37 protein-coding genes (1 of these 37 running past the window's edge) are annotated in these 57,671 nt (G+C 50.1%); 25 read left to right on the top strand and 12 right to left on the bottom strand.

Features of this window, described 5'->3' with window-relative positions; genetic code table 11:
• Both ACYU8Y_RS16075 and ACYU8Y_RS16070 read right to left on the bottom strand, forming a co-directional pair.
• Positions 1-11,439: part of a beta strand repeat-containing protein coding region (locus ACYU8Y_RS16075; RefSeq protein WP_460938993.1), annotated on the bottom strand (this coding region is incomplete at its 3' end). The annotated region extends 299 nt beyond the left edge of the window; the window shows 11,439 of its 11,738 annotated nt.
• Positions 11,440-11,531: 92 nt separating this feature from the next.
• Positions 11,532-14,729, bottom strand: coding sequence for a hypothetical protein (locus ACYU8Y_RS16070; RefSeq protein WP_460938991.1), 3,198 nt, complete (start codon positions 14,727-14,729; stop codon positions 11,532-11,534).
• 1,628 nt (positions 14,730-16,357) lie between these two features.
• Between ACYU8Y_RS16070 and aqpZ the strand changes: the two genes are divergently transcribed.
• Positions 16,358-17,092 (top strand): aquaporin Z, encoded by a 735-nt coding sequence (aqpZ, locus tag ACYU8Y_RS16065; protein WP_460938989.1) that lies wholly within the window; start codon positions 16,358-16,360, stop codon positions 17,090-17,092.
• Positions 17,093-17,160: 68 nt separating this feature from the next.
• The gene (locus ACYU8Y_RS16060) at positions 17,161-17,847 is read left to right on the top strand and encodes a hypothetical protein (RefSeq protein WP_460938987.1); all 687 of its coding nucleotides are present in this window, start codon (positions 17,161-17,163) and stop codon (positions 17,845-17,847) included.
• 226 nt (positions 17,848-18,073) lie between these two features.
• Here the strand turns inward: ACYU8Y_RS16060 and ACYU8Y_RS16055 are convergent, their stop codons facing one another.
• On the bottom strand, positions 18,074-18,799 hold the full coding sequence (locus tag ACYU8Y_RS16055; RefSeq protein WP_460938985.1) for a LytR/AlgR family response regulator transcription factor: 726 nt from the start codon (positions 18,797-18,799) through the stop codon (positions 18,074-18,076).
• Positions 18,800-19,630: 831 nt separating this feature from the next.
• Here ACYU8Y_RS16055 and ACYU8Y_RS16050 point away from each other — a divergent pair.
• The 6 genes from ACYU8Y_RS16050 to ACYU8Y_RS16025 all read left to right on the top strand — a co-directional run bounded on the left by ACYU8Y_RS16050 (position 19,631) and on the right by ACYU8Y_RS16025 (position 25,426).
• On the top strand, positions 19,631-20,266 hold the full coding sequence (locus ACYU8Y_RS16050; RefSeq protein WP_460938982.1) for a LuxR C-terminal-related transcriptional regulator: 636 nt from the start codon (positions 19,631-19,633) through the stop codon (positions 20,264-20,266).
• Between the two features lie 1,208 nt (positions 20,267-21,474).
• Complete coding sequence (locus ACYU8Y_RS16045) at positions 21,475-22,080, top strand: hypothetical protein (protein WP_460938980.1); 606 nt, start codon at positions 21,475-21,477, stop codon at positions 22,078-22,080.
• A 449-nt stretch (positions 22,081-22,529) separates the two neighbouring features.
• The gene (locus ACYU8Y_RS16040; RefSeq protein ID WP_460938978.1) at positions 22,530-22,763 is read left to right on the top strand and encodes a hypothetical protein; all 234 of its coding nucleotides are present in this window, start codon (positions 22,530-22,532) and stop codon (positions 22,761-22,763) included.
• A 563-nt stretch (positions 22,764-23,326) separates the two neighbouring features.
• Entirely contained in the window at positions 23,327-23,689 is a 363-nt protein-coding gene (locus ACYU8Y_RS16035; protein WP_460938976.1) for a hypothetical protein, read from the top strand.
• Between the two features lie 124 nt (positions 23,690-23,813).
• Positions 23,814-24,428 (top strand): 2,3-bisphosphoglycerate-dependent phosphoglycerate mutase, encoded by a 615-nt coding sequence (locus ACYU8Y_RS16030; protein WP_460938974.1) that lies wholly within the window; start codon positions 23,814-23,816, stop codon positions 24,426-24,428.
• Between the two features lie 65 nt (positions 24,429-24,493).
• Positions 24,494-25,426 carry an NADP-dependent oxidoreductase gene (locus ACYU8Y_RS16025; RefSeq protein WP_460938972.1) on the top strand — a complete coding sequence of 311 codons (933 nt, stop codon included), beginning with the start codon at positions 24,494-24,496 and terminating at the stop codon, positions 25,424-25,426.
• Between the two features lie 105 nt (positions 25,427-25,531).
• On the opposite strand, the gene ACYU8Y_RS16020 is transcribed toward ACYU8Y_RS16025, so the two are convergent.
• Positions 25,532-26,800 (bottom strand): asparagine synthetase B, encoded by a 1,269-nt coding sequence (locus ACYU8Y_RS16020; protein ID WP_460938970.1) that lies wholly within the window; start codon positions 26,798-26,800, stop codon positions 25,532-25,534.
• 142 nt (positions 26,801-26,942) lie between these two features.
• On the opposite strand from ACYU8Y_RS16020, the gene ACYU8Y_RS16015 reads away from it, so the two are divergent.
• A complete protein-coding gene (locus tag ACYU8Y_RS16015) occupies positions 26,943-29,555 on the top strand; it encodes a M1 family metallopeptidase (RefSeq protein ID WP_460938968.1) in 2,613 nt (870 codons plus the stop codon).
• Positions 29,556-29,655: 100 nt separating this feature from the next.
• Here the strand turns inward: ACYU8Y_RS16015 and ACYU8Y_RS16010 are convergent, their stop codons facing one another.
• On the bottom strand, positions 29,656-29,958 hold the full coding sequence (locus tag ACYU8Y_RS16010) for a hypothetical protein (protein ID WP_460938966.1): 303 nt from the start codon (positions 29,956-29,958) through the stop codon (positions 29,656-29,658).
• 389 nt (positions 29,959-30,347) lie between these two features.
• Here ACYU8Y_RS16010 and ACYU8Y_RS16005 point away from each other — a divergent pair, with 389 nt between their 5' ends.
• The 6 genes from ACYU8Y_RS16005 (at position 30,348) to ACYU8Y_RS15980 (ending at position 38,088) form a co-directional block, all read left to right on the top strand.
• Positions 30,348-34,784, top strand: a complete 4,437-nt coding sequence (locus ACYU8Y_RS16005; protein ID WP_460938964.1) for a beta strand repeat-containing protein — start codon at positions 30,348-30,350, stop codon at positions 34,782-34,784.
• Positions 34,785-34,869: 85 nt separating this feature from the next.
• Complete coding sequence (locus ACYU8Y_RS16000; protein ID WP_460938962.1) at positions 34,870-35,910, top strand: T9SS type A sorting domain-containing protein; 1,041 nt, start codon at positions 34,870-34,872, stop codon at positions 35,908-35,910.
• Between the two features lie 48 nt (positions 35,911-35,958).
• Positions 35,959-36,099 (top strand): hypothetical protein, encoded by a 141-nt coding sequence (locus tag ACYU8Y_RS15995; protein WP_460938960.1) that lies wholly within the window; start codon positions 35,959-35,961, stop codon positions 36,097-36,099.
• A gap of 96 nt (positions 36,100-36,195) precedes the next feature.
• Positions 36,196-36,483 carry a PqqD family peptide modification chaperone gene (locus ACYU8Y_RS15990; RefSeq protein ID WP_460938958.1) on the top strand — a complete coding sequence of 96 codons (288 nt, stop codon included), beginning with the start codon at positions 36,196-36,198 and terminating at the stop codon, positions 36,481-36,483.
• A complete protein-coding gene (locus tag ACYU8Y_RS15985; RefSeq protein WP_460938956.1) occupies positions 36,455-36,895 on the top strand; it encodes a lasso peptide biosynthesis B2 protein in 441 nt (146 codons plus the stop codon). The genes ACYU8Y_RS15990 and ACYU8Y_RS15985 overlap by 29 nt, the downstream gene beginning before the upstream one ends.
• 5 nt (positions 36,896-36,900) lie before the next feature.
• Positions 36,901-38,088, top strand: coding sequence for a nucleotidyltransferase domain-containing protein (locus tag ACYU8Y_RS15980; protein WP_460938954.1), 1,188 nt, complete (start codon positions 36,901-36,903; stop codon positions 38,086-38,088).
• 49 nt (positions 38,089-38,137) lie between these two features.
• On the opposite strand, the gene ACYU8Y_RS15975 is transcribed toward ACYU8Y_RS15980, so the two are convergent.
• On the bottom strand, positions 38,138-40,084 hold the full coding sequence (locus ACYU8Y_RS15975; RefSeq protein WP_460938952.1) for an asparagine synthetase B family protein: 1,947 nt from the start codon (positions 40,082-40,084) through the stop codon (positions 38,138-38,140).
• Positions 40,085-40,353: 269 nt separating this feature from the next.
• On the opposite strand from ACYU8Y_RS15975, the gene ACYU8Y_RS15970 reads away from it, so the two are divergent.
• Positions 40,354-41,058, top strand: a complete 705-nt coding sequence (locus ACYU8Y_RS15970; protein WP_460938950.1) for a hypothetical protein — start codon at positions 40,354-40,356, stop codon at positions 41,056-41,058.
• Here the strand turns inward: ACYU8Y_RS15970 and porU2 are convergent.
• On the bottom strand, positions 41,055-44,315 hold the full coding sequence (gene porU2, locus ACYU8Y_RS15965; protein ID WP_460938948.1) for a putative type IX secretion system sortase PorU2: 3,261 nt from the start codon (positions 44,313-44,315) through the stop codon (positions 41,055-41,057). The two genes, ACYU8Y_RS15970 and porU2, sit on opposite strands and share 4 nt — an antisense overlap.
• Before the next feature lie 250 nt (positions 44,316-44,565).
• Here porU2 and ACYU8Y_RS15960 point away from each other — a divergent pair, with 250 nt between their 5' ends.
• The 4 genes from ACYU8Y_RS15960 (at position 44,566) to ACYU8Y_RS15945 (ending at position 48,757) form a co-directional block, all read left to right on the top strand.
• A complete protein-coding gene (locus tag ACYU8Y_RS15960) occupies positions 44,566-45,420 on the top strand; it encodes a methylated-DNA--[protein]-cysteine S-methyltransferase (RefSeq protein WP_460938946.1) in 855 nt (284 codons plus the stop codon).
• 7 nt (positions 45,421-45,427) lie between these two features.
• Positions 45,428-46,126, top strand: a complete 699-nt coding sequence (locus ACYU8Y_RS15955; RefSeq protein WP_460938944.1) for a 2OG-Fe(II) oxygenase — start codon at positions 45,428-45,430, stop codon at positions 46,124-46,126.
• Positions 46,123-46,383, top strand: coding sequence for an Ada metal-binding domain-containing protein (locus ACYU8Y_RS15950; protein WP_460938942.1), 261 nt, complete (start codon positions 46,123-46,125; stop codon positions 46,381-46,383). Before ACYU8Y_RS15955 ends, ACYU8Y_RS15950 begins: the two co-directional genes overlap by 4 nt.
• A gap of 346 nt (positions 46,384-46,729) precedes the next feature.
• Positions 46,730-48,757, top strand: coding sequence for an alpha/beta hydrolase domain-containing protein (locus ACYU8Y_RS15945; protein WP_460938940.1), 2,028 nt, complete (start codon positions 46,730-46,732; stop codon positions 48,755-48,757).
• A gap of 12 nt (positions 48,758-48,769) precedes the next feature.
• Here ACYU8Y_RS15945 and ACYU8Y_RS15940 read toward each other — a convergent pair whose 3' ends face one another.
• Entirely contained in the window at positions 48,770-50,308 is a 1,539-nt protein-coding gene (locus ACYU8Y_RS15940) for an aminotransferase-like domain-containing protein (protein ID WP_460938938.1), read from the bottom strand.
• A 26-nt stretch (positions 50,309-50,334) separates the two neighbouring features.
• On the opposite strand from ACYU8Y_RS15940, the gene ACYU8Y_RS15935 reads away from it, so the two are divergent.
• The 3 genes from ACYU8Y_RS15935 (at position 50,335) to ACYU8Y_RS15925 (ending at position 52,634) form a co-directional block, all read left to right on the top strand.
• On the top strand, positions 50,335-50,958 hold the full coding sequence (locus tag ACYU8Y_RS15935) for a pyridoxamine 5'-phosphate oxidase family protein (RefSeq protein WP_460938936.1): 624 nt from the start codon (positions 50,335-50,337) through the stop codon (positions 50,956-50,958).
• Positions 50,959-51,028: 70 nt separating this feature from the next.
• Complete coding sequence (locus tag ACYU8Y_RS15930) at positions 51,029-51,685, top strand: FMN-binding negative transcriptional regulator (protein ID WP_460938934.1); 657 nt, start codon at positions 51,029-51,031, stop codon at positions 51,683-51,685.
• 43 nt (positions 51,686-51,728) lie between these two features.
• Complete coding sequence (locus tag ACYU8Y_RS15925) at positions 51,729-52,634, top strand: cation diffusion facilitator family transporter (protein ID WP_460938932.1); 906 nt, start codon at positions 51,729-51,731, stop codon at positions 52,632-52,634.
• Between the two features lie 3 nt (positions 52,635-52,637).
• Here ACYU8Y_RS15925 and ACYU8Y_RS15920 read toward each other — a convergent pair whose 3' ends face one another.
• Together ACYU8Y_RS15920 and ACYU8Y_RS15915 are read right to left on the bottom strand one after the other, a co-directional pair.
• On the bottom strand, positions 52,638-53,246 hold the full coding sequence (locus ACYU8Y_RS15920) for a hypothetical protein (RefSeq protein ID WP_460938930.1): 609 nt from the start codon (positions 53,244-53,246) through the stop codon (positions 52,638-52,640).
• Positions 53,247-53,382: 136 nt separating this feature from the next.
• Positions 53,383-54,285 carry an SDR family oxidoreductase gene (locus ACYU8Y_RS15915; protein ID WP_460938928.1) on the bottom strand — a complete coding sequence of 301 codons (903 nt, stop codon included), beginning with the start codon at positions 54,283-54,285 and terminating at the stop codon, positions 53,383-53,385.
• A gap of 234 nt (positions 54,286-54,519) precedes the next feature.
• Between ACYU8Y_RS15915 and ACYU8Y_RS15910 the strand changes: the two genes are divergently transcribed.
• Positions 54,520-54,714 (top strand): hypothetical protein, encoded by a 195-nt coding sequence (locus tag ACYU8Y_RS15910; RefSeq protein ID WP_460938926.1) that lies wholly within the window; start codon positions 54,520-54,522, stop codon positions 54,712-54,714.
• A 117-nt stretch (positions 54,715-54,831) separates the two neighbouring features.
• Here the strand turns inward: ACYU8Y_RS15910 and ACYU8Y_RS15905 are convergent, their stop codons facing one another.
• Both ACYU8Y_RS15905 and ACYU8Y_RS15900 read right to left on the bottom strand, forming a co-directional pair.
• Positions 54,832-55,569: an OBAP family protein gene (locus ACYU8Y_RS15905; RefSeq protein ID WP_460938924.1), complete on the bottom strand. Its 738-nt coding sequence runs from the start codon at positions 55,567-55,569 to the stop codon at positions 54,832-54,834.
• A gap of 126 nt (positions 55,570-55,695) precedes the next feature.
• Positions 55,696-56,913 carry a glycosyltransferase gene (locus tag ACYU8Y_RS15900; RefSeq protein ID WP_460938922.1) on the bottom strand — a complete coding sequence of 406 codons (1,218 nt, stop codon included), beginning with the start codon at positions 56,911-56,913 and terminating at the stop codon, positions 55,696-55,698.
• Between the two features lie 342 nt (positions 56,914-57,255).
• On the opposite strand from ACYU8Y_RS15900, the gene trxA reads away from it, so the two are divergent.
• A complete protein-coding gene (trxA, locus tag ACYU8Y_RS15895) occupies positions 57,256-57,600 on the top strand; it encodes a thioredoxin (RefSeq protein ID WP_460938921.1) in 345 nt (114 codons plus the stop codon).
• Positions 57,601-57,671 lie beyond the last annotated feature (71 nt).

The following is a 57,671-nucleotide window of genomic DNA, read 5'->3' as shown; positions in this document are numbered from 1 at the left end:
ACAACCCCCCGCTACGCTGGCACTCACCACCACATTCGTGTTGGCCGGGAGGCCCGTGATGGTATTCACTAACGCGTTCACCACGCCCACATTCGCCGTCACACTCGCTCCCGCACTGGCTACAAAGCTCACCGAGCTCAAGCCCGTCACCGGATCACATACCGGACCCGTCACGGTCAGCACCGGATTCTGACACACCGGTGGACAAGTTGGGGCACTGATCGGTATTACCTGGGTCAGCGAGCATGTGCTACTCACCGCTGTCAGCGTCAACGAGGTACCTAAGCTAATTCCACTGATTATATTACCCGAGATCACCCCGGCGCTGGCCGTTACCGTGACTCCCGTAGGAGCCGTGAACTGCACCCTGTATGTTGAGCCGTTGCCATCGCAGACAGGCCCAGAGATACTTACTAATGGATTACCTTCCTGGCAGTTGTTAGTACAGGAGGTTGGGCTGCCGATCACCTGAGTCTGGGAGGCACAACCTGCCACACTGGCGACTACCGTCACACTGCTACCCACCGTGCCCGTTACTTGCCCGTTGGCATAAGTACCACCGAAGGCGGTGATTGTTGCCCCGGCTGTCGCTGTTACACTGGCCACATAGCTGATGCCGTTTGCACAGACAGCATTACCCGTCACCAAGTTGATTGGCTGGGTACATGTCGTACAAATTCCAGGTGTCACTACGGTACGGCTTATCTCGCCACAACCATTCGTTGCTGTCACAATCACCTGACTACCCGACGGGATACCCGTGATTAGACCATTTGATACTACACCTACATTCGCGCTAACGCTGGCTCCGTTACTGACGAAGTAACTGGCTACACCGAGTCCTGTTACCGGATCACACACGGGGCTCTGTACCGTTAACACCGGATCCTGACAAACCTGACAGAGGGTTACCGTGACAGGTGCTGTGACTGCCGTTGCCGAACAGCCTACTGCATCGGTGACCACTACCGTAAAGGCACCCGTTACAGCCGCCGTCGCTGATACAGTCTGGCCACTGCCTGTAAACCCATTCGGGCCACTCCAGTTATAGGTAAGCGGATTCGTCCCTCCCGTTGCGGTCGCATTGAGCGCAATCGGGCTATCAATACAAACGGGGCCGGGTGTGGCACTGCCCGTGACGGTTAAATTCGAACCTGTTGTCAGCGTTATCACATCACTGAAGCGACACCCTCGGCTATCCCCAAATGTTACGGTATAGCTACCCGGCAGTAGATTGGAAACGGATGCAGCATTAGACACAACACCCAGGGAGCCGGTAATCGTGTATGAATAAGGTGCTGTGCCGCCCGCGGGCTGAACAACGGTCAAACTTCCAGACGCGGGGGAAAGGCAGACTGGATTATTGTATTGAATATTAAAGTCAAGTCCATCCGGCTGGTTGACGATAATCGTCGTCACCGATACACAAGAACTCGATGTGGTCCGGGTCAGTAAATACGTTCCTCCGGGTACCGTATAAGTAGCTGCTACGTTGCCCGGTGTCCGGCCAATCTCGGTAGCCGTACCTGCAATGGTAACTACATATTCATCGGCCGCTGATCCTGAACCAGCATACTGAAGGAGACCATTTTCCTGTGGACACTGCGCATCCGTTTTGGTCCAGCCAGCAATGACTGCCGGTCCGGGAGGATTGATCAGAATGCTTTCTCTGGTGACCTCACAGCCATTGGCATCCGTCACGGTTACCGTGTTGGTACCAGCAGGTAATCCCTGAACGGTGAAGGACCGGCCACTACTAATTCCTTTTACATACCCATTGACACTATACGTAAATGGTCCCGTACCGCCGGACACGCTGATGGTTAGTTTACCATCCGACGCGTCACAAGTGCTTACATTGGTTGGCGTTACCGTCAAGACGAAGCCGTTCGGTGTGCGGTTCTGGATGTGTACATCAATGACTGATTTACAGGTTGAGTTGGCACCCGACACGGTAAAGACATAATCACCTGCTTTCAGGCCTGTGATATTCACTAAGCCCGGATTAGTCGCCGACTGTGATCCTGTCGTTTCACCTGTCCATGTAATAGAATAGGGTCCTGTACCTCCCTGAATGTTCAGGGCTACTGAGCCATTTGAAGCCGTACAGCTTGCTGCCGCCGTCGCCTGAATGGTCGCTACAGGGCCACCGATATCATTGACATTGACCGTATCTACGTATTGACAACCGGCATAAATCGTATTGTCAGCAAATAAGTTAGCCGTTACCGAATAGACTCCAGCCATTAAGCCACTGGCAATCGGGCCATTTTGACCATTACTCCATACATAGGTGGTCGTGGCACCGCTAGGAATATTCAGTAGCTGAGCCGTCGCTTCCCCATTGGCACTTCCACACTGGTTATCGATAACCGATGAATTGAACGCCAGCGGAGGGCATTTGAGCGGACAGGGTGGCACCGTAACCAGTGCATTTTGATTGCCTGGGCAACCATTGGCATCGACCACCGATACAAAGTAATTACCGGCTGCCAGATTCGAATGGCTGGCCCCAGCAATGGTTTGTCCCTGGTTATTGATAAGGGAAACCGTATAGGCTGGCGTGCCGCCGTTGATTTGAATTACATTCAGCGTACCGTCGCCATTGCCAACCCCACCCGGTCCGCAGGTTTCAGCGATATACTGCACGTTGAAGTCAATCCCCGAAGGACCTACGACGGTAAAGTTCCGGAAAGAAGTACACGTCCCATTTGTGTACTCAACGGTATAGATTCCCTGCGGAACGTTAGTCACTAATGGCCCTGTGGTATTTTCGGGCACCGTAGCCACCAGCGTACCTCCCAGGAGAATACGGTAGGTACCCGTTCCGGTGCCACCCGCATACGTCAGTGATCCTGTACCCTGGGCACACAAGGCGCTCAAAGATGTCCAGCCCGTAACCGGGGGAGCACCCGTTTCGGGCACAATCACCGTTGTCGTTGTCGAACAGCTATTGGCTCCGCTAACAACTCCTACTGTATATACACCTGCCGGGAGGCTAGGAATTTGAATCGTGCTGGCGGATACGGTTGTAAAGGATGTTCCGTTCATCAGGTACGTGTAGACAGGGCCACTTCCTGATGCAGTCAGGTTTATCGATCCATCCTGCGCACCGCAACTCGACGCCGGATTCGGCGTAGCAGTTAGGGCTATGCTTCCACTCGACGACACCGGAATGGTTACGTCCAGAACCGTCTTACAGGTTGAATTGCTACTGGTAAAGGTGAAGGTATAGAGACCTGGAGCCAGCCCTGTTTGGGTAAACTGGAACGGCGCTGTACCATTAACACTTCTCGTGCTGCTGACCGGCCCTGTCCAGCTAACCGCAAATGGACCCGTACCGCTTGTGATGCTGAAGGCAACGGTTCCCGTGCTAGCCGCACAGCTTGATGGATTAATGATGCCCTGTGATACGATTGGTCCACCAATTTGATTGACATTAATCGTTTCCACGTAGGGGCAGCCCACGTAGGGACCTGTCAGTACGGTGGCCGTTACCGAGTATATCCCGGCCGCTAAGCCATTCGTGTTTGCTCCCGAGAATCCGTTACTCCACAAATAGTCGACATCATTGACGTCCAGATTGCCAAGTTGAGCAACAGCCCGTCCATCGGCGGCCGTACAATTGGCGTCGACCACGAATGTGTTCATCGGAATAATCGGACACAGCACCTGACAATCCGGCACCGTCACAAAGATGGTTTCTACGCCCAAACAGCTTCTGGAATCGAGTACCCGTATCTGATAAACGCCCGGTTTTAAGTTCGTATAGGTATCTGGGGAACTGGACGCGATCAGTTGGTTCTGCGCATTCAACACGGTGGTTGAGTAAGGCGCGGTTCCCCCTGTGATCTGGACAATTGAAATGGTCCCATCATTATTGGCTACGCCACCGGGAGCGCAGCTTACTTTCGTATACTGAACATTGAACTTCAGCCCTTCCGGAACAGTGATGGTCACCGTGGTTAGGGATGTACAGTTCGATGCTGTTCCTGTTTGTTCAATACTATAGGTACCGGCAGGTAGGGTCAGTGTCGTCGATGACGCCCCACTGATACCTGTTGTGGGTCCTACCACAGCCCCTGTCGTAACCTCCCGAATCAGGAAGGTTGCCGTCGGCTGACCACCGGCAAAAACAAGCTGGCCTCTGTCACTGGGGCAAAGGGGATTGACCGCGCTCCAACCCGTGATGGCCGGAGCCGTTTGGTCTAAAATCGTCACGGGAACATTGGCCACGGAACAGCCACCAGCACTACTCACGCCAACGGTATATACACCGGCAGCCAGACCATTGACCGTAAACGTTGGTAACGCAGAAGTTCCGATCGCAATACCATTGAGCGAGTAGGAAAAAGGTCCTGCAACACCCACTGCCGGGATGGCGGTAATGACGATACTACCCGTCGCTGTGCCACAAGCCGTCGCGTTGGTTGGTACGGCCGTCACACTAATCTGATCACCATCACTCTGAGGAATGGTAATGGGCAGGTAGGATGCACAGGCGGTGTCACTATTGGTACTGGTGATCTTAAAAATATACGAGCCGGGTGCCAGGTTGGGTATGGTCGTTACCCCAAGTGCTGCACTAGGCAGGCTACCCGTAGCCGCTCCGCTCCACGAAATCATGAACGGACCATTACCCGTCGTGATATCGATAGCAACGGCTCCATTATTGCCCCGGCAATCCGCAGCGGTAATCAGATTAATTTCCGCGACGGGTCCGCTAATATCATTGACCTGTACACTATCAATGACCTGACAAACACCGCTGGTGGTGGTCACGGTTGCCGTTAAGCTGTAGACACCTGCAGCAAGTCCGGAAACCGAAGGTCCGGTTTTTCCATTACTCCAGGCAAATCCGGTGGTCGCGCCTGCCGGTAAACCACCCAGCGAAACCATCGCTGAACCGTCGCTATTTCCGCAGGTGGCATCAATCACACCAGCACTGATCGGGTAATTACAAAGCGGTGGCGTACAATCTCGAACCAAAATGGTAAGGAAGGCCTGGTCTACCGGGCAACCCGTACCACCCACCGAATAGATAACGGTATAGGAGCCTGCACCGGAAGCAATACCATTGAAAACACTACCTGTCAGCGACCCGCTAAGAGCGGTAAACGATCCGCCAGCGGGTACGTAGGTCGACAAATCAAGTGTCTCGTTATTACAAAGGGACAGGATCTTATCCTCGCCCGCATTGGGTTGATTAGTTACCGTAACACTCAAGCTGGCAACGGCAGTACAACCGAGTGCATCGGTCACCGTTACACTGTAGACGCCCGCCGAAGAGGCCGTCGGTGCCAAAATCGGATTGGCAATACTAGCCGTAAACCCATTTGGTCCCGTCCAAACATAGGTCAGTGGTGTTGCCAAGGTAGCTGTAGTACTATTGCCCGCCGTTACTGTCAGCGTTAGCGGACTTCCCACACACGCAACGATTGGATTACCTGCTGTTGCTGTTAACGAACAGCAATTGGTAGGTAATACCAGGGTGGCCGTACCTTGAGCCGTACATCCCTGACTATCCGTCACGGTCACACTATACGGACCAGCCGCCACACCCACCAGGTTCTGGCTCGTTGAACCGTTACTCCACAGATACGTATAAGGAGCTGTGCCACCCACCACACTCGCTATTGTGATCGATCCCGTCGTGCTGCCACAGGCAATGGTGCTGGCCGACAACTCAGCGACTATCGGCGCTGGCTGAGTCAGACTCACCGTTCCACTCACTTTACAGCCATTGGCATCGGTCACCACCACATTGTAGGTACCGACACTCAACCCGCTGATACTGGCAGTAGCCGCTCCTGTATTCCATAGATACGTATAGGGAGCCGTACCTCCACTGGCCAGCGCTACTGCACTGCCTGTGTTGGTGGCGTTACAGCTCACGGCTGTGCCGCTTACTACCACACTCGGCCCGGACTGATCACTGATAGTCACACTGCCGGTGCTTACACACCCGTTGGCATCGGTCACCGTTACGCTATAGACGCCTGCCACTAACCCGGTCAAACTATTGGTTGTGGCCCCATTGCTCCACAGATACGTATAGGGAGTGGTGCCACCGCTGGCCGTTACGGTCGCCGTGCCCGTCGCCTGGCCACAGGCCGAAGGCGTACTAGCTACCGTGCTCGTCAGATTGCCCGGCGCGCTGTTGATCGTTACCGGAATTATGTCGCGACAGCCTGCCGCATCTGTAACGGTAACGCTATACGTACCAGCGACAACGCCATTGAGACTAGTGCCAGTTGCACCCGTACTCCACAGGTATGTGTAAGGAGCTGTTCCTCCCGTTGCCGTCACACTAGCAACTCCCGTGGCTCCCAAACAGGTGGCCGGGGTTGTTGAAACGATCGCTAGTTGAGGACCACCCGTATTGCCGATCGTCACCAGAGCCGTGGTGCTACATCCGATTGCATCGGTGACAGTTACCGAGTAGCTGCCCGGGGCTAATCCACTGACCACGCTGGTGCTGGCCCCGGTGCTCCACACATAGGTGTACGGTGCGGTGCCACCCGTAGCGGTGATGGTGGCTCCACCATCCGACTGACCACAGTGAGCATTACTCGTAATTTGATTTAAAGCGAAGTTGGCGCAGCAATTGCTCACGGAGACAGTCACCGTCGCTGTAGCCGAACAACCTGATGCATCGGTCACCGTTACACTGTAAACGCCTGCCGAGGCAGCCACCGGAGTAAGGGTTGGATTCGCGACAGTCGCGGTAAAACTGTTAGGACCACTCCAAGCATAAGTCAATGGCGTTGCCACGGCTGCCGTGGTGCTGTTGCCCGCCGTTACCGTCAGCGTTAGCGGACTTCCCGCACAAGCAACGATGGGAGTACCCCCTGTGGCCGTCAGCGAACAGCAATTGGTGGGCAGTACCAGCGTGGCCGTACCCTCAGCGGTACACCCATTGGCATCGGTCACCGTCAAACTATAGGGCCCAGCCGCCACACCCACCAGGTTCTGGCTCGTAGCACCGTTACTCCACCCGTACGAGTAAGGAGCTGTACCCCCTACCACACTCACCACCGTGATGCTGCCCGTCGTACTGCCACAGGCAATGGTGCTGGCCGATAACTCCGAGACAATCACCGCGGGCTGAGTCAGGCTCACCGTCCCACTCACCTTACAGCCATTGGCATCGGTGACCACTACATTATAATTACCAGCCGCCAATCCACTGGCGATACTAGTTGAAGCGCCGTTGCTCCACAGATATGTATACGGAGCTGTGCCACCACTGACTACCGCCCTGGCGCTACCCGTGTTCGTACCGTTACAGCTCACGGCTGTGCCGCTTACTACCACACTCGGCCCAGACTGATCACTGATAGTCACACTGCCGGTGCTTACACACCCGTTGGCATCGGTCACCGTCACACTATAGACGCCTGCCACTAACCCGGTCAGACTATTGGTTGTGGCCCCATTGCTCCACAGATACGTATAGGGAGTTGTACCACCACTGGCCGTTACAGTCGCCGTGCCCGTCGCCTGGCCACAGGCCGAAGGCGTGCTGGCTACCGTGCTGGTCAGACTACCTGGTACACTGTTAATTACTACGGGCAAGACATCCCGGCATCCACTGGCATCCGTCACGCTCACACTGTAGGTACCCGTCACCAGACCACTCACACTGGATGTGGTCGCTCCTGTACTCCACAGGTATGTGTAAGGAGCTGTTCCTCCCGTTGCGGTGACACTAGCTGCACCCGTCGCTCCCAAACAGGTGGCGGGGGTTGTTGAAAGCACCGCTAGCTGAGGACCGGCCACGTTGCCAACGGTCACCGTCGTGCTGGCGCTACAGCCAGCCGCATCCGTGACCATTACCGAGTAGCTTCCCGGAGCTAGCCCGCTTACGGAACTGGTCGATGCGCCTGTACTCCAGGCATAAACATAGGGAGCCGTGCCACCACTGACCGTTACCGTCGCTCCCCCATCGGACTGACCGCAGTGGGCACTGGTTACGATCTGGTTCAAGGTGTAGTTAGCGCAACAGTTGGTTACCGAAACAGTTACCGTCGCCGTAGCTAAACACCCATTGGCATCGGTCACCACTACCGTATAGGTACCACTCTGGCTAACCGTTGCCGCTGCCGATACCGTTGGGGTGGCTCCACTGTCCGTATAGTTATTTGGACCGGTCCAGGCGTATGTATAGGTACCGGCCACTGGTATTACGCTGGTCGATAGAGTCAGCGGAGAACCGGCACAAACAGTCGCACTATTCGCGCTGGCCGTTACGGCTATGGCTGGCCGAACGAGAATCGTAATCACATCGGCAACCGAGCAATTGGTCGCTCCGTTATCGGTGATGACCACGGTATAGCTCCCCGAATTACTCGTCGTTGCATTCGGAATGGTGACGGACGGGGTTGTGGTTACTGTGGAGAAATTATTAGGACCTGTCCACTGATAGCTCAAGGTACCTGTTGCCCCGTCGGAGGTAGCCGTTAACGTGATGTCTTCCCCCGAACAGATCGTTGTCGTGCCATCAATTGTACCGGTCAGGGCACAACAGGCCGATACACTTAGTGGAATTTCGGCAAAGGGTCGGCAGTTCGCATCCGCCGGTACAGGGGTAATCCGCGCATAAACGTAATAGGTCCCCGGTGCGCCTGGCACATCCACATTGCTCAGCGTAGCCGTGTTGCTCACGGGCGCAGCGGCTCCCAATACGCCGGTAGGGGTTCCATAAACGGCGGCTGCCGTCGTTTGCTGCGTTGTAAAGTAAACGAACTCCACCTGGCTCGGGGCTACGGCCGTTGTTCCGATGCGTAACTGAGGCAGTTGTTGGCCTGCACAAACCTGGTAGCTGGCATCAAGCAATGTAAACGTTGGGCAACCACAGACCGTGATCGGATCAGGCGGATAAAGCCGGTAACAGCAGCCTGTGATGCCACTCACATTCTGACCGACCGTCACGCCCGTTGGGGCTGGACTGGATGTGTCGTACGCCAGCGTATATATGTAATAATCACCGATCTGCTGGGCTGGGAAACTAGGGGTGCTTTGTACCGATACAATTTGTCCGGCACTGTTGGTCAAAACGTATTGAACCGTTATCCCCGTACCCGGATTGAATGGCGTACCGGTGATGGTTTGATTGTCGAAAAAATCGCAGCAACCCGGTGCCTTAACATTAATGATGGTATCGCCCAAGCAACTTAAGAAATTACGATCCCGCACCGTAATCCGATAGCCTCCTCTACCCAGATTGGGAATCGTATACGGGCTGGCAAACGGGGTAAAATCGACTCCGTTCAAACTATATTCATAGCTGCCTGTGCTCCCGGTAGCCGTTATGGTCACCGAGCCGTCAGTCACCGAACAGCTACTGGCATCGGTTGCCAAGGCGTTAAACGTAATCGCGGGTAGTATGGATACGGGATAGTCCTCCACCTCCCCATCGAATAAGGTACCCGTGGGCGAAACAAAATTCGTTGTGCTGACCCGTAAGCGAATATAGCTTTGTCCGGCCTTTAGCCCCAGGGTACCCAGATTACCCCACGTCAGGGTTGCCACCTGCGAAGGATTGGCTGCATCGTAGGGTAAATTCACGCTGGTAAACTCGCCCGTATCGAAGGTGCCGTTCCGGTTAAAGTCCACCCAGCCGCGGACATACGCCGTCTGTCCCGTTGTGTTTGTAACCTCTACCGTCAGGCTATATACGTCAGAACATTCGACCAGCACGGGAGGTGCCGTTGTCAGGCCATCTTCATCATCGATGCCGTTGGTATCGTCCCCATTGGCCAAGGTACCCGTCGGTTGCCCATTGGATTCGCCATCGGCCGCAAGCGCACCGATGTATAGCGTGGCTGTGGGCTTATGGGCGGCCCCGTTACTGCCGCTGAGCGTTGCGTAGCTGTCCGGAGCATCGCCAAAATCACAGGCAACCGTAAAGGGGATTTCTGCCTGAGCCGACGCATTGGGTAAATTCGTCCAACTATCGATGTACCGGTTATTTCCCCATTGCTGGAATCCGGCAGCGCTTTGGGCTGGTGTTACATTTGGCCAACCATGTACGCCGTTCGTCGTGTTACTGTTTATTCCGGCGGTAGCGCTCAGCGGGCTCGTCAGCGTCCGGTTTGCGGTGCTGAGACTCGTATCATCCCAGTAGATGGTCGAATTGGGGGCGCCAGGACCATTGGTTCGTGTGACGGTAAGTCCCCCAAATACTTCAACATCCAGAAACGTAAAATGAATTTCGGCGACTTTGTCAATAAAGATGCGAGCCCGGAGGTTAGTGCCGCAAGCTACGATGCCCCCCTGTCCATTTATGCCATCCCAATTAATGGTGTTGGCTCCCAGTTGTACGTTGAACGGTATCGATCGATCGATGGCATCGGTATATACTCCGTTATTGTTAACATCGATTTGTAATCTAGCGTTACCGGCATAGTTGGCTATGCTGGCGGTAAAGGTGCCGGCTGCGGGATTACCAATGGTCGATGGCGTATACGTTAAGCCGTTGATCGTTGGATCGCCGGCAACGGGGGGTTGTAGCCATTCCGATACGGTTTGCCCTAGTGCGAGGTCGTACCGTGGCGCTGATGCCGGCAAGGCAGCGCTGATGGGCGTAAAGAATTGCTTATAGATACCGCCACACTCCGTACCAGTTGTATAAGGTGAAACAGCATCAACGCTTTTATAGACCGATGTACACTCATTTTGTTTTCGAACACCATAGCGCGTGGTTTGTATCCGCGAACCAATCCCATTATAGTTCTTGAGCACTACGGAGTATTTATAGCCAAACTCACTGATCATATACATGTTGATATTAGCCAGACCACTAGTTTGTATCATCCAGTAGGATTCTGAATATACCCGTCCATTGATTCGACTGGATGCAGCCGTCGTCGTTGTTACGTCGATGTTATAGGGGCTTAGGAAGAGTGCTCCACCTTGGGGGGAAAATTCCATAGAAATGGTCCAGATACCGACGGTGGCTGCCGTTACCGGAATGGCTCCTGTGACGGTTTGGCCTTGGGCCGTCATCGTCCTACTCGTGTATAAACCAGTCGGCGAATAAAACTTGATCGTGACCGTGTTTGGCGTGCCACCACTATTAGGCGGTGTTCCAGTGGTAAAGGAGTAATTAATGTATTCACCCGCATTCGCGTAGGCGTAGTAAAGCTGATTTAGATTTGTCCCATTGGTTGATCCGACAATATTGGCGGTACCGTCGGCATATACGCTGGAGCCAGCAGCCACTGTCAACATAGCCAACAGACACAGCCAGCACCGCAACGAGCGGCCCAGCGCTGTCAGATTGGTTTGCGGCTTTCGCTGACCTAAATAGCCTCCCGATTTACCGGGCAAACAAACCTTATCGGACAGACTCTGATCATCTTTCCGGGTGACTTGCACTAGTCCGTCTAGTTGGCGTACCTGTTTGTCCACTATAGAGTAACCGATTGAACGCATATTTTTTGATCGTTTGGCGCTTTCAGGCTTACGGGAAAGCGTTGAGTAGTTGGCTTCGCCCTCAATTCATGTTAAGTTGAGTAATCCGGTCGCTAGTCTCTTACCAAGGGAATTGGTACCGGACAATTGGCGGCCTCAAGCGAGACAACCTCCTGATCAATACAGACTATGTTTGCTTTATCCCGAACGACAACGATGTAATTCCCGGTCGATAAATTATTGACGACCAACGGATTACTGGTTAAATTCGCATACGTTTGTCCCCCATTCAGACTGTACTCATACACGCCCGTTCCCCCGCTGGCGGCAATGGATACCGACCCATTCGTTGTCAGACAAGGATCCTGATTCTGAGCGGTTACCGTCAGCGACACGGCGGCCAGGTTATAGCTTAGTACTTTCACCACGGTATCGGAAGCACAGCCTGACGAGATCAGTCGCGCCAGTGTTTGATACGTACCGACGGTGAGGTTACTGAACGTGAATTGGTTGGCTGGCCCAAACGTCTGTCCACCGTCGATGCTGAATTGGTAATTTGTCAGGGGGGCAGGTGATGTAAACGTAATGGCTCCTCCCGTCGGATTACATTCCGACATATTGGCCACTGTACTCACGGGGTTCCCCACCGCAGGGTTCTCCACCAGCGTGACGGAATTCACCGCTGACACACAACCCGTGTTCAATTGTATGGCTTGTAATTGATAAACTCCAGGCAGTAACCCACCATATACGGTTGAGGCAGCATCCCCGAATGTTTCTCCCCCATCGATGCTGTAGGCATAAATATTGGCCGGTGGCGATGACGCTGGGCTCGTAAAGGTGATGCTTCCGTTCGGATTGTTACAGTCGGTTGGCCGAAACAACGTAGCGGCTGGGGTAGAAACGGTGAGAGCCGGTTGAACTGTGATTGCCCGGGTGGCCGATATACAACCCGTGGTTCTGCTTTGCGCAACCGTAGTATATACGCCTGGGCTCAAGGAATCGAATGAAACCTGATTAGCGCCCCCAAAGGTTGTCCCTCCATTTACACTATACAAAAAGTTAGTCGTGGGGGTGGGAGTCGAGAAGTTAATGGTACCCGTCGCCAGTGTACAACTGGATGTCGTTGCGGTACCGGTAGGAGCGGCAGGGGCTCCGCTAATCACTAAGGTACGGGTGGCAGCTGCCGTGGTCAATGAGGCACAGCCCGTTACCGTACTGCGGATAACCAACTTGTAGCTGCCCGCGGCTAAGCCCGTGAAAATGCGCGACGCCTGGAACGTAGCGCCCCCATCGACGCTATACTCGAAGCCCGACAGCGGTGCCGTGAAAGTAATACCTCCGTTAACGGCCGTACAGTTCGTTACAGCCGTCGTTGTAGAGGCTATGGTAGTTGAAACGGGAGCAGCGGTCAGGGAGACGGCCCGGCTGAGGGTGGTCGACTCACAACCGGTAGCAATATCCCGGATGCGGGTACGATAGGTGCCCGCGGCCAGGTTCAGAAACGTGAACGAAGACTGATAGCTTGCCCCCCCATCGATGCTGAACTCGTAGCTGGTCCGTGCCTTGGGGGCGGTGTTGGAGAAGGTAATGCTGCCGTTGTCGGTCGTACAGTAGGTAGGCGTCGAAGTGGTGGTGTGGGAGGTGGGGGCGTTGATCAGTGTCAAGGTTCGGCTGGCAGCGGCTGTGGTCAACGAGGCACAGCCCGTTACCGTACTGCGGATAACCAACTTGTAGGTGCCCACGGCTAAGCCCGTGAAAATGCGCGACGCCTGAAACGTAGCGCCCCCATCGACGCTGTAGTCGTATCCTGCCAGAGGGGCGGTAAAAGTAATGCTTCCATTCGGATCCTGACAGCTCGTTACGTTTGCCGAACTAGAGGCTATGGTGGTTGAAACAGGAGCAGCGGTCAGGGAGACGGCCCGACTGAGGGTGGTCGACTCACAACCGGTAGCAATATCCCGGATGCGGGTGCTATAAGTGCCCGCGGCCAGGTTCAGAAACGTGAACGAAGACTGATAACTCGCGCCCCCATCGATGCTGAACTCGTAGCTGGTCCGTGCCTTGGGGGCGGTGTTGGAGAAGGTAATGCTGCCGTTGTTGGTCGTACAGTAGGTAGCCGTCGAGGTGGTGGTGTGGGAGCTGGGAGCGTTGATCAGCGTCAAGGTTCGGCTGGCAGCGGCTGTGGTCAACGAGGCACAGCCCGTTACCGTACTGCGAATAACCAACTTGTAGGTGCCCACGGCTAAGCCCGTGAAAGCGGGCGACGCCTGAAACGTAGCGCCCCCATCGACGCTGTAGTCGTATCCTACCAGAGGGGCCGAGAAGGTAATTTTTCCATCCGGAGCCGTACAGCTCGTTACGTTTGCCGAATTGACGGCTATCGTAGTCGAAGCGGGAGCAGCGGTCAGGGAGACAGCCCGACTGAGGGTGGTCGACTCACAACCGGTAGCAATATCCCGGATGCGGGTGCTATAAGTGCCCGCGGCCAGGTTCAGAAACGTGAACGAAGACTGATAACTCGCGCCCCCATCGATGCTGAACTCGTAGCTGGTCCGTGCCTTGGGGGCGGTGTTGGAGAAGGTGATGCTGCCGTTGTTGGTCGTACAGTAGGTAGGCGTCGAAGTGGTGGTGTGGGAGCTGGGGGCGCCGATCAGCGTCAAGGTTCGGCTGGCAGCGGTTGTGGTCAACGAGGCACAGCCCGTTACCGTACTGCGGATAACCAACTTGTAAGTGCCCACGGCTAAGCCCGTGAAGGCAGGCGACGCCTGGAACGTAGCGCCCCCATCGACGCTGTAGTCGTATCCTGCCAGTGGGGCCGAGAAGGTAATTTTTCCATCCGGAGCCGTACAGCTCGTTACGTTTGCCGAACTAGAGGTTATCAACGTCGAAGCGGGAGCTGCGGTCTGACCAACTGGTCGAGTCACAATGGCCGACTGACAACCTTGCGCTATATGTTTGACCCGCGTTTGGTAATTTCCCGCTGCCAGATTGAGGAATGTAGGAGAGTTCTGATAGGTTGCTCCCCCATCGATACTGAATTGGTACAACGATTGTTGCGCAGCCGGAATACTTGTAATGGTGATACTCCCGTTCGGCGTCGAACAATACGATGCCGTTGTTGTAGACGTTGGGGTAGCAGGAGGACACTGAGCAAAAGCCGTCATTGTAGACAGCCCGAGCAAGACTACGTAAGCTAACCATATAGCCAGGCTATTCCGTAGACCGCCTATCCATTGTAGTGAAGACGTAACCTTCTGGTCAATAAACAGCTGCAACTTACCTTTTCGGTGGTAAACGTTATCGTTCATATGGTCTGTGCTAGGGGGTCTAAAAAACACCAAGCGTAAATACATTATCAACTTCCCCACCAGCCCCTATCGGGCTGATCTCTGATCGTTTGAGGAAGTTTTCAAGAGTTCTATTTTGCTGCGTAATCAAGTGGAACCCGCTGGATAATTGGGGTAACTATTCCTGTATTCAGGTTTGGAAAAAACCACCAGTCCATGGGATGGAATTGCTATTTCCCAAAGCAGGCAATCAGCGAGATTGCCATCCTGACGTATAGACTATAAATTGATTGGATTTCAGAGGAGAATTGAGAGAGCCCAGAACTGAGCTTAAAGACTAATTGCCGTGGCTACTTCCTATATAATAACCATAAACCCAGGCTAAAGAATACGGTTGATGATCGGTCCGACAAAGGCATACTCAATTTTTTGACAAGTACAGATCTTGACTCGTCTTTTTTCTCGATGAGTAGTCTCAATCGCCTTAATGTGGGTCTATTGTAGATTAGTAACGAACTAACTTTTACGTGGGAATAAAGTGGCAATGGCCACTCATACAATGCACACAGCAATGCCTGGAGAACGTGTATATATACTTTCATAAGAGTAAGGCGTAAAATATCAGCAAATTATCAGCGGTTAATTTTAAAAGACTTTAGATGAATACCCTCACAACAGCATTGACTTAATCTATAATAAGTATGCCTAATCATTGAGCTATAAACAGGCATTTGTCATTAGGATAACAATCCGTTGATATAATAACCCGCTGGCTGATTTTATATAGTTTAACCAAACGTGTTGATCGATGACCAGACACGTGTGGCAAACTTTATATACATGTTCAGGTAGCTCCACGATTTGAAAACTTAAGACGCAAATTCATTGACTCGTCTTGTAATAGGGGCTAAAAACATAGCCCAAAACAATGAAATTGGCTTTTAATCACTTCAAATTGCTTTTTAATACATGTAATTTTCCTTACACCGCCTTAAGGCTGTAATCTCTACGAAAAATATTTTTTTGAATGCGGCCAAACTTACATGAACTCACAATTCAATGACATTAACTACGTACTGAGCACATGAAAAGTCTAATTGAGCTAGAAAACGGAACCCGATTTGGTGTATATATCTATATACTAATTTTATCAATGGTTAATTGGCAAAATTTTTGATAGACTCTTTACAAGAATTTTGCCAATTAATAGCCAGCGTTGTGCCGGTATTGCTAAAGCGTATATTTTCAATATAAATAGCTTAATTATCTATAAATTCATGAGTATTCCTAAAAATAGGGTAGCCTTCTTTTCAAGGAAATAACCATAAATTTCTATAAGCTCTACGCATTTTATATCCTAACTAAATACGTTCCTATACACTATCCATTTACCTTATTCATTGATGACAGTATACTGTATAAAACGGCTCAAACCAACGCAAAAAAAAACAATATATTCTTGCCAGCCGTCCCCAATTCCCTATCCGACATCAATGATTCAATATGAATAATATACCTTGATTATCAGCAACTTGTTTTGACTAAGAAAACCCTCTACCAGTCTATAAATTAAAAGTGCAACTGGCTACCGTTACTTTGTACAATTTGCGCGTCCAACATGTCTTAAATTTCCAATTACCCCTTAGCGCATGAAAAAGTACTTTGCTGAATTTTTCGGAACCTTTTCTTTAGTTCTGCTGGGTTGCGGGGCTGCAGTTATTTCAGGTATCTCATCCACAGGGCCAACAGGTATCGGCCTACTGGGTATCGCACTAGCTTTTGGCTTAACGGTTGTCGTTATGGCTTATGCCATTGGCCCCATTTCAGGCTGTCATATCAATCCAGCCATTACGATCGCCATGTTCATTGCGGGTAAGATAAAAGGGAATCATGCAGCCGGATACATAACAGCCCAATTCACGGGAGCCACCCTGGCATCAGCCTTACTGTATTTAATCCAGTCTGGCAAACCTGGTTTTGCTATGGGTGAATGGGCCCTGGGAGCTAATGGCTGGGGCCAGGGCTATTTAGGCGGCTACAATACAGCCTCTGCCTTTGTAACAGAAGCCGTGCTGACCTTTCTCTTCATACTGGTCATCTTTCAAACCACTGACCGGTGGGCAAACAGCACCATGGCTGGCATGGCCATTGGTTTAACCCTGGTACTTATTCATCTGGTAGCTATTCCCATTACAGGAACTTCGGTCAATCCCGCCCGTAGTTTCGGCCCTGCCCTCTTTGCCGGTGGGCTGGCTCTTCATCAATTGTGGTTATTTATCGTCGCACCAATTCTAGGGGGTATTCTAGCCGCAATGACGTGGAAAGGCTTATTTGATACAGCCGAGAGGTTACCAGAAAAAGTAAAGCTGGATGCCGTAGATTAGGTAGGTATTCCAGACATTTTTTCGTTCTCAACTACTTGAGTATCTAAGCAGAAACCATACAACTTCTTATGAAACCCGCTCCTATTATTTTACCTGCTTCCTCCTATTTCCTTTGTTTACTGTTGGTTATGACAACGGCTGGCTATGGAAAAGGGCGGCCAGCTTCACGACGGCTCGATGCGCCTATGGTCATTAGGCAAACGGTTTTGCCGGAGGGTTCCCCCCTTTTTACAAGCTTACCAGACAGTGCATCTTTACAACATCTGGATAATGCCCTCACAGCCCTGAAAAAAGAAGATAAAGCGACAACATCCCAGGAACTCAAAGCTGGGATAGCAGGACTGGAGGCTTCCGTACAGCAAAAACCAACTTCATTTAAAGATAAAGTGCTGGCTCAGGTTGCTACGCTAAAAGCTTTGCTACCCTTGATTCCTACGGGTGCCTTAGGCAGTGGAACATTAGGGAAGGCCGTCAATTTAGCCAAACTTGCCTCTGGTGGAAATCAGCTCGAGGGAATCTTATCGGCGGGATCTCTACTTGGTAAAGCCAGCCAATTAACAAGCGGTTTGAATACAGTAAGTACAGCCCTTTCACTCCTTGGCGGAAAAACAAAATCGACAGGCCAGTCCCTGATTTCAAGCGCCTTAGCAAGTGTTAGTAACCTGAATAAAAACACCATGACGGCAAAAGCGACGGAACCGGCCGTAAAGACGCAAATCAATAGTGTTCTTACTATGATAAAAGGTGCCTTGTAAGGCTTAGTCAGCTCAATTTATACTGTAACGTAAAATTCAGAGAGCACCGACAGGCATTCACTAGTTAGACCACCTCTTTACGTGACATCCCGAATTGATTGTGGTATCACGAAAAGGGGTGGTCTTGATTAATATAGATTTATTTTATAAGAACTTCTGTTTAGGTGTGCGATTTATTTTAGGACTACTATACTAGCGGCTTGCGAAAGATTGAATCGATAGCTCATCAATTAATAGTAGTGAGCTTATTAGATGACATAACATCGTTATCAAAACGGCCCATTAATCCATCGAATTTTGAGCGGAATGAAATTCCAATGGGTATCTTCTCCTGCCCGAGATAAAAGCTATTTTTATCATAGCTAGACATTTTCGTAATGTTAATAATGTAGGACTTGTGAACCCTGGTAAACATGTTCGATGGCAGCATCTTATCCAACTCCAGCAGCCGTTCATTAATGACGTATTTATTATTCTCGCAATATATTTTAGTATAAACGCCGTATGCTTCGGCATACAAAATTGATTCTAGCTCAAAGCGTTGTATTTTGCGGCCCATTTTCAGGAAAATGAAATCTAAGTTCTCATCCGGTTTCTGACCTAGTGCTCTATTTATTGCGACGAATAATCGATTATAAGCAAATGGTTTGAGTATGTAATCGCTTGCTTTTCCAATTTCGTAGCATTCAACCGCATATTCAGGAGAATTGCTAGTAATAATGACGGGTGGAAAATTAATACTATACTGGAGCAACTCAAGAGCCAGTTTTGGCGATTGATCCAAGTCTAAAAACACAAAATCAACCGATTGATTACTCAATACCTCAATAGTTTCTTCTAACGTTGACGTTGTACCCACTGACTGTAAAAAAGACATTGGATCAATAAGCTCTTTGAGCTGTAAGGCATCTGCGCTATTGAAGTTAGCAATAACATAGTTTTTAATCTTCATGGTAAAATATAATTTGAAAGTGTGACGGTGTGAACTTATAAACTGGGGATTTCCGAGTTTATTCACCAGAATCAATTAGACGCTAAAAGACGGGTTTCAGACTGGACTGAGCCCCAATTTTAACCTATCAAAATTTCCAGGTGGTTTGAGTTGTCATAAGTAAGTGCAGTAGGGATACACTAAAGAAATGTATAGACTACACGCGGTACGTTCCAGGTATAAATTGGTTTGTCTCCTTGAATTTAACTAATCGCCCATAAGCGCTAGTTTGTTTGATTTAGTTATAAAAAAACTTTCTTCTTACGGATTTTTAAAGAGGCAACTACACATGATAACTTGTTAAGTCCCTATATATTTACCAGTTCGTATGAGTAGCGAACTAAAAAAACTAAATGGAATTAACATTAAAAATAGTGATTTCATATAGCAATAGCAGTAGACAAAAAGTCAACTTTATATTTTAAATAATTTAAATTCGGTAACATTAACATTACAAAATTTATGATAGGGTATATTGAAAAGGTTACACTTTATGATGATCAAACTTAGCTCGTCTGCTCCTAATATGAAATCGAATTACGTAAAATTTACATAGAATACGTACTAAAAAGAGAATAGTAATAATTCTATTTATAAAAAAATTTAATAACCATTAACTATTGTTTATCTTTATATGTTTCCTTCAATTAATAAACAGAGTATTCTGGCATACAGTTACGTTATAAACATTTATTTTTCTGTAATGTCATATAGTAAAATAGTTAAGTAATAATTTAATTATGTATTTTACTTTGTAGAATCGATATTTGTTTTACTCAATACCAGATAACGATGACCGTATTACTTGCCGATGATCACACCATTGTTTTAAAAGGACTTCAGTTGCAGTTGGAGGAAATTTTACCTGAAGCTACCGTAATTCTATGTCAAACGTTTCCAGCTGTCATTCAAGCGCTGAGTGAGCATTCAGTAGATCTAATTGTACTTGATATCGTCATGCCAGGTTCGCCTAAAAGTCAGATGATTCAATTAATTAAATCTTTAAAACCCGATATACTTATTCTCGTATACTCTGGATTAGACGAAGAAGTATATGCTATTCCTTACATCACTGCAGGGGCGGATGGCTATTTATCCAAACATGATCCATATACTGAATTTAATGTAGCGATTTCTGTCTTACTGGAGGGGGGGAAATATGTAAGCTCTAAAGTGAACCAGCTTATGTTGAATAAACTGAATGGTAAGAGCGAAAAAATGGTTGACAATCCGATCGAAAGTTTAACAAAAGGTGAATTAGAAGTCTTAAAACTTATAGTTGAAGGAAAATGGACTAAAGAAATCGCGTCTATCTTACAGATAAAACCTACCACTGTCAGTACATTTAAGAAAAAAGTATTCAATAAATTTAATGTCACGAACGTCACCGATTTATTGAAGAAATTAAGCCAATTTGAACATATATAACAGCAATATCCTATTCAACATGTTGATTATCAACTCATCAATAATAATAAAAAATAATTTGCATTGTAATAATATCAGCCGTTCTGTTTAAAATTAATTTAAGCTTGTTTAAATAAATAATATATTTATTATCCTATCGTTTTTTCTTTTATCAAGCTACTTTACTACTACAAGTATTGTTAAATGATTTAATGATTAGTTTGAAAGATTGCAAATACAATAAAAAACGCGTTCATTTATGTTATAACAAAACAAGTCATTTAGCTAACTAAAGCTTTTGTATTGAATTTCACGTAGAGTCGAAAAATAGTTTATTTGCAAACGATAATAATGACCATACACCAACAATATTAATAAATAATTATAAAAAAAATAATAGTATTATTTAAAGCAGTGCTATATTCATGCAGCTAGTACATACGATTTCTTGCAAGCAATAAAATAATAAAATTTAATCATATAGTTACACAAAACATTAGCTAATTGTGCACTTTATGGATGAGACTTTATCTAAGTAGATAGCGATCAGTGATGAAATATATCTAATTATAATATTCCTCTTTTAGTTAATCATTCCAGCAGTTTTCACCTTGTATCATTGATTATATACTTCCTAAGTCCGCGAAAGTATTTACCTGACTGCGAGATTCTCTTGTTTTGATTTAAGTTGCAATGCTATCAATAGCCGAAACAATTTCCTACTAAGAAATATAAGCTATACGCAGCAATGCTATTAACGTAAATAGATCAAACTTAATCTAAACTTATTTTCTCTTATTTATACTGACTAATATGGGGAACATCACTTAAGCAAACAGACGTTATAGGATGATAGCTGAAACAACTTCTCTGTACGTTTAATAAGCAATTCAATCAAATAAGGCTTTGGATTATAGCGGATTGAGAGCAAGCGAAACCCACATTGAAATCAGTTAGCCATATTCGGCTTTGGAGCTTGACCAAACCGGCTTATCTTATATGTAGTACCAGAATACTGAACAGTTTTTTATTAACATCACCACTTTTTTATAAAGTATTTCATATACCTGTCCCAAGCGCGGAAGAATTTGTTTTGACTTGTTGAAAGTTATAAGAATGATTCTCGGTTTTTATATTTAGGTACGCATCATAAATCCACACTAGCAGTTTCCTACGCTTGATAAATATGATTTTGTCAACATTTATACCCATTAATTGCTTTTAGGGATATGGATACTGAACATAAACCGACTACCGGCTTGTCCCTAACTGATTCGGGTGAGCGCGAACAACTCCAGGCTTCTCTGTCAGGCTATATTGCCTTTCTTCGTAAACAGCCTGCTGTCTGTGGTACACCCGAGCAGCAGGAAGCCTTAATCAAACACGTGGCTCAAGGTCATGAACTAATCAAACTCGTTACTGCTGAGCGACTCAAGATTACCCGTCAACTCGACAAACAAAAACACGACTGGATGGAGATTGAGAAAGAAATGACGGCTCCTATTCTGGCTGCCATGCAACCCCTCAAGGATGCCGTGGAACATTACAATCGGGAATTACTGCGCGTACGGGAGCATCAACGGGCCGAAGCCGAGCGGCAAACAGCGCTTACTGAACCGGGGCAGACAACCTGGTTAATGCCCGATGTAGCCTTGGTCGCCAAGCCGAAGGGGGTGCATATGAAATGGACTTTTACTATTGTTGATCCGAATCAGGTACCTAATGGATATTGGATCATTGATGAGGGAGCTATTAAGGCCGATGTAGCCAACGGTGTACGCGAAATACCCGGCGTCCATATCTACGAAGAGGCTATTACGACTTTTCGTCGGTGATTGGGCTCTTTTGATATAGTGTAATCCACCTGTCCACTATGAAGCGCTTGTATCTACCTAACATTATGCGTTAGCTTACTAATTACCGGTTCATTGAGCCAGATTTACGTAGACGGCATTCCGATTGATACCCTGAATACGCCTTATTGTCTGAAGTAAATTTCCTGCAAAGACCAGGCATAGTGGATTATATCTACTATGCCTTTTTTACGTCCTGGTGTTTCCCCGCACCCAATAGCTCATTTGAGTATATCTAACTTTTAGCGAAACCCAATTACGCAATCTACTTACTTATTAGCAAGTGCCCTCATTGCCTCTATAGCCCGCTTTTTCACTAATCAAAGGGGAACTTGATCAATATCTATACATAGCACCGTTAGGTATATTTAATGTTCATTAAAACAAAAAATCGCAAACTTAGTTGCCAGAAATCTTTTCCTCTTTAGGCTATGTACTCCCTCTCTTCTACATCCAACTATGCATCCGATAAGGAAGCTGAACCGGGAACCAACTCCCCCAAAGGATTCCGTTTAACGTTCAAACGTTCCTGTCCATGGTGCCAGCGTACCTATGCGCTGGAACGGGTTCCGCGCCCGTTCCTCCTCAAATATGTACTTTTCTTCATCCCAACCCGTGTGTATCACTGCTATTACTGCCAACAAAAATTTATCCGAATCAATTGAGAGTGGTTTATGAAGATTCTTCTCTTCTGAAAAGAACGCTTTCTTTAACACCTAAAAAAACCGGTCGCGCGACCGGTTTTTTTGTTTCTTCTCACCTCATGTAAGCAAACGGCATGTTTTTTCGTTTTATACCTGAAGCGAAGAAACGCGGCATGTGGTGGTGTTCTTTTTTGCGGTTACGTTGGTCGTTGAATCAACGCTTTACCGAGTAGTCACTCGAATACATCAGGATCACCCGTATCGAACTGAGGGACTGTCTCAGGATACTTTCGTATCTTGCCCTCTATTCGGCCAATACAAGCTGTGTAATACGCCTTTTTTGAATACAAAACCTTAATTAACGCCAGTACGGTAGGATTAGGGCTGACGGCTATACCTCGCGTCTACTCAAACACAAACCGGTTGCCTAATTTACTTTTTAGCCGAAACTGGTTCGGACCCTGTCAGAAAGAAAAAGTTCTGACTTTTTTTTCGCTTAACCTGATCTAATGAACAGCTCATCTACCGCGTCGGCGCACTCGGCAGATAGAAGCTGCTTAATTGACCATTAAATTACCATATTCATGAGCAAACAAACATACATTCCGAAAGTAGCTGACTGGGTGCGGGTACATGGCTTCAACGACATCAAAGCCAATACAGAAGGATTTCAAACTCCCATTTCTTACGGTCGTCAGCAAGACAGCGAACAGTTCACTCCTGACGTAACCGGAAAACAGTTCGATCAGGAGTCCTACTTCGAGGTGATATTAAAAAGCAGTGGCGATGAAGCGCGGCACTTGCTGTCTAAATTAAAATTATTGAGTCAATTGGCCGCCGTAAAAGGAGGAAAATTGTACTTAATGTCGCCGAGAGGGCATCGCTCCTATGCCAAGGAAGTGCTGGCCGAAAGCAATATCGTTGCCGAGGTGATCAACTTACCCTAGCCGAGTTCATTCATTTAAGACAGGCACAACGCTTGCAATGCCAAGAAGCCCCCAAACTGCTTTGTGCCTGAACACGTTGCTCCACATAGCATTAGTTGCCCTATACAGCCTGTTTTAATTTAATATGCCTCTTTTCGTCATCGTCCGGCATGGACAATCGCAGTGGAATTCCGAAAATCGCTTTACGGGTTCCACGAATACGCCGTTAACCGATCTGGGACGCCACGAAGCCCGCGAGGCCGGAGTTCTACTGAAAGCCAAACAACCGCCGAACTTTGCCATTGGCTTTACATCGGTTTTGCAACGGGCAATTGAGACAATGGCAATCATTCTGGACGAGATTGGTCAGGCGGAGTTGCCCGTTGAGCAAAATGCGGCTCTCAACGAACGTATGTATGGCGATCTGCAGGGCATGAACAAGCATGAAGCCGAAGCGCGGTTTGGGGCAGAGCAGGTTTTTCGCTGGCGACGCGGCTATACCGATCAGCCCCCTAACGGCGAAAGCCTGGCCGACACCCACGCGCGGGTTATCCCTTACTTCCAGAATACAATTTTGCCCCATTTGCAGGCAGGCCAGCCGGTACTCGTGGTGGCCCACGGCAACAGTCTGCGGGCCCTGCTGATGGACCTGGAACATATTAGTCCCGAAGACATTGAGAAAGTGGAACTGGCGACAGGTACCCCGCGCCAGTATGAGTATGACGTAACCACGGGTGAATTTAAGCTATTGCCAAGCTGAAATGTGAATTCTTTCGGGCGTGCTCCTGTTGACTCAGACGCAAAGAATGATCTAAACGTAAACGTATGAAAGCCGTTGTGTTAAGCGATTGGGGTGGTGCCGAAAACTTCACTATTCAGGACATACCGACTCCACACATCAAGCCCGATGAGGTCCTGGTTAAAGTCAAGGCGTTTGGCGTGAACCCTGCCGACTTTAAAACCCGTAGTGGTGCAGCTCCTTACTCAAAAGACTATTCGCATCCTATTGTACTGGGCTGGGATATGGCGGGGGAGGTTGTTGAAGCCGGTTCTGAGGTGACAGCCTTCAAACCGGGTGACGCCGTGTATGGCATGGTCAATTTCCCGAAACCAGGCCAGGCCTATGCCGAATATGTAGCCGCCCCCGCTGCTCACCTGGCGCTCAAACCCGCAACGTTATCGTTTGAAGAGGCTGCCGCAGCTCCGCTGGCTGTGCTTACGGCCTGGCAGGCACTCACCGAACACGGTCAGTTAAAAGCGGGTGAAAACGTTCTTATTCAGGCCGCATCCGGCGGAGTTGGTCACCTGGGAGTTCAACTGGCAAAAGCGCTGGGCGCTCACGTGATCGGAACCGCTTCGGGCAAAAACGAAGCCTTTGTCCGGTCGTTGGGAGCCGATGAATTCATTGACTATACCCAGACCCGTGTGGACGAGTCGGTAAGCGATGTTGACCTTGTTTTCGACACGGCCGGTGCCGATACCATCATGGCTTCGGCTAAAGTTCTGAAACCAAACGGCCGGTTGATTTCCATCGCCTATGGTGCTATGGACAAAGTGCTGGCCATTCGCCCCGATATTCGTGCAGAACGTATCTTGGTCCATACCAGTGGCGACGACCTCCGGACGATCAACCAGTTTATCGACGAGGGTAAACTGGAAATCACCGTGAGCGAGGTTCTCCCCGCCAGTCAGATTGCCGACGCCCATCAAAAACTGGAAAGCCGACGGACAACCGGAAAAATCGTGCTGACGTTCTGAATTTTGTCATGCTGACGAAGGAAGCATCTTAAGGTTTCCCAGTTGACAGGTGCAGAAATCCTAAGATGCTCCCTTCGTCAGCATGACAAAATCGCAGTTAAACTATTACGTTTTCCGTTTCTTCTTCCGGGCTGACGGGAACAGAACGTTGTTCAGAATGAGCCGATAGCCGGGCGAGTGGGGATGCAGATTCAGGTCGGTAGGATTACGAAAGCCGCCCCCACCCCGAAGCCCTTCGGGATCGTGGCCGCCGTAGAATGTCCATTGCCCTTTGCCTGATTCACCATAGATATAGCGGTCAGAGGTTTTGCCTTCGCCCATCACCAGCGAGCTTGGCTTGACGGCCGTTTTCCGGAAGGCCGTTGTCTGGCCGAAGAATTCCTTGATAATCGATTCGTGATTTTGAGTGAGCATCGCCGGGATAACATCCCACTTGGCCGAGAAATTGAACAGCTCAAAGAAACCGCTGGCCTGATCGAAGCCACGCCCACCTGCCGAATTAATATCTGAGAAAGTAGAGAAGCCCCGGTAGCCATTGTCGCCTTCGAGGGTAAAATTGCCAAACGCAAAAGTCTTGCTAAAATCCAGTTTCGACTGGGCATCCGGGTCAATATCGTCGCCGTCGTAGCTGCTACCCACAATATCGACCCCCTCGGCAGCCAAAGCGATATCGAGCGTCTCGGCGGCCGAACACATGGCGAAGAGGTATCCTCCACCCGCACAGAAAGCTTTAATGCCCTTTGCTACAGCCAGTTTCATCTGCGACACTTTTGAGTAGCCGTATTTCCGGGCAATATCTTCCTGCACCTTAATGTCGGTCAGCGACTGCCGATGCAGGTTGCGCCCGTACTGGCCCGTAAAGTCCTCATGGTGCAGGTGCAGCCAGTCATATTTGGGCAGGTCGCCCTTCAGCACTTCTTCATCATAGACGACTTCATAGGGAATTTCGGCATACGTCAACACCAGCAACACGGCATCGGTATTCTCGAATTCAGCCGGACTTACTTTGATGGGCGAGTAAACGATGACCTTGGCCGCTTTCTGAAGCGTGACCACATTCATGTTTACGTCAGGATCGGCCAGTTGCTGTTTAATCGAAGCCGCTTTAGCATCCGAAATAACTTCGACCGAAACGCCCCGTATCCGGCATTCGGTTTCAATCGAGGCTGTTTGTTTGATCATAAAACTGCCGCCCCGGTAATTCAGCAGCCAGTCGACATCCAGATCTTCTTTTAGCGCTTTGTACGCGATACCGTACGCCTTGAGGTGATTCGATTGCTGATTATCCATCGGAATCAGGATCGAGTTGGCCCAGCCAGGAACAGCCCGACCGATAATTGCCAGTAATAACAGAAAAGATAGCTGCCGTTTCATAACGTGCGTTATTTTTGACCCAACGTTGTTAACCCATTCCCAATCTCAGTGTGTCGTTTGGTCGGTTTTAGTTGTTGCCTCATCAACTGCCTGACTTTTCAGGAATCGCAACCAACAAACGCCTATCAACTTCGCTACCTCAATGGTCTGGAACCTTTCAAAAATCACTTGTTACGGCAGTACGCTACTCGTCATTAGTTTACTCACGATGTCGTGCAGTCATCGTTCCTCCCCAGCCAAGTCCCTCATGGTCGAAACCGGCGTTTCGCACACCCTCGCCAAAGCAAGAAAGCAGCAGATCAGCCAACTAGCGTATGCACTAAAGTTCAACATTCCCGCGCAGAAAAGCCAGCCTATTCTATCCACCGAAACAATTACTTTCTTCTGGTCAGCATCGGGCCGGAAAGAAAAAGCGATACAACTCGACTTCAAGGATGAACGCACTCATTTGCAAGCGGTTTCAGCCAATGGCACCAGCATTCCTATTGTCTTTGAGAGCGAACATCTGCTCATTTCTACTGCTTCGTTAAAGCCGGGAAAGAATATAATTTCCATTCAATTTACGGCGGGGAATTTATCCCTGAACCGCAACGATGAATACCTGTATACACTGCTCGTTCCTGACCGCGCCCGAACGGTTTTTCCCTGCTTCGATCAGCCCGACCTGAAAGCCACGTTTCAGCTTTCGCTAACCATTCCAACCAACTGGCAGGCCATGACGAATGCGCCCGTGCGTGACTCGTCGGTTGTGGGCGATCGAAAAACAGTAAACTTTCTGACGTCGGACGTTATTCCCACTTATCTGTTTTCGTTCGTGGCGGGTAAGTTTACGCCGGTGGCCCGCACGCTGAACCGGCGCGCCATGACGCTCCTCCACCGCGAAACCGACTCGACCAAACTACGCCTAAGTACCGATCTGCTCTTTTCACTCCATGCCGATGCCCTGACGTTTCTGGAAGAGTTCACGCAGATTCCGTATCCTTTTCAGAAGTTCGACTTTGTGGCGGTGCCCGATTTTCAGTACGGTGGCATGGAGCACGTTGGCGCAATTGATTATCGTTCATCGGCTTTGTTTCTGGACAACGGCGCTACCCGCGACCAGCGTCTGGCCCGAGCCCATGTAATTGCTCACGAAACAGCCCACATGTGGTTTGGTGATCTGGTCACAATGCGCTGGTTCGACGATGTCTGGCTCAAGGAAGTGTTTGCCAACTTCATCGCCGACAAAATCATGGAGGTATCCGCCGAAGCGTCGGACCGCGCCGAGGCCAATTATGATCTTCAGTTTGTGGTCGATCATTACCCGGCGGCTTACGGCGTAGATCGTACCGAAGGAGCCAATCCCATTGGTCAGCCGCTGGCCAATTTACAGGAAGCCGGTTCACTTTATGGTGGAATCATTTACCACAAGGCACCCATTATGATGCGCCAGTTGGAGCAACTGATGGGCAAAACCGCGCTGCGGGATGGCTTGCGGGAATACCTCAAAAAATATATGTCCGGCAATGCGAGCTGGGTTGACCTGATCAGCATTTTGGATACGCACACCCCCGCCGATTTACAAACCTGGAATCGGGTTTGGGTCAACGAAACCGGTCGGCCGAAATTCAGTTACCAGCTCGATAGGCAGGGCGACAAAATCAGCCGGTTAGTCGTGTCACAAACGGCAGAGGATGGCTCGGCCCGCTTTTGGCCACAGGGATTTCAGCTTGCCTTGGTATACGCTGATCATGTGGAGGAATTGACCGTAAATATGACGCAGCCACAGACCCTATTGACAGAAGCAGTGGGCAAGCCCGTCCCGTTGTTCATCGTCTTCAATTCATCGGGGCAGGGCTACGGACTTTTTCCGGTCGATACCGCGATGATGCCAAACCTGGCGACGCTTAAGAACCCCGTAACCCGGGCTTCGGCTTACATCAATCTGTACGAGAATATGCTTTCGGCGCAAGGCATAACGCCGGTACAACTGGCCACTACCTACCGGGCCTTGCTGGCGCATGAACCGGAAGAGTTGAATCTTCGCTTGCTGACCAACCAGCTTTCGGATATTGTCTGGACGTTGACCAAACCTGAAAACCAGTCTGCACTCGCAGCCGCCGTGGAGCAGGATGCCTGGAAAGCCATGAAACAGGAAACCGCTGCTGGAAAAAAGAAATTATTATTTCGCCTGTATCAATCGATAGCCCTAAGTACCGAAGCTCGTGATCGACTTTATACGATCTGGAATGAGCAGAAAGCCCCCGCTGGTGTTACCCTTACTGAAGACGATTATACGGCGTTGGCTCTATCGCTGGCCGTTCGTGATTATCCGGTCGGTGGTATTCTGGAAAAACAACTATCCCGCATCAAAAACCCGGATCGACGGAAACGGCTGACGTTTATGATGCCTGCCCTATCATCGAATGTATCGGATCGCGACGCGTTTTTCGCTTCTCTGGCCAGCGATGATAACCGTGAGCACGAGGCCTGGGTAACGGCAGCCCTGGGGTATCTGCATCATCCATTACGGGCGAAGACATCGGCCAAATACTTACCCAAGAGTCTTGACTTAGTAGAGGAAATTCAGCGAACAGGCGATATCTTCTTCCCCGAATCCTGGCTCCGCGCCACCCTATCCAGCTACCAGACTCCCGAAACGACACAACTGGTTCGCAAGTTTCTGGCTGACCACCCAACTTATAATGTGCGTTTACGGGCTAAGCTCCTGCAAGCTGCCGATGGGCCGTTCCGGGCCAGTAAATTGCTTTACTGATTGCGACTGTTTTTAGCTTCAGATGGGTTTGGTTAAAGACTGCTCATTAACACAAAAAGCCGGACAGATTGTCCGGCTTTTTGTGTAGAAAAGGGGGGTATTACTTGATTGCTTCCAGAGCAGCAGCAGCTTCGGCTGCGGCAATGGCTGCACTGTTCTTTTCGCCGTACTCGTCGCGTTGCGCTTCAAAGTGCGCGAATATTTCGGTTACTGAATCGACGTTCTCGGCAATCTTGCCGTGCATGGTGCCCAGATTTTGCTCCAGGTATGAGTCATTCAGCCCGTTCATATTGTCTACTTCAATCTTACCGATTTTCTCAATAAGTGCCGTCTGGCTGTTCTGAAGGTCTTCCAGTTCACGAACGATCTTGTTCATCAACTCAAACTTCTGCAATTTATCCATGGTAGTGTTTCTTTAGTTGAGTACTCTATAAACAGCCTGCCAGCCAAATGGTTTGGTTTTGTTTCTATCTATAAGCACAACCCACCAATTTGTCAGCCAAAATAAAGCATAAGCGGTGGTTCGATTCGTTCAATAAAATCAGCCAAATACCATACAATGTGTTAAATATTAACTGTAAATACATCAAATGTTATCACAATCAAATATATTAACATATTTTGCCGAAAAACAGATATTTTTCTCAATATAGTAAACTTTACAATACTTTTAGGCCCAATAAACAGCCAATAAATACATATATAAGAACCTTTTTAATTAATTCATAAACTAGTATTTACTCAAGTCGCAAAAGATTTACTTACTCTCAATTCCCCTTAATTCAACCAGTTATGAAACACAATTCTACTTCCTTACCAAGGAGGAGATTAGCCGTACGCCTTATATGGGCGATTCTCTGCACATCGCTGTTTATGAGCATTAGGGTTAATGCCCAGCAAAGCAAGATTACCTCCATCAATTCATTAACCTCAACGCCCTGGATTAACACGACAGGAGGTTTTTCGGTAAGCCAAACAAATTCAAGGGAAGGAGCTGCTTTCTGGGAAAGCGGTGGTTTATCAGGAGATGACACCCCAGCTAACGTGATCAACGCCAGTACAACTGACTTTGCTACTGCGCACGTTGTAGCGGCTGGGAGTACGACGCTCAAGGTAGTTGACAACCCGGCTTCTTACACCTACAGTGCAGGAAATTTCGCCGGGTTTGTGATTAGCACCTCCGGGGCCATAAATATTGGCTTACTTGACAACATCACAATACGAACTTACCTGAACGGAGGAACAGCTCAAGAAGAAAAGACGGCCGCTAATTTGCTTTCGGTAAGTTCATCCGTATCTGGTGCCTATGAGGTAGGATTTTACACGACCAAACCTTACAATCAGATCGAGATCACCTTTGCCGGAGTACTTCAGAACTTCAATGTGTATTATGCGGTAATGCGCGCCTACCAGGCACCAACGACACCTTTGGCCTGTAACGTATCAACACTCCTGAATCAACCTACTTATCCAGTAATTGTTGATCCTGTCAATACAGGATTTAGCGGTGTTAATGTAGCAACCGTAACTGATCAGGATAATGCCATCAATTCCAATACAACTGATTTTGCCGCTGTAAATCTGTTATTGTCTGCAGGTAGCGCTTCATTTGCGATCAAAGATCAAGTTGCCGATTACCCAATCGGTAGTTTTGCGGGTATGGATATCTCCAGTCCTGGTCTGGCTACGATATCAGCATTGGGAGGGTTGACGCTATCTACTTATCTAAATGGTGTAGCCACCGGGCAAAGTGTGTCTGGAGCTGGTCTGATCTCAGTAGGGAGTGGCTTGTTGAGTGGTACCAGTCGTCGAACGATTGGATTTCTCGCGACAGCGGCATTTGATGAGGTTAAACTTACCATTTCAGGAGCTACTGTCGTGGGTACAACGAATATATATGGGGCCGTTTTTGAAACGTTCTGCGCGGGTCCAAGCGTTGCCTGCGCCGACAACACAATTCCTCAAAACACGTTGACGCCCCTGGTTGCGCCTGCTTCCCCGGTTTATGTCGACGGAAACAACACAGGATTTCCGGGAGCTGCCTGTGCGGCATGCGCCATCAACAACGCCGGAAACGTGATTGACACGGACCTGACAAACTTTGCGGAGATCGTCTTGACGACCGGTGTATCGACCAGCGCAACCTTTGCCGTGGCGAATGCTTTGGATACGTATCCTGTCAACAGTTTTGCGGGCTTTGATATTCAAACCAATTCGGTAGTATCAGCCAATGTTGTAGGCTCGGCAATAATCTCATTGTACAACAATGGAACACTGGTACAGACGGGTAGCGGCAATGCCATCGTTGTTGGAGCGACAACGGCTTTATTGAACGGCCTGACCCGCCAGGTTGTCGGTATTGTGGCCACGGTGCCTTACGATGAAGTTAAGATCACGATTCCCAGTTTAGTGGGCGTCAATCTGGGCACAATCAACATCTACAGTGCCATATTTGAGAAGACTTGCGCGGCAACTATCGTCTGTAACACCGCCTATAACCTGAGCAATCCAACGTTCCCGGTTGTTATCGATGCGGCCCGCACGGGCGTTACAGGGGTAGTGTCAGCGGCAACAACTATTCGCGACCCGTGGAATGTCGTTTCGGCCTCTACGACCGACTTCGCTACCATTACCAACCTGGCAACGGTAGCCACAAATGCCTCCATTGCTGTACTCGACCCGATCAGTACCTATCCGGTAGGCACGTTCGCTGGCTTCTCGGTTCGAAAAGTATCCGGTCTTGTACTCGCTGATTTGTTCGGTGCATTAACGATTTCGACTTACAATGATGGTGTGCTGCAGGAAAGCAGAACCGGTAATGGTAGTCTGCTTGATCTATCCGTAACCCTATTTGGTTCGACGAGTACGGTTGCCAACGTTGGCTTTATTACGACCAAACCATTCGATGAAATTCAGTTAACGGTAGCGCCACTGGTTGGGCTGAGTGTACTGGGGGGTAATCTCGACGTATTCGGTGCCTTCGTTGATACGCGAACATCAACAGGTGGTGGTCTGGCTTGTGCGTTGACTACCAATCCAGACTTCGCCGTAACCAATAAAAACGTTCCGGCAACCGGTAGCGTAAAAACGAACGATTTTGTACCAGCAGGCACCACCTACGGCCCAGCACCAACGTCGACAACCCAGCCAGCCAGTTCCTCGCCAAGCCTAACGGTCAACTCCGACGGCACCTACACATTTACCAGCGCAACCCCCGGAGTGTATATTTACGCTGTGCCCGTTTGCGGATCCGGCTTGTCGGGAACGGCCTGCGCAACGCAAACACTGACGATTACAGTACTTGATCCAACGATAAACACCAATAAGCCGGTCGCTAACCCGGATATTGTGTCTACGACAGGCGCAACCACTAATCCATCTGCCGCAACCATCAATGTGAAAGCGAACGATGGGCCAGGCAATGCCGGTGGTACGCTAGGTAACCCAACCATTACTGTGCCCCCTGCCAATGGCTCGGCAACGGTAAATGGTAGCGGAAACGTAGTGTATACGCCCAATGCTAATTTTTTCGGAACGGATGTGCTGACCTATCAGGTCTGCGAAACACCAGGCTCGAACCTGTGCGCTACGGCCACCGTAACCATTACGGTTAAGGCACCAGGCAGCGCAAACACAACCGTAGCCGCAGATGATTACATAAGTACCTACCAGAGCCTATCGGCGACGGGTAACGTAAAAACCAACGATAGTGATCCTGAAGGGAATACACAGACTGTTACGGCTCAGACCACAACCATTGCGGGCAAAGGCACGCTGGTCGTTACATCGGCAGGCAGCTATACGTTCACACCCGTGGCAGGCGCGACTGGCCCGGTTGATTTCTCCTACACAACGACCGATGATGGCTCTCCGGCGGTGAGTGCCAGCGGAACACTGCATATCTTGATCAACCCTTTCAATCCCAACCCGGATTTTGTGGTTACAAACAAGACTGTACCCGTAACAGGCAGTGTTAAAACGAACGATGTGATTCCTGTAGGTGCCACCTACGGTCCTGCACCATCGCCAGCCAGTTCGCCGGGCGGTTCGACCCCTTCTCTGACCGTCAACAGCGATGGCACATTTACCTTCAGCAGTGCAACGCCAGGGGTGTATGTCTATAATGTTCCTGTCTGTGCACTGGCTCCTCCTACGTACTGCACCACGCAGACGTTGACAATCACGGTACTCGATCCGGCAGCAACCACAAACCCACCCGTTGCCAACCCTGATTTTGCAACCGTAACGGGCAGTCCAACCACGCCTGCGGCTACTGTCATCAACGTAAAGGTGAACGACGGGCCGGGTAATCCCGGTGGTACTCTAGGCAACCCAACCATTGCCACGGGACCGGCGCATGGCACGGCAAGCATCGACGGAAACGGCAATTTGGTATACACCCCAACAGCGGGTTACTACGGAACCGATATCGTAACCTACCGAGTCTGTGAAACGCAGGCGAATTGTGCAACGGCAACCGTTAGCATTACGGTGAAAGCACCGGGCGCTCCGGCTAATGTGAGCATCAACGACGACTATGTATCGACTGTAGGCGGTACTCCTGCTACGGGTAATGTACTGACGAACGACCAGGGTAATACGTTGACAGTTTCGAATGCAGGCACAACGTCGACGTCGTCGGGAACGCTGGTGCTGACGGCAACGGGCAGTTACACCTTCACACCAGCCCCAGGTGTAACGGGACCGGTCAATCTTACCTACACAGCCTGTGATAACAGCACTCCATCGGTTTGTGGTAGCGCCACGCTGCACGTACTGGTTGGCCAGGCAATGCCGGATTTGACGCCTACCATTTTAATTGACAACCTAAATTTCACTGCTGCTTCAGTGGGTACTACGCGCGACTTTATTGTCAACATAACGGAAGTTAAGAACATGCCTTCTGCGGGAACCGTTTCGTTCAAAATTGCCAAGCTGTCCGCTTTCACGATCACCTATTCGACCGCTAGTGGCACTTCGCAAGTAATTGGTGGAGTGCCTAACACAAATAGCCAGTGGAGCTTTAGCGAAGATGACAATTTCATTACAGTGCAAACGACCGCAGCCTTCGCAGGGTTTGGTGCCAAAATCGTCGGGTTCAGTATTGCTCGTAAAACGGGGATTCCGTCAAGAACAGGGCAGAGCATTAACGTAACGATTGTGCCCAATTCTGGTGGGGAGCAAAACTTCCTTAACAACATCGCAGTCACGGGATTAGTCGCAAACTAAATTTCTACAGTATTTCATATGGTAATAAGATTATTATACTATATGAAATACTAATTTTGTTCAAGTCAAATTAAACTACTAGTTCATGAAAAAGCTTTTTACTCTACTTCTATTTAGCCTTTTGCTCAGTTCGAGTCGGCTATATGCCCAGACTGCTGACCCTGCCATCAACATTGTCTTCCAGCCAGCCTCGATTTCGCTGTCTACGTCTGGCGCAGTGCTAGTCACTGTTCTTAACAACGGGGCAACGGCTATTAATGCTGGCTGTGCTTTCGTTACGATCTCGGTCCCGCCAATTGGGCGAATAGTTGGGCTGGCGCCAGGTGGTGACCCAAACTTTACGGGAACAGTGAATACTGACGGCTCTTCTATTCGGATTGTCAATACAGGAGCAGCCTTAACGCCCCTCTCTGCCGCTTCCTTATCCGTAGTGGTGCAGGGTGTAGCTGTTGGTGGACCTTCTGATATATCGGGGAACATTACCTACGATCCCTTACAGGGAGCGGCTTGTACAGTGGCCGGTAACCTCAGCACCCAGAATGACAATAGTACGACCAGCATGACGGTCATCACCAATCCCCTGCCGGTAGCGCTGGTTTCGTTTACCGCGAAAGCGCAGGAAAATCGCACGGTAGCCGTATCATGGACAACATCGCTGGAAACCAACAACAAAGGCTTTCTGGTTGAGCGCAGTAAAGACCTCAAACGATTTGAGCGGGTAGGTGAAGTAAGTGAACTGGCGGCTACGAGCAATTCGCTGAAAAGCTACCAGTTGATCGACCAGATGCCTTACGCAGGTACCAGCTATTACCGGCTAACCCAAACGGATCTGAGCGGCAAAACAACGGTCTTCCCCGTCGCATCGGTTGTTCTGCGGGAAGAAGCCTATGGGGTATACCCTAACCCCGTAGTGAATGATGGTCAGTTTACGCTTCGGTTAGACGAGCCCGAAACAGCGACGGTTGGTTTCTTTGGCGCGGATGGCCGACCAATGTCATTCCAGAAAACGGGCATTCAATCGGGCAATCTGTTACTGAAAGCAACGGGTAAGTTGTCGGCTGGAATCTATGTACTTACCGTGGAAGAACGGGGACAGACGCGCCAGCATCGCATCGTTGTTCAATAAGCAAGGCTGTCAACTCACTCATTTTAACACATTTACTTTTTTTGTCTCATGACTACGAAGACTGTACATATATCGGCCCCGGCGCCCAAAAAAGCCTACAAAACGCCCAAGTTAAAATCGCTGGGTAGCGTTAAAAAACTAACGTTGAAGAGTGGATCGGCCGTTGACGGCTTCGGAACATTCGTTTAGTTTTCACCAGTAAACACACGTTTGAGCTTGATTTGCCTGCATCTTGGCGAATCAAGCTCATTTCATTAACTTCAATCCGATTTAGTCTGTATTCCTATGCCCCTTACGCTGAACACACGCGTTCAATTACTGCCTAACCAATCCTCTTCTGTACTTGGCAACGAAACGATTCTCTTGAATTACGAGGCCGGCAATTATTACGAATTGAACGAAGTTGGCGGCTTCATCTGGGCTCTTTTGCAGGACAAAAAAAGCCTGCTGGTTCACGAAATTCAGGCCCAGTTGCTGGAGGAGTTCGATGTGGAGCCCGCCGTTTGCCAGAACGAACTGATGCTGTTTCTAGACAATCTACTCCGTGAAAAGCTTATCGAAGCCCGCGAATAATGTAGCCAGATTTGTTACTCTGAGCGGTCACAAAAAATGGCTGCTGGTCAAGGTATTTGGGGTGCTGGCCACGTACAAATGCCTGCTGCTCATTTTTCCCTTCAATAAATTTCTTAAGACCACTGCAAAGGCCATTCGACCCGCAGCTGTCCTGTCCACTACCACACTCACCGATACCGTTTGGGCTATTCAGGTAGTAAGTAACCGGATTCCCCTTGGTTTTACCTGCCTGGTACAGGCGCTCGGTGCCAAATGGCTGCTTCACAACAACCCGGACGTCCGCGTATGCATCGGCGTTCACAAGAGCATACAGCAGGATTTCTTGGCACACGCCTGGGTCGTTTATAAAGAAAAAATCATTTTGGGGGAACAGGCCAACCAGGTATTCGAACCCATCCTGGACTGGAATTGAGCACGATGTCTGCACATTATATGAAGGTTGATCTGTCTCCTGAAGTAACGTTATTGTTGATGGCCTGTTCGGTAGAGCTGTCGGCCGAGAAGAGAGATACGATTACCCAATTCATCGCCCAGCAGTCCATCAACTGGAATCGCCTGTATGTTCTGGCCGAGCGGCACCGGCTCAAGCCTTTTTTATACCGGTCACTCCGCCAGATAGCCACGGTCCCCGCGTCCTTCATCGCTGCGCTGAAACAGGATTGTCAGGTGACAACAACCGACAATCTGCTAAAAATACATCAGTATCATGGCGTCGCTACCCTGCTGACCGACAATGGCATTGAGCATTTGCCGCTAAAAGGAATATACCTGGCCGAACACGTTTATCCGGATAGCGGCCTGCGCATCAGTGGCGATATTGACATTCTGGTCAGGAAACAGGACGTTTTTGCCACGATCGACTTGCTACAGAAACACCAGTATCATTTATCCGAAAAACAGGCGTTGCAATGGCGGCAGGGCGAGAAACGGATTCTTTCCGATTTATTCGAAGTAAGCCTGTTCAAGCCTTTTTTCAATAACAGTCAGTTCGATATTGACATGCATTGGCAAATCATGGGCTTCAATCAGCATTACGCCCTGTTTGAGCTGGCTTATACACAGGCGCAACCTGCGTTTGAGGCCGAACAGAAAATCGTTTTACTGGCAACCCATCATGGCGTAAATAATATCTGGCAGCAGATCTACTACATCAACGATCTGTATTTCACGCTGATTAAGGACGATGTAAACTGGCCGTGGCTGTTGGAGGAATTAAGTCGATACGGGTTCAAGGAAGTTTTTCTGGCAGGCCTATACTGGTGCCAGCAACTATGGGACTTGCCCTTGCCCCCGGCCGTTCAGGAGCTAGTGTCTACTTCCAGAACCCGGTCACTTGCCGAAGCTTATGCCAAAAACTGGGAGACTGAAAAACCGAGCGAATTCAGTTACCTAATCCTGAAACAGTTAACCTTATTGTTAAATGCGCAGACATCTATTGGTGATCGCCTGAAAACGTGCGCTACGTTTCTCTCCAGCCGCGTGTTCCGGTACAGTTTGTTCAGAATCGGCAAACGGCTGATTTACGTCCCTAAAGAAGCCGGTTTTATCACCATATTCATCCGCGCCATTCAGTCTCTGTTCCGCTTCCTGCCGGGCCGTCGATAAACGTCCGATATTATGAACGCTGGGTAATTTCTGGCATCAGCTATCGCACTCAACCCTTCTTGGGCAATGAGCCCAGCCAGAGAGCCAGGTAGGTAATACGGCTCAACAGCCAGTTATACCGGGTTTTCTGCTTTACGGGTATCCTGGTATTGAAAACGACATGGACGATTTTTGTATAAATAGCCCGATCGATTACTCCCCAGATGGGATGGTCCGGCGATGCAAATTGCTCGTGTGTAGCCTGGTATAATTGCCGGGCAGATACATTGCCGTATTCCACAAAGTTGGCTTTCGTAAAGCGGTTTATAATGGCCGTAGGCAACAAAGGACTTAGTCCATTCCGGATCAAGCCGCGCCCGCGCCCTTTATCGAAGCAAATCTCCAGGGGCGTTGCCAAGCCTAATTCGACAACGTGTTTATCAAAGAAAGGAAACGAGTACGTATGGCCGTAGTGAGCGCCAATATGATTCAATTGCTCGGTGCAGATAACGTTGGTGGTGTTCAAAACCTGGTTTACCTGAACGGGTCTTCTCTGGCTCAACGCTGTCGTTAGCGGCTCCGTCGATACGGGTACCCGTCGCGAAACCCGCTGGTTGAAGTCCGCACTAAACGCATTATTGAGTAGTGCCCGATGGGCCAGTTTAGCGTTGACCCGCCGGGCAGCGTAGCCAAGAATTCCCGTCGTCGACAGGCCGAAAATTTGTTTTTGCTGGCGCAGTTGAGCCAGAAATTCACCGGAAGACTGTTCACGAAATCGTTTCTTCAGATTCGTTCCGAGAATACTCAACGCATGGCGCTCAAACTCCGCATCATTCCGCAATCGGGGTGGATTAGCGACAAAGTCAGGTGGATACCGGTGATCTATATACTGATGGCAGGCGGCCTGCAACGTTTCCCAGTCGCTGGCGTCGAGCAACTGATCCAGAAAATCAAAACCGGTTGCAATGACACTGTCGCCGTCGTGCCCGGTCAGCAGAATATCGCAACCAAGCTGACTGGCCTCCTGCGAAACACCCAGATGGAAACTGGAGGGTATAACAAAATGGTCAGGACGGTCGAAGATGTGATTTATGGCAAGAATAGCCTCCAGCACATCCGCTTTGGGATGAACCGTATGATGCTGCGGGTGCCACTTATTGACGAACGCCCGAACGTATTCAGACTCATCGGTAGAAGCCAGCCCCGTGTCGATATTGAACGTATGCAGGTTGGGGCGCTGCTGTTTCTCCAGCAAAAACTGCGCAACAGAACTTACCGACGAGGAATCCAGTCCGCCACTTAAGTGAGCCCCCACCTGTTTCTTCCCCTCTATGCGCTGTCGAATAGCCTCCGCGAAGGCGTCGTGAAACACTACAGCATAGTCTTCAGTACGAACCAGGTTACCGTGTTTGTCCGGGTCGATTTGCCAGTAAGGCCGAAGGTCAGCACCCTGCTCATTTACCAGTATATAATGACCGGGCAACAGGCTATACACGGATTCATAAAACGTTTCTGCGCTATAGGGCACATAACTTGTTGTCCAGGTCAGGTACTCCCTGAACTTATATTCATTTGGTTTAATAACGACCTCCGGCAAGGCCAACAGCGCCTTTATTTCGGAGGCAAAGGCGAAAAAGCGGCCGGGCTGATGGACATAATAAAGTGGCTTTATCCCTAATGGATCCCGCGCGCAAACAAGCGTATGGCTACTGGCTGCCCATAGCGCTACGGCGAAGTCGGCATTTATATCGTTGAAGGAACCGGGCCCGCCCTGAAGGAACGTCGAGGTGAAAACGCGGTCTTGTCGCGTAGCCGTAAACACATCGGCATCGACCGTGGCCCAGGTTCCCGTTACTGGATCAATCTCCGGGCTACCGCCAAAGGCCAGCAACACGCCCCGATCAATAGCCTGTAGACTTACCTCGCCCCGATGGACTAACGATTTGATCATTCCGGCGATATCGACCTCAGGCATCTCCTGTCCATCAAATCGGATAACTCCCGCAATTCCACTCATACAATCAATTATAGTCTGAAATCTGGTTTTCTATATCCCCAAAACTACCTAATTTAATTCATGTTGCGCGTGGTCACGTTGCGGCTGACGAACAACTCAAATCGAACACAACAGGATTCTTTCTTACAACAGCGCTTAACTTCATATCTACGTCAGGGTCACATTTTAGCCATAACTGGCTATCTTCGTGAATTCGCCTTAAAAACCACCCACCGTCAAAAAGCTGACGGTTTCCCACCGGGATAACATATTCCCTTCGTCGATTGACCATGCGTAAAAGCAGTCGTTTATACAGCCTACTACTTCTTTTTGGTTTACTGAGCCTTATGGGCGGTTGCCAGCCAGATAGCGATCCGGCCCCCGATGATTCGGCGTATTATCCTCTCCAAACCGGCGACTACTGGGTGTATCAGGTTACGGAAGAGACGTACTCGCTCACCAACGGCGCTGCCACGCGGGTGTTCCAGCTTCAGCAAAAAATCGGCAGTTCGTTTGCCCGGAATGGCCAGCTATTTTTTCAGTTAGAAGAGTTCACCCGTCAATCCGAAAAAAACGACTGGCAAATCAGCGCCACGCGCACCGTATACAAAAGTCTTTCCGAAGTCGTTAGCCAGGATAACAACGTACCGACGATCAATTTACTTTTTCCCGTTTCCGCCAATACATCCTGGAATAGCAACACCTATAACGGTTCAGCCGATACACTAACCCTGCAATACCAGAACATCGGTCGTCCGTTTGCCACGGGTAAGTTATCGTTCGACCATACCGTTTCGGTTGTTGGGCCAAACGATTCGACGCTGATCAATCTGACTAAATACCAGCGGGTATATGCGCAAAACGTAGGGCTGGTGTACCGTGAAAACGCGGCCCTGGCATATTGCCAATCAACGCCCGATTGCATTGGCAAAGGCAAAATTGATTCGGGGACCCGGCAAAAATGGGCGTTGATCGCCAGCAACCGACTCCCTTAAGGCTGCCAGACAACCTTGCCCGGATGCAGTTCGGTGCGACCGTCTTTGTAGGTTAACCGTAGCGAGTACAGGTAAATACCGGGCAGCGTTCCCTGCCAGAGAACCGAGTTTTTTCCGGTCAATACGGGCAGGTTATTCTCAAAGACCACTACCCCCGCCTGATTATAAATGACTAGCCGGGACTCGACGGGTAATTCCTTCACATTCAGGCTTAGCTCGAACTTTACGTAGGTGCTTGCCGGGTTCGGATACGCCCTAAACGTGATCGGTTTGTCTTCCGACAATACGTCAATAGCAAGCGTATAGGGCGGCTGCGTACGATTACCAGCGGCATCTTTTCCAAACACGATGAGTTGATAGCGGCCACCTGCCGCGAGCGACAGACGGGTAGTTACCTGTAGCTGATTGGCAGACACCGTCGATACCGAAAACGACGAAGTGGCCAGCTTCTGGGGCGAGCAGGTTTCGCAGCTTTTCAGAAATACATCCACAGCACTGGTGTCTTTCGACGAGAGTGGATTCTCGTCCAGAACGTAGATCTCCAGTTGCGGATTCAGACCGACCAATGCCTGATTCTCCCTCATTTTTCCATCCAGAAACACGTTGATTTCCGGGCTGACCCGGTCCGGCAAGCTATTGATCGGGTAGCTGGTGCTGCTCTGCGCCTGCGCCCAGTCAATGTCCAGTGTGGCGATGTTATTGGTCTTACTCAGTTCGACAATCTGATTTTCCGGATCGATAGCTACCTCAATTTTTTGCAGACGCTCGTCTTTAGCCAGTGTATACGTTAGGGTATCGCGGTACCGAAACGCATTGAACCGTACTGTACTGGTCGTAGCCACCGAGTTGATCGTCTTTTTCACCGTCAGCGAAACCGCCTGCCCCGCTACGTATTTACCAAGGTTAGCCAGCGGAATAACTACCCGGAGCGAATCGCTGTTCTTGAGCGAACTGCCAACGACTTTAGCCTGGATGTAGACGCTCCTGGGCTCGACGGTAAAATCAGGGTTGGGCAGTGGATAAAGGCTTACGGCGGGATCGCCCTGCAGGAGCATTTGCAGCATAACCGAGACATCGTACGGATCAACACCCTCTTTCTCCAGGGCCATATTCAACTGCTGCTGTACGTGTCCAAAAGGCATATTGAGCGTGCTGGCATCCGTATACAGGTCGCGGTAGAGTTTTGTGAGGTAGCGGGTAGTGGGTTGTTGAAAACTCCAGTACGTATGCGCCAGCACAAGGCCGGCTCCCTTTTGGGGAGCCAGCAGCCAGTCGGTCGAGAGAGTGCTGAAGCTGGAAAAGATCTCCCCTACCCCACACCCATTAAAAATCATCAGTGGGTAATTCTGGTTACGAAAGCCATTTTCGGGGGGCGAAGCAAAGCCAAAGTTCATATCCGTGACGGCGGGTCCGGCATGCCCAAAAAACGTAATCAGACTGACCCCGTCATTTACCAGCGGGCTAATGTTGATCGGCTCCACTTCATCGAGTGTACTCTTGCTGAACGAGCTAATTTGCCCCCCCAGAAGCCCATTGGAATAGATCGTACCGATGCCGCTCAAAGCCTCCCGAAGGCCCGCTGCTTCGGGCGCACTTTTGCCCCCGCTAATGTGGACAATGTGCTTGCGCCAGAGTCCGTTCGGAGTCGATTGCTCGAGTTGTTTTACTTTCTCCAGATACGCCAGCACCTGCTCGTTTGTGGTGGCATTAATCCGGCCGGTTGGGATAGAAGGTGTATTGATTGGGTAAGTACCCAGACCGGACGTAATCAAAATATCGGAACCGGGATAGCCAACCGTTGGCACCAGATCGTCCGTTGCCGTTTTGGTCGTATACGGATAACTATTTGCCCGGCCTACCAGCAATAAATTTTTTGCGGCTGTATTCGCCAGCGCATAATCGGCAAAACGCCGGAGGGCCAACGGGCTTTTTTCCCCATAATTGAACTGGTCGAACAGGGAATCAGACTCAATGACGAAGGGCTTGTAGCCTCCGCCCTGCGCCGACGCCCGGTAACTGGCATAAGCAACGGCCGACGCCCGGAGTGATGCATGCGTAATGATCAGGTAATCAGTCGTTTTAGGAATGGCCGTTGATAATTTAACCAACTGAATGGCAAGCGGTTTGTTGAACTGACTAGTGACGAGTATATCCCGACCCCGGGCCGCATCACTGACCACGATCTGCGTTTGTGCGCCCGTAGTTTGTGTCGTCAGAAACCGGCAGTTTGCCCAGTCTGTAACATCGTAGACAATCGATGCAGGCGGTACATTGGCTACCGACATCACTGCCGTTGGACTGGCATTCGGCGGCAGGTGAAACACCTTGAAAGACTGACCGGCCATGTCCAGTGACTGCGGATAGGAAACCTTTACGTAAGTAATCGAGTACTGGTTGGTGAATCCGTTTTTAGACGCGTTAAACCGAACCGTAAGCTTATCATTCTGAATCGATTCTGGCTTTACGGTTGCCTGAAACGTCTTGCTGGCAAAACCCGAGAACGAAAGAGGAGCTATTGCCGACGTTGTCGCGGCATCGAGTTGTAGCTGTATCTGGTGGGTTGTATTGTCCCGGCCATTGATCATCCCCTGCACCGTTATGGGCCAGTTTGCCGACACCCGTCCCGGCAATTTCATCTGGACAACGCCCGTCGAATCAGGCGTAAGCATATGCCCCGACCAGCCTTCGCCGGGCTCAAAGTAACTTTGCTGCAGGTAAGGTTCCAGCCCTTTCAGGTTATTGAAGGTATATTCACTGGTGAACGCCTGCACCGTTTCTTCTACGTGAAACGCAACGGGCGACAAGCCCTGCGCCGATGCGTTCAGTTCGGGCAGTCGCTTACCGGGCAACGTAACACCATTGGTCAGGAAGTAAGCCGACTTATCTGAAAACAGAGTCTGATAGGGGTGTAACCGTTGCTGCGGCCTATAGAGAAGCGAATCCTGTGCACCATCATTTCCTTCGCCGTAAAACTCTACGTAATCCTGAGCGCCAAACAGGCCATCCTGCTGACCGACAACCCGTATGGCCATCTCCTGACCTCTGAAAAACAGTTGCCAGTTGATTGGGTTTGTCAGGAGAAGCGAGGCATCCGCGGTTTTGATATCGTCGTAGCTAACGCGGTAAATACCAGCCTGATTGACAGATAATTTAAGGTATTTCTGACCCGACTTTATCCATTCATGGCCAAATCGGTTTTGCCCATTGACGACCAGCGTATTAACCAGAAATAACAGAAGAAGTAACCCTTTTTTCATACGCAGATGAGCCTTACCTGGCCATACATCCCCTTACAAGAATGTTACCAATGTTTATCAAAGATAACAAATCGGATGCATTAGTTTGGTTATTATATATCCCTTTACCCACTGATCCGTTAGCAGGTAAACCTTCGGTCGAGCGCGAAAGATCATCCCCAACCAGCTGTGCTTATCAACTCCGCAAGAATCGGGTTTACCACAATGATGTTTCCGGCGACCTTTGTTCTGATCAAACAACAGAAACAGCATGAACACGAACAGCAGTCCATATACGTATCAACAGATTGCCCAGGCCATAGAACACTTGACCGCTTCATTTCGTGAGCAGCCTTCCCTGGGTGAACTCGCCGAAAAAGCGAATCTGAGCGAATTCCATTTCCAGCGGTTATTCTCGGAATGGGCTGGTGTTAGCCCGAAAAAATTCAGCCAGTACCTAACCCTCGAACATGCCAAAACAAGGTTGCGTAACGGCGCTGCGCTAGCCGATGCGGCCTATGATGCGGGCCTCTCCGGTACGGGTCGATTACACGACTTATTCGTCAGTATTGAAGGCGTAACCCCTGGCCAGTTTAAGCAGGCGGGTTCGGGATTGAGGCTCGTCTATGGCCTGTTCGAGAGTCCATTTGGCCAATACATACTGGGCGCTATCAATGGGAAAGTCGCTCTTCTGCATTTTCTGGATCCGGACGGTAAACCCGAAGCCATTCTAACAGCGGCCTGGCCCGAAGCCGCCTACGAAAACAATCCGGCGGCTCTACAGCCACTGGCCGATCAGATTTTTCCGTCAATGGCTGCGGCAACTTCACAGCCAATACAACGGATTTCCGTTTTACTGCGTGGGTCTGCTTTTCAACTCAAGGTATGGGAAGCACTCCTGAAAATTCCTGAAGGTCAGTTGGCTAGCTATGACCAGATTGCCGCCCGCGTTGGGCAACCCACAGCCTCCCGGGCAGTTGGCACGGCGATTGGGTCGAACCCCGTCGGCTATCTGATTCCCTGCCACCGGGTTATAAAAAAGACGGGTCTGTTCGGTGGGTATCGCTGGGGGACCGATCGAAAGCAGGCCATGCTCGGTTGGGAAGCCGCTCAAACCGATAAATAAGTAGAAAATGATGGACTTAACCACCCTCGATTGGCCCCAGCATCGGCAAACCCTCTCTGAAACTGGATTCGCGTTGCTACCTTCTGTCCTATCAGCCGATGAATGTCGGGAAGTAGCCGACCTGTTCGACACGCCATCGCTGTTTCGCAAAACGATTTTGATGCAGAACCATGGCTACGGACGTGGTACGTACAACTATTTCAATTATCCGCTGCCTCACCTGATCGACGCGTTTCGGCACCAGCTATTCAGCGAGTTAGCACCCGTAGCCAATGACTGGCATGATAAGCTTGGCATCAGTTTGCGCTACCCAACCGACTTGGGCGAATGGCTTGAACGATGTCACGAAGCTGGCCAAATGCGTCCAACACCCCTGATTCTAAAATATGGACCGGGCGACTGGAACGCACTCCATCAGGATATGTACGGCGAGTTATACTTCCCGTTTCAGGCTGTTTTATTTCTGAGCCAACCAGGCAGGGACTACAAGGGTGGTGAGTTCGTTATGCTCGAGCAACGTCCCCGGATGCAGTCGAAAGCAACCGTTGTTTTACCAGAACAAGGTCAAATCCTGCTCTTTACCACCAGATTCAGGCCCGCCAAAAGTGCGCGGGGCCATTTTCGGGTGGCTATGCGGCACGGGGTCAGCCAAGTTAGAGAGGGGTGCCGTATTAACGTTGGGTTGATCTTTCATGATGCCGCATGATTCGGCACGTTGAGTTGGGCTCGACGCTTTTTTCCCGATTACGAGCGTTATTGGTACTTGTGCGTCTTGGCCGGGTCGGGCTCGGTGGCCATCGGCCCGGCAAAATTTACGGGCGGCTTACCTGCCGCACGGGCAAGCGCATGAAGGTTGACAACCGCGTCTTTTTCTGGGATGAAGCCGAGGCCATTCAGGCAGGCTACCGACCCTGCGCGGTCTGTATGCCGACCCAATACAGATCCTGGCGGAGCAAGCAGTGAACAATTGGACTTGACGATGAAGTAGATTTAGATTTCCTTAACCATTTTACCCCTAAATCCCCTGAAGGGGACTTTGTCCACTCATAAGTAAAGTCCCCTTCAGGGGATTTAGGGGTAAAATGGACCAAAGAACAGTCCTAATGATGGCCAAAGGAGTAACCCTAAGCAGCTTTTATGTTTTGGATTTTTTTAGTCAGTATAGTGATGAGAATTAAAATAAAGCCAACTTGTAACATGGCCTCCGATCTTTTCCAGCTCCTCAGACAAACGTCGCCTAAACCGGGCCGATGGAACGACGTCAGGATAAGACGGGCGCTGACTTTTGAACTAGTCAAAACATATGCTAATGCCCTTTTCACTCACTCGTCTACTCTGCTCACTGACTCTTACAATCGCCTTCTCTCTCCCCATTCAGGCGCGAATTATCCGTATTGAGATCACTGGTATTCAGTCGCCCACGTTTGAGGGCAAGACGTTTGGGAAGGTGGGCGCCTATGAAAAACTGCGCGGCAAAGCCTATGGCGAACTGGACCCAACCAGCCCGACCAATGCACTCATTACGGATATTGCACTGGCACCGCGTAATGCAAAGGGGATGGTGGCATATGTCATGGATATTTACATTCTCAAGCCCATCGATCTCAACAAGGGCAACCACAAACTTTTTCTGGAAATAAACAACCGGGGTGGCAAGCTCGTTGGTGGATTCAACAAAAGCAGTGGTGGCAATGATCCAACCACCGCAGCCCAGGCCGGTAAGGGCTTTCTGATGAATAGGGGCTACACCCTGGCCTGGAACGGATGGGACTGTTCGGCAGCGCCGGACAACAACAACCTCACCATCAGTGTGCCCGTTGCCCGAAACGCCGACGGATCGTCTATTACAGGACCGTCCTACGAATATATCTCCTTCGATAACGCGACTTCATTAACCTATTCGCTTGCGTACCCAGCCGCCACGCTGGACCAATCCGGGGCGACACTTACGGTGCGCGATCGGTTAGGCGATCGGCCCACCGTTATTCCGGCCGATGGCTGGGAATACGCAACGGATAAATCCATTCGGCTTTTACCAGGCGGGACGTCCTTCCGACAAAGTGCCATTTATGAGTTCCATTACATAGCCAAAGACCCCGTTGTGGCCGGAATAGGCTTTGCCGCTACCCGCGATTTCGTCTCCTTCCTGCGGTACGCGGCCACCGATGATTTTGGCAATCGAAATCCGCTGGCGAACGACATCCAGTACACGTTTTCGTATTCGGTCTCACAACCCGCCCGCTACGTCAATGATTTCCAGACGCTGGGCTTCAATGCCGACGAGCAGAACCGGCGGGTGCTGGATGGCATCGAAAACTGGCTGGGCGGAGCCAGTGGTATTGCCCTCAACTACCGCTTCGCCCAGCCGTCGCGGACGGAGCGAAATCGCCAGAATCATTTATACCCGGAAGGCGTTTTCCCCTTTGCCTATCCTGTCCTTACCGACTCACTTACGGGAAAAACCGCCGGACGCCTGGCTCGGTGCACCGCTAGCCATACTTGCCCAAAAGTAGTTGAGATCAACTCCGCCAATGAATATTGGGTAAAAGCCGCTTCGCTGCTGCATACCGACAGCAAGGGACAGGATTTGCCGGACCCCGATAACGTCCGATTTTATCTGGTATCCGGTGCACAGCACGGAGCAGGTAATGAAACCAGTAAGGGCATCTGTCAGCAATTTCAGAACCCAACCAACGGCGAACCAATCTTGCGGGCACTCTTTATGGCGCTGGATGCCTGGGTGACGAAAGGCATTGCCCCACCAGCCAGCCAGGTACCCAGGCAGTCAACCAAAACGGCTGTTATTGCCGTGCCGCAACCAGGTTCTCAAACGGGGGTGGTGCCGCAGGCCGCGCTTGGCTGGCCTACCCTTCCGAGCGTGACCTACACGGGACTGATCACCACCCGCTACCTGCTCGACTTTGGTCTCTCATCTGGTCATGGCATTTTAACGACCTTTCCAACTAGTGTCGTCGGGCGGCCTAGTTATGTCAATTTTGTTTCGAAGGTTGATAAAGATGGCAATGAAGTGGCTGGGATTCGGTTACCGGGTGTTGCCGTACCCATTGCCACCACTACCGGCTGGGCGTTGCGCCGGTCCGAATATGGTGAGAATGACGGCTGCGAAGGATCGGGTCAGTACATCCCCTTTAAAGCAACAAAAGCCGAACGGCTATTGACCGCCGACCCACGATTATCGATACAGGAGCGTTATCAAACGCACCAAGACTACATAAAGGCCATCCGGAAGTCTGTGCAGAAACTAGTCGACCAACGCTTTTTACTGGCAGAAGATGCAGACGTTTATATCAGGAGCGCTCAGGAAAGTAATCTATAGTCTCCCTATTGCTCAATAAAGCACTTTTTTCAGCACCTGAACACTTCGCTCCAGTTCCTCTTCCGAACTCGATGCAAAGCCCAGCCGCGTTCCGTTTAACCGCTGACCAGGTGGATTATGAAAAACACCATTCGACAAGATCAACCCTTGCTGGGCTGCCCGGTTGGCCATAGTTTCCATGTCGATAGCCGGGTCAAAGCGAGCCCAGACGGCCAATCCTCCGTCCGGCTTCGTAAATTGAATCGCATTCGGTAACTCATTGGCCAGCAACGCGCAAAAATGATCCCGACGCGTATGGTACGTGCGTAGGGCTTTGCGAAAATGACGTTTTAAATCCCCCGTTTTGAACAACAGTCCGATAGCAAATTCCAGCATCGGATCGCCTTGCCGGTCAATGATGCGCCGGAGACGGGCCAACTCGTCGATCAGCGCTGTAGGAGCCACTACGTAACCAATCCGGAAGGCCGGGGCTACCGATTTGGTTAATGACCCGACATACACGACCATTCCCCGACGATCGGCACTGGCTAAAGGCAAAATCGGTCGACTGAGGTAGTGAAAATCATAATCGTAATCATCTTCCAGAATGATAAATCCGTACTGTTCAGCGAGTTGCAATAATCGAACACGTCGGCTGGGGTGAAGCGTTACGGTGGTTGGATAATGATGGTGGGGCGTTACAAACACCAGGCGAATCGGCTGCTGTTCGCAGTAAACAGCCAGTTTATCAAGGTCGATGCCGTGTTCGTCGACCGGTATGGTACGTACCGTAGCGCCTGCTTTTCGGAAATTCATGGTAGCACCCGCCCAGGTCGTTTCGCCCGTCACGACCACATCGCCCGGCCGCAACAGTACCTGGCTGGCGAGGTGCAGGCCCATGATACTGCCCCGCGTGATGAGTACATTATCGGGCGTAGTTTGCAGACCGCGGGTTTCGTTCAAATGCAACGAGAGCTGCTCCCGGAGCAAAAGATGCCCCTTCGTGTCTGCATAACCAAAATGCCGTTGCGGATTCCCCCACCGAAAATAAGATCGATAGGCCCGGCTCAATTCGTCCATCGGCGCCAGCCGAATATCAGGAAAACCATCGTCCAGATGCAGACCAGACTGGGTGGTCAACACGGGGCGGACCAGAAAATCAAGCCTTTCAAAAGGGTAACCGGGTTGTTCATTGGTTAGGCTATCCTTCGATAATGACTCCTCGCCCGACATCAGAGGCTGTGGCTTTACGTCGGGCAGGTGAGACGCTACATACGTGCCGCTTCCGGCGCGGCTTTCGAGCCAGCCCTGCGCCATTCCTTCGTCATAAGCAGCTACTACCGTTTGGCGATTTAACGCCAGCAAGTTGGCCAGTTGGCGGGTGCCGGGCAGCCGTTGGCCCGGCAATAACGTGCCGGACCGGATCAACTGTCCAAGCTGATTGCTGAGTTGCACAAACACAGGCAGTGACGATGCCTTATCGAGTTGAATCAATGACGGTAAAGGAACCACAACCGGACTAGTTGATTTATAAAAACCGGACGATTTGCGTAGACCACTAAAACAAGACATTTGTGGTCTAAAAAGCAAGAAAATCTATGCAAACCCCACGCACAACACCCAGCCGTTCGGCCAAACGCGCGCACTACGACGAAGCAACGATTTACCCGATTCTGGACGAAGCCTTATTCTGCATCGTCAGTTACGCCGTTGATGGCCAACCCATGGCTATTCCGACGGCCTTTGCCCGCAAAGATGATACGATTTATATCCACGGTTCGGTTGGTAGTCATTTTATCCGGGAGCTGGAGAAAGGCGGTCCTGTTTGTATTTCGGTCATGTTGGCAGACGGGCTTGTGCTGGCCAAATCAGCGTTTAGTCATTCCGTGAATTACCGCTCCGTGGTTATTTTCGCTACTGCTGAAAAAGTAACCGACGAGCACGAACGGATGGAAGCACTGGCACTCATTACCGATCATTTGATTCCGGGTCGCTGGGCTGATCTGCGCCCTACAACAGCCAGTGAGATGCGCAAAACAACCATATTGGCCTTTTCGTTGGCCGAAGCATCAGCAAAAGTACGTACGGGTGGGCCTAATGATGAACCCGAAGACAAAGACCTGCCAACCTGGGCAGGCGTGATTCCAATGCAAACCGTACGGCTGGCTCCGGTAACCCAGGAAGGTCAAACGGCTATTCCGCTACCTGATTACCTTGTCTGACAGGGATTGCCTTAATTTATTGCATCGCTGGCATCGGGTCAGCGCTAAACGCCACAGTATACTCGTCATCATGTATATACCGAAATCCTTTCAGGAAACCGACCGCGACACGTTGTTTCAATTCATCCGAACTCACTCATTTGCCTTACTGATCAGCACCGGCGACGATGGCATTCCAGTAGCCACTCACCTGCCGATTGACCTTAGGCCGACCGCCGATGGTCAATTTCAATTGGTCGGTCACGTAGCCAAAGCCAATCCTCACTGGAAACTGTTTGCACATGGCACACCATCACTGGCTGTATTTTCGGGGCCACATAGTTATATTTCCTCGTCGTGGTACAATCACGTCAATGTGCCTACCTGGAATTATCTCTCAGTGCATGTTACCGGTCAGACAAGCCTTTTGACGGAGGATGAAACCCTGAATTTTTTACGGCAACAAGTTGATAAATACGAAACAAAATCGGCCTGTCCCGTATCGATCGAGAGCATGACCGAGGCTTACGTCCGGAAGGAAATGCGTGGTCTTGTTGCTTTTTCGATGACCATCGACAAAATGGAGGGTGCGGCCAAACTTAGCCAAAACCGTGACGATACCAATTACCAGGTGATCATCTCCGAACTTCGCCAGACAGGCGACCCAACCGCCGATGCGCTGGCGAACGAAATGGCAGCCCGACGCCCCTCACCTCCTACTCCCCCGAACCCGATCAGCCCCACCTGATGACAGCTACAAACATACCATTCCTCAAACCAGTTGAATCGGTATGGCATCGTCGAAGACCGCAATTTATACCGCCCTGGGGGCTAATCTGGCTATTGCCCTCACCAAATTTGTAGCCGCTGGCGTAACGGGTAGCTCGGCCATGATTTCGGAGGGAATTCACTCCCTGGTGGATACCCTCAACGAAATACTACTGCTGTTGGGCCTGAAACGAAGCCAGAAACCAGCCGACCATAAACGGCCTTTCGGGTATGGCCGAGAGCTTTATTTCTGGTCTTACATCGTCTCGCTGCTCATCTTCGCGGTAGGGGGCGGGGTGTCGTTTTATGAAGGCATCACGCACATACAACACCCGGAGCCAATCGAAAATCCGCAATGGAATTACATCGTGCTGGGCATTGCGCTGGTGCTGGATGGCGCATCGTTGGTGACAGCCTTCAAGGCGTTCAACGCCCAACGGGGCAATCAGCCGTTCTGGTCTGCCGTTAAAGACAGCAAAGACCCCTCGACGTTTGTGGTTTTGTTTGAAGATGGCTCCGATGTACTGGGGCTAATTATTGCCTTTCTGGGTGTGTTTCTGGGGCATCAGCTCAATAATCCGTATCTGGACGGGCTGGCATCTATCCTGATTGGCATCCTACTCATGGCGGTGGCGCTGCTGCTGGCTCACGAGAGTAAAAGTTTACTAATGGGCGAAGGAGCCGACCCGACTATTGTGCAACAAACCGTTACCCTAACTGAAGCCGACCCGATTGTGATAAAAGCCCGGCAAACCCTCACGTTCCAAATGGGCGTTAATGATATTGTGCTTATCCAACGGGTTCTGTTTGTACCCAATCTATCGGCCGATGATATTATTCAGGGAGTAACCCGTATTCGGCAAACGATTCAGGCTGCCGAACCCAGCATTAAGCAAGTATTTATCGAGCCCGTTGGTGATTCCGTTTGACGACTACACATGCACCAGGTAATCCGTCAGTAATTTCCACTGAAGTTTCTGATAAAAGAGCCAGCCACCTTCAGCAATCACGGTATTAACCAGGGCACGATCTCCGGCCTGGGGCCCCTCGTTGTTAATGCCTTCGTGTTTTCCAATCTCCGATGCCGTGATGGTATTGCCCGACAACTCGACCCGAAACGTACTGCTGGCCTCGGCATGAAAAAAGTGTTTTATTTCCTCTGATTGCCTGTTTCGAGGATCTTTACTGGGCTTAACCGTAAACTCGACTCGCTCTTCGGTTGTAGCCGAATCGACGATCTGCACCCAGTTTTCGGGCATGGGTCCGGGCAATAGTATCTGAATATAATCGCCAACCTGAGGTGGTCCACCGGCTTTGGGCTTACCCGCCGGATCATGCAAAACAAAGTCAGCGGTAAACATAGACAGCCCCGACCATCCATTTACATTCAGCAGTTTCTCCACGGAGCGACCAAAGGCCTCCTGTGCACTGGCCTGATCAGGAAACGTATGCTGGCTGGCATAAACCTTGTCTTTCGTTTCCTCCCCCTGAATAACGTTGGCTTCGTGCTGAACCTGATCCGTGATATTTTTTTGCGCCATACATGTATCGAAAAATAACCAGGTGAATAAAAAGCTTCGACAAAGCTGATACCTGTAGCTATCTGATTAGCAGAGCCGTCAGCTTTGTCAAAGTTCAGCTCAAGTCCGGTTGACTAGTCAACCGGACTTGAGCCAATCAGATCGTTGGCGAACCACCCGTTACCTGTACCGTGCTGCCCGTCATGTAACTGGAATCATCGGAAGCCAGCAAGACATAAATCGGGGCCAGTTCGGCGGGTTGACCAGCCCGTTTCAAGGGCACATCCTGACCAAATTTCTGTACCTTCTCGGGCGGCATCGTCGACGGGATGAGCGGAGTCCAGACGGGGCCCGGCGCTACGCAGTTGACCCGAATGCCTTTCTCGGCCCAGACCTGAGCCAGGTTGGCCGTGAAGTTCTGGATAGCGGCTTTTGTAGCGGCATAGGCCAGCAGTTGAGGGCTGGGCTTGTAGGCATTGACCGACGTGGTATTCACCACGGTACTACCCGGCTTGAGGTGTTCTTCGGCTGCCTGGCACAAGTAAAACATCGCGAAAATATTCGTCCGGAATGTCCGGTCAAGTTCGTCCGTCGAAATGTCCTGCAACGACTCATGAGCCATCTGATACGCGGCATTGTTTACCAGTACATCGAGCCCACCCAGTTCGGAGACAGCCCGTTGAATCAGTTGCTTACAATGGGCTTCATCCTGAATGTCGCCAGGCACCAGTACAGCCTTCCGACCTGCCTCTTCCACATAACGGGCCGTTTCGCTGGCATCTTCGTCTTCGTTTAAATAAGAAATCAGCACATCGGCTCCTTCGCGGGCAAAGGCAATGGCCACCGCCCGACCAATGCCGGAATCACCGCCCGTAATGAGTGCTTTGCGCCCCTCCATCTTACCGGAACCCCGGTATGACGTTTCGCCGTGGTCGGCCTTGGGCTGCATTTCGCCTTCCGTACCGGGTACGGATTGATCCTGATCAGGGTAAGGTGGTTGAGGGTATTTTGTTAGCGGATCCTGTTGGGTAGACGAGCTATTCGGGGTCGTTGAGTTCATAATTTACCAGGTGTTAAACTGTTGACAATACAACTAACTATACTCCGCACGGCACAAATCGTTTGGTAGTGTTACCGTATGGTTAGGGAACGGCCTGTTTCGCCGATCCAATAATCCTTCTGGCATGTATTTCAGGCATCAGCACCGTTTCCTCATTTCCAGGACTGTACTCCGTAACCCGTTAGTTAGTAGTGCGCACCAGCGAGGCAGAGACGCTGCCCTGGGAGACCAACTATGCACAACCTATACCGACATCAGCGCCTTACATTCATTTCTTTTTTTTGGCTATTGACCAGTGCATTCTCCATTGCACAAACGGTTCGGGGCCGGGTAACGGATGCTACGAACGGAACCAGTCTGCCCGGCGTATCCATTCTGGTTACTGGCCAGAGACTCAGTTCGGCTTCAACGGAGGTTATTATTTCCTGAATCTATCCGCGAATTTTTGAAGCAAATGACCAATCGCCAGACACTTACCTTGCCCGCTCTGACCCGCCTTATTCCCTGCGGAAATTCTCCGCGAAAGACCTCCGGTTGAGCAAAGACTTAGTGGTGTGCGTGCCTGGTCAGGACGGGTAGTTGAACGACATCGCCCGTTTGCCAGGCATCCGCACCGGGCTGAACGGGCGGTGCCGGAATATCGGCGCGGTTCTTCCGCTTATCGGCGGTCGAGATCTCAAAGCGCCGGTCACGATCCTGTTCCAGTTGCCTGTTGAGCTGACCATCTTTCAGGAAACCCATCATTAAGGCCGGGCTACCCAGGGGCAGTTTCAGGTCCTGATCCGTATGCCAGGTATGCCAGGTTTTGCCGTACGTACTGACGATGGTCTCCATCAGTTCATGCTCGGCCAGATCGGGCAGCCCCGGCGCAATCAGGGAGCCACTTTTAACTTCGTAGCGATGGCTGTGCCAAAGTTTTTTTTCGTCGGCAGGCAAGGTTTTAAATAGTTTTTCGGAAACGATATACTCAACACCCATGATCTTGGCGCTATCGCCATTGCCATCGAAAATGACGCACTGGGTCAGGTCTTCGTTAAGCTTGGTGCAGTAATGATGCGCTTCCATCTGACCCGCCATATGGCCGTTGTAGAAGTGAAACCCGTCGAGGTAAATAGTCAACTTATCGACGGGTTTCCTTACCTGTACAGCCGTAGCACCCACTTCGAGTACTTTTGTTTTCGCCGTTTTTTCCTGACCGGGCGAATTGACGTTGGATGGGGTATTACTTCCTCCACAGGCCAGCGCAAGGAGCCCTAAACTGGTTATACTCAGTAAATTTTTCATGCTCGATTCGGATAACCCAGGTTTTCTGTCAGGTGCCGTACTACCGGTTTAGCCCGGCTTATAAACTTACACGAAGCAAATAAGCCGGGCTTCTTGCGACCCGGCTTGTCGATTTGGTTGGTGTCTTTACTTTACCGCAGCATAGCTTAACTGCCCTATCAATAGCTTCTGCATTTGCTGCCAGGTACGATCCCAGGACTGTTCCCGTAAGAATGTATCCAGTGCTGTCCGATCCGATGTAGACGCGTACCGAATCATCTGGCCCAGCGACTTTTCGATGGCGGCTGCTGAATCGGAAATCAACATCTGATCCCATCCTCCATATGTTCGCTTTACATCCCGGATTGGGGTCGCTACTACGGGTAATCCAGCCGCCAGATATTCGGGCGTTTTGGTTGGACTGATATACCGCGTGGCCTCATTGATTGCAAACGGCATCAGGGCGGCATTCCAGTTACTGAAGTAAGCGGGCAGTTCGGTATAAGCCTTCATACCCAGGTAATGCACGTTGGGACCTTGGGGTAACGTGGCGGGGTCTATTTTCACAACCGGCCCTAGCATAACGAACTGCCAATCGGGCAACCGCAGGGCCAGGTCTCTCAGTAAATCAAGGTCAAGACGTTCGTCGATAACGCCACTATAGCCAATACGCGGACCAACTAGATGGCGCTGGTCTTCCGGATCGGGAAGTGGCTGGCGAGCTTTCTCAAAGTGCTCATAATCGATGCAACTTGGAAAGGCAAACACGTTTTCGTGCCGCGAGAGTTTGGCCTCGTATAAGCTGTACCCGCCCGTAAAGACGATATCGGCAAGGCCGAGCAGCCGTTTTTCTTCGTGAAGCAACTGCGGAGACGCCCCCTTGAAAGCCGATAGCTCATCCATACAATCGTACACGACTAATTTCGGACGAAGGTGATCCGTGAACAGCATGGCCATCGGGGTGTAATACCAACTGACGTAATCGTTGATATGCTGCTGCTCGATCAGTTGATCGACTAATTGCCGCTGTAGCCGTATGGCCGTTTCAGAATCAATACCGTGGGGTAGATGAGGCACCACCACCCGGATGTTATTGCCTACCGACCGAATGTCCAGATGAAGCGTATCATGCCAGACAGGTTCCTCAATGTACCAGATTCGCCACTGCTGGCTGGCCCGGATCAGGAGGTGTTGTGGGCGCTGATAGACAAAGTTCCAGCGTAAATGCATAAAGCAGATTACATCCTGAATAACCGCCCCCGAAGCCTTGGGCGTAAGCGGTATCTGTTCTCGTAAACGGTTTAATTCATTGACGGTTTGCTTCTGGATTCTACTGGATGAGTCAATTTTATTTTCAGTATTCATAGATGGCTAAGACACATTTAGGATTAGTAAACCACAGAAGCCTTACGACTCTCGCGGGTAGTAGTATCAGGCAAACCAGCGATGCCGGATAGATGCCTTTTTTTATCCTTACTATAATGAGGAAATGGTCCTGTTTGGAAGCACGAATACGTTTTAGCCGCCCGGATACCTCTGTCCGTTGGAGAACGTTAGCCATTTACCCAAACGGGATTGCGCGGGTTAGTAAGCGGTTTAAGTAAAGTCAAGGCTGTGGAAAGCGGACGCGCCAACAACTCGGAACTAAACGACCTGAAAACGGTTTATGTGCATGAAACAAGTTCAACTAATAAACTCATTTCAGTCATGGCAGCAGGAACACATGCCGTAGAAGCAACCGACGCGAACTTCAGCGATCTTATAAATTCTGACAAACCCGTTTTAGTAGATTTTTGGGCCGAATGGTGTGGTCCTTGTAAAATGATCGGCCCCGTTGTTGAACAACTGGCTGGCGAATACGAAGGAAAAGCCATCGTTGCCAAAATGGACGTGGATCAAAATGCTCAGGTTCCCGCTAAATTCGGTATCCGTAGCATCCCAACCCTGATGATTTTCAAAAACGGTCAGTTGGTCGATAAAGTTATCGGTGCAGTTCCTAAAAACGTGCTGGAGCAAAAACTTCAGGGCGCTCTGGAACCAGCCGCTATCTAGTAAGCTCTCTAGTAACATAAAAAATGCCGCCCTGAATCATTCAGGGCGGCATTTTTTATGTTCTAAGTAAT

Source organism: Spirosoma humi (assembly GCF_054776575.1).
The sequence above is the reverse complement of the archived record's forward strand: the minus strand, read 5'-3'. Positions and strand labels throughout refer to the sequence as shown.

Bases quoted from the DNA above. Each gene is read 5' to 3' on its own strand.
- ACYU8Y_RS16060 (WP_460938987.1), top strand. From the start codon at position 17,161: ATGAAACCCGCTCCTATTATTTTACCTGCTTCCTCCTATTTCCTTTGT.
- ACYU8Y_RS15995 (WP_460938960.1), top strand. From the start codon at position 35,959: ATGACTACGAAGACTGTACATATATCGGCCCCGGCGCCCAAAAAAGCC.
- ACYU8Y_RS15945 (WP_460938940.1), top strand. From the start codon at position 46,730: ATGCCCTTTTCACTCACTCGTCTACTCTGCTCACTGACTCTTACAATC.
- ACYU8Y_RS16045 (WP_460938980.1), top strand. From the start codon at position 21,475: ATGGATACTGAACATAAACCGACTACCGGCTTGTCCCTAACTGATTCG.
- ACYU8Y_RS16015 (WP_460938968.1), top strand. From the start codon at position 26,943: ATGGTCTGGAACCTTTCAAAAATCACTTGTTACGGCAGTACGCTACTC.
- ACYU8Y_RS16010 (WP_460938966.1), bottom strand. From the start codon at position 29,958: ATGGATAAATTGCAGAAGTTTGAGTTGATGAACAAGATCGTTCGTGAA.
- ACYU8Y_RS16020 (WP_460938970.1), bottom strand. From the start codon at position 26,800: ATGAAACGGCAGCTATCTTTTCTGTTATTACTGGCAATTATCGGTCGG.
- ACYU8Y_RS16025 (WP_460938972.1), top strand. From the start codon at position 24,494: ATGAAAGCCGTTGTGTTAAGCGATTGGGGTGGTGCCGAAAACTTCACT.
- ACYU8Y_RS15915 (WP_460938928.1), bottom strand. From the start codon at position 54,285: ATGAACTCAACGACCCCGAATAGCTCGTCTACCCAACAGGATCCGCTA.
- ACYU8Y_RS15910 (WP_460938926.1), top strand. From the start codon at position 54,520: ATGCACAACCTATACCGACATCAGCGCCTTACATTCATTTCTTTTTTT.
- ACYU8Y_RS16055 (WP_460938985.1), bottom strand. From the start codon at position 18,799: ATGAAGATTAAAAACTATGTTATTGCTAACTTCAATAGCGCAGATGCC.
- ACYU8Y_RS16035 (WP_460938976.1), top strand. From the start codon at position 23,327: ATGAGCAAACAAACATACATTCCGAAAGTAGCTGACTGGGTGCGGGTA.
- porU2 (WP_460938948.1), bottom strand. From the start codon at position 44,315: ATGAAAAAAGGGTTACTTCTTCTGTTATTTCTGGTTAATACGCTGGTC.
- ACYU8Y_RS15900 (WP_460938922.1), bottom strand. From the start codon at position 56,913: ATGAATACTGAAAATAAAATTGACTCATCCAGTAGAATCCAGAAGCAA.
- ACYU8Y_RS15990 (WP_460938958.1), top strand. From the start codon at position 36,196: ATGCCCCTTACGCTGAACACACGCGTTCAATTACTGCCTAACCAATCC.
- trxA (WP_460938921.1), top strand. From the start codon at position 57,256: ATGGCAGCAGGAACACATGCCGTAGAAGCAACCGACGCGAACTTCAGC.
- ACYU8Y_RS15980 (WP_460938954.1), top strand. From the start codon at position 36,901: ATGTCTGCACATTATATGAAGGTTGATCTGTCTCCTGAAGTAACGTTA.
- ACYU8Y_RS15925 (WP_460938932.1), top strand. From the start codon at position 51,729: ATGGCATCGTCGAAGACCGCAATTTATACCGCCCTGGGGGCTAATCTG.
- ACYU8Y_RS16070 (WP_460938991.1), bottom strand. From the start codon at position 14,729: ATGAACGATAACGTTTACCACCGAAAAGGTAAGTTGCAGCTGTTTATT.
- ACYU8Y_RS15920 (WP_460938930.1), bottom strand. From the start codon at position 53,246: ATGGCGCAAAAAAATATCACGGATCAGGTTCAGCACGAAGCCAACGTT.
- ACYU8Y_RS15950 (WP_460938942.1), top strand. From the start codon at position 46,123: ATGATTCGGCACGTTGAGTTGGGCTCGACGCTTTTTTCCCGATTACGA.
- ACYU8Y_RS15905 (WP_460938924.1), bottom strand. From the start codon at position 55,569: ATGAAAAATTTACTGAGTATAACCAGTTTAGGGCTCCTTGCGCTGGCC.
- ACYU8Y_RS15975 (WP_460938952.1), bottom strand. From the start codon at position 40,084: ATGAGTGGAATTGCGGGAGTTATCCGATTTGATGGACAGGAGATGCCT.
- ACYU8Y_RS15930 (WP_460938934.1), top strand. From the start codon at position 51,029: ATGTATATACCGAAATCCTTTCAGGAAACCGACCGCGACACGTTGTTT.
- ACYU8Y_RS15940 (WP_460938938.1), bottom strand. From the start codon at position 50,308: ATGTCTTGTTTTAGTGGTCTACGCAAATCGTCCGGTTTTTATAAATCA.
- ACYU8Y_RS16000 (WP_460938962.1), top strand. From the start codon at position 34,870: ATGAAAAAGCTTTTTACTCTACTTCTATTTAGCCTTTTGCTCAGTTCG.
- ACYU8Y_RS16030 (WP_460938974.1), top strand. From the start codon at position 23,814: ATGCCTCTTTTCGTCATCGTCCGGCATGGACAATCGCAGTGGAATTCC.
- ACYU8Y_RS15970 (WP_460938950.1), top strand. From the start codon at position 40,354: ATGCGTAAAAGCAGTCGTTTATACAGCCTACTACTTCTTTTTGGTTTA.
- aqpZ (WP_460938989.1), top strand. From the start codon at position 16,358: ATGAAAAAGTACTTTGCTGAATTTTTCGGAACCTTTTCTTTAGTTCTG.
- ACYU8Y_RS16050 (WP_460938982.1), top strand. From the start codon at position 19,631: ATGACCGTATTACTTGCCGATGATCACACCATTGTTTTAAAAGGACTT.
- ACYU8Y_RS16005 (WP_460938964.1), top strand. From the start codon at position 30,348: ATGAAACACAATTCTACTTCCTTACCAAGGAGGAGATTAGCCGTACGC.
- ACYU8Y_RS16040 (WP_460938978.1), top strand. From the start codon at position 22,530: ATGTACTCCCTCTCTTCTACATCCAACTATGCATCCGATAAGGAAGCT.
- ACYU8Y_RS15960 (WP_460938946.1), top strand. From the start codon at position 44,566: ATGAACACGAACAGCAGTCCATATACGTATCAACAGATTGCCCAGGCC.
- ACYU8Y_RS15935 (WP_460938936.1), top strand. From the start codon at position 50,335: ATGCAAACCCCACGCACAACACCCAGCCGTTCGGCCAAACGCGCGCAC.
- ACYU8Y_RS15955 (WP_460938944.1), top strand. From the start codon at position 45,428: ATGATGGACTTAACCACCCTCGATTGGCCCCAGCATCGGCAAACCCTC.